Origin of the sequence: Streptococcus cuniculipharyngis (assembly GCF_007859195.1) — a bacterium.
GTDB classification, from domain to species: Bacteria; Bacillota; Bacilli; order Lactobacillales; family Streptococcaceae; genus Streptococcus; species Streptococcus cuniculipharyngis.
In genome coordinates this window covers 57,672-100,755 of the sequence record NZ_VOHL01000004.1, presented here as the reverse complement: position 1 = coordinate 100,755, position 43,084 = coordinate 57,672, and the positions used below count along the sequence as shown (strand labels likewise).

Sequence of the window (43,084 nt, the reverse complement as noted above, 5' to 3'; positions counted from 1 at the left end):
ATAAAGGAACAGTAACGGTTATCGTTGAGTATCCAGACGGAACAACTGAAGAAGTTGAAGTACCAGTTATCGTCACACCAGTTGCGAAACCAACTCCAGACAAGGATAAATATACTCCAACAACTGAAGAAGTTATCGTTCCAGAAGGAACACCAATCACTGAGAAAGATATCACTGACAAGGTGAAAGGTATTCCAGAAGGTGCTAAAGTAACTGTGAAAGACCCATCATCAATCCCAGGAACAGACACACCAGGACATAAAGGAACAGTAACGGTTATCGTTGAGTACCCAGACGGATCAACTGAAGAAGTTGAAGTGCCAGTTATCGTCACACCAGTTGCGAAACCAACTCCAGATAAGGATAAATACACTCCAACAACTGAAGAAGTTATCGTTCCAGAAGGAACACCAATCACTGAGAAAGATATCACTGACAAAGTGAAAGGTATTCCAGAAGGTGCTAAAGTAACTGTGAAAGACCCATCATCAATCCCAGGAACAGACACACCAGGAAATAAAGGAACAGTAACGGTTATCGTTGAGTATCCAGACGGAACAACTGAAGAAGTTGAAGTACCAGTTATCGTCACACCAGTTGCGAAACCTGATACTAAACCAGCAACTCCAGGTAAACCAGCTGATAAGCCAGCGACTCCAGCTGCCAAACCAGTTGCAGGCCCAGCAGCTAAAGCTCCAGCGGCACCAGCAGCCAAAGCAGCAAGCCAAGCGCCAGCAGCTCAATCAGGTGCTAAGATGGATGTCTTGCCATCTACAGGTACTGAAAGCAATGCGGCAGCGACAGCGGCAGGTGTTGGCATGATCCTTGCTTCACTTGGTCTTGCAGGTAAACGTCGTCGTAAAGAGGACTAAGCCTAACAGTTCTTAAACGTTGATTCTCCGATTGACATTAAGACAGAAGAACACTCCCCACTTAGTGGGGGGTGTTTTTAGTTGTAGAAAGGAAGATCTTAACTGACAGAAGCTTGCTCGCTTGCTTCAATAAAAGCGTTCAGATGCAGTAGAGAGGGGAGACAGTTTATCCAAGAGCAATGACAAAGATGGGGTTTCTTAGGCTTGTCGGAACGTTTAGAGGGGGTTCTGGACCTAGTTTAGCAGAGAATGAGGCCTTAGCTGTCGAGACAGAAAGGGCGAAAAATGAAAAAAAGAGAGTTAACCTATTGACTTTTACTTAGAAAAGTGATAATATAGTAGATGTTGTTAGCGGGGATGGCGGAATTGGCAGACGCGCAGGACTAAGGATCCTGTGACCGCTTTAGGTCGTGTGGGTTCAAGTCCCACTCTCCGCAAAGTGAAGTCGAGCTTGTGCTCGGCTTTTTATATGGCAAAAATATCTGAAAACGCTTAAATTAACGGTAAAGACTAGAATTTTCTTATAAAATGTGATAGAATGAACATGTAAAAGGGGAAACCCAAAATATTAGAGGAGGCCTGATTAAATGGCAATCGTTTCAGCAGAAAAATTTGTCCAAGCAGCCCGTGACAACGGTTATGCTGTTGGTGGATTTAACACAAACAACCTTGAGTGGACTCAAGCTATCTTGCGTGCAGCAGAAGCTAAGCAAGCTCCAGTTCTTATCCAAACGTCTATGGGTGCGGCTAAGTACATGGGTGGTTACAAGTTGGCTAAGGTGATGATCGAAACTCTTGTTGAGTCAATGGGAATCACTGTACCAGTTGCTATCCATCTTGACCACGGTCACTACGAAGATGCTCTTGAGTGTATCGAAGTAGGTTACACATCAATCATGTTTGATGGGTCACACTTGCCAATCGAAGAAAACCTTGAGAAAGCTCGTGAAGTGGTTGCTTTGGCACACGCTAAAGGTGTATCAGTTGAGGCTGAAGTTGGTACTATCGGTGGTGAAGAAGATGGTATCGTTGGTAAGGGTGAATTGGCACCAATCGAAGACGCTAAAGCAATGGTTGAAACAGGTATTGACTTCTTGGCAGCTGGTATTGGTAACATCCACGGTCCATACCCAGAAAACTGGGAAGGTCTTGCCCTTGACCACTTGAAGAAATTGACAGATGCCCTACCAGGTTTCCCAATCGTTCTTCACGGTGGTTCTGGTATTCCAGACGAGCAAATCCAAGAAGCTATCCGTCTTGGTGTGGCTAAGGTTAACGTTAACACAGAAGGTCAAATCGCCTTCTCAAACGCAACACGTCAATTTGCTGCAGACTACAATGCTAACGAAGCTGACTACGATGCGAAGAAACTCTTTGACCCACGTAAATTCTTGGCACCTGGTATCAAGGCCGTTCAAGAAGCTGTTGAAGAGCGTATTGATGTCTTTGGTTCAGCTGGTAAGGCTTAATCATAGACGTAAAAGACTTCCTATGGGAGGTCTTTTTTCATGGTAAAAAGCCAAGAAAAACAAGCAATTCCTCTTGTCAAGGTCCCTTAAATGTGTTATAATGCTATGGTATGTGGTGCTAGCACATCCGTAACATTTGATCAAATGAGGAGGAAAACACATGGCTAAAGTATGTTATTTTACTGGTCGTAAGACTGTTTCAGGAAACAACCGTTCACACGCTATGAACCAAACAAAACGTGCCGTTAAACCAAACCTTCAAAAAGTTACTGTCCTTATCGATGGTAAGCCTAAAAAAGTTTGGGTTTCAGCTCGTGCACTTAAATCTGGTAAAGTAGAACGCGTTTAATAGAAGAAAGGCTAGGAGATTTCTTAGCTTTTTCTATTGTCTGAGAAAAGGGGGCGGAAGTTAGGCCATCTCCTTTTTTACAAGTCCTTAATAATATGATAAAATGAAATAATAAAAGGATTTGAGGTAGGAAGTATGACAGTAAAAATCAATACAAAAGATGGCCAAATCGAACTCTTAGATGATGTGATTGCCACTGTTGTGGGAGCTTCGGCAACGGAGATTTTCGGCGTGGTTGGTATGGCTAGCAAGAGTGCCATCAAGGATAATTTCCAAGCCCTCTTGCGCAAGGAGAACTATGGCAAAGGGGTTGTGGTCACCTCTACGGAGCAGGGGATTACGGTAGATGTTTACACCGTCATGAGCTACGGTGTTAAAATTAGTGAAGTTTCAAAAAATATTCAAGAACGAGTCGCTTTCAATCTTGAACACCAACTGGGCATTTCGGCTGATGTGGTCAATGTCTATGTACAAAACATTAAGGTCGTGGGAGAGTAAGATGTCAACAATTACAACAAGTTTATTTCAGGAAATGGTCCAGGCGGCAGCAACACGTTTGGGTAAGCAGGCTGAATATGTCAATTCATTGAATGTCTTTCCTGTGCCAGATGGAGATACAGGGACTAATATGAGCATGACCATGGACAATGGTGCCAAGGAAGTGTCAAGCAAGCCTGCGGCTACTGTTGGTGAGGTCGGCCAGATTCTGTCCAAGGGATTGTTGATGGGAGCTCGTGGGAATTCAGGCGTTATCACGTCACAACTCTTCCGTGGTTTTGGTCAAGCGATTAAGGATAAGGAAGAGCTTGACGGTAAAGACCTGGCTCAGGCCTTCCAATCAGGTGTTGAAGTAGCCTATAAGGCTGTTATGAAGCCTGTCGAGGGAACTATTTTGACCGTTTCTCGTGGGGCTGCTGTCGGTGCCATGAAAAAGGCAGAAACGTCAACTGATGCCATTGAGGTCATGCGGGCGGCCCTTGAGGGAGCTAAGATTGCTCTTGCTAAGACCCCAGACATGCTGCCGGTCTTGAAAGAGGTTGGTGTTGTTGATTCCGGCGGTCAAGGACTGGTCTTTATCTACGAAGGCTTCTTGTCAGCCTTGACGGGTGAGTACTTGGTGTCTGAAGATTTCCAAGCGACCCCTGCGACCATGTCTGAAATGATTAATGCTACCCATCATCAATCAGTAGCAGGTCATGTGGTGACAGAAGAGATTACCTTTGGTTACTGTACAGAAATCATGGTGGCTCTTGGTCAAGGTCCGACCTATGTCAAGGAATTTAACTATGATGACTTCCAAGGCTATTTGAGTGGTTTGGGTGATTCCCTGTTGGTGGTCAATGATGATGAAATCGTCAAGGTTCACGTCCATACTGAGGACCCAGGTCTTGTCATGCAAGAGGGGCTCAAATATGGTTCCTTGGTCAAGGTCAAGGTGGATAACATGCGTGAGCAACATGAGGCCCAGCTGGAGAAGGAAGCTGTCGCAGCCCAACCCCAAGAATTGAAAGATTATGGCTTGATTGCAGTTGTTGCTGGTCAGGGCTTGGCTGAGATTTTCAAATCACAAGGGGTGGATTATGTCATCTCTGGTGGCCAAACCATGAACCCATCAACAGAGGATATTGTCAAAGCCATTGAGGCTGTTCATGCCAAGCAGGTTATTATTCTCCCAAATAATAAAAATATCTTTATGGCGGCCCAATCAGCAGCTGATGTGGTTGATTTACCAGTGGCTGTGGTTGAGAGCAAGACTGTTGTTCAGGGCTTTACCAGTCTCTTGGCCTTTAACCCTAGCCAATCATTGGAAGCCAACGTTGCAGCCATGACAGAGAGCTTGGCTGATGTGGTTAGCGGTAGCATGACCATGGCTGTTCGTGATACCACCATTGATGGGCTTGAAATTCATGAACAGGATGTCTTGGGCATGGTTGATGGCAAGATTGTCGTGTCAAGGCCTGACATGGAGGAGGCCTTGCGGGCGACCTTTGCTGAGATGATTGATGAAGACAGTGAGATTGTCAGCATTTATGTGGGTGAGGAAGGTAGTCTAGAGCAGGCTCAAACAGTGGCTGACTACCTAGAAGAAACCTACGAGGATGTAGAGGTAGAAATCCATCAAGGAGACCAGCCTGTCTATCCTTACCTGATGAGTGTGGAGTAAGATTGATAAAAGCAAGTGTTCTGAAAGCATTTGCTTTTTTACTTGCTAATTTTGTATCAAAGTAGTAAGATAAAGAAAAAGGAGGTTTTACCATGCTAAATATCATGACGCTGATCATTCTTCTTTGTCCTATTCTTTTTATCCTTGGTTTGCTTTTGAGTTGTCTTTATGTGGTTCGTCAGCAAACGGTAGCCATTATTGAACGTTTTGGTAAATACCAGGCGACCCAGCAGAGTGGGATTCATTTTCGTCTCCCTTTGGGGATTGACCGGATTGCTGCCCGTGTTCAGCTCCGCTTACTTCAAACAGAGTTGGTCGTTGAAACCAAGACCCATGACAATGTCTTTGTGACGCTCAATATTGCCACTCAATATCGGGTCAATGAAAGCAATGTCACTGATGCCTACTACAAACTCATGCGACCAGAGGAGCAGATTCGTTCTTACATTGAGGACGCTCTGCGCTCATCTGTGCCGAAGTTGACCTTGGATGAGCTGTTTGAGAAAAAGGATGAAATTGCTCTTGAAGTCCAACATCAGGTGGCTGAGGAGATGAGCACTTATGGTTATATCATTGTTAAAACCCTGATTACCAAGGTTGAGCCAGATGCCGAAGTCAAACAATCCATGAATGAAATCAATGCGGCCCAACGTAAACGTGTCGCAGCCCAAGAATTGGCCAATGCGGACAAGATTAAGATTGTCACTGCCGCAGAAGCCGAAGCTGAAAAAGATCGCTTACACGGGGTTGGTATTGCCCAACAACGTAAGGCCATTGTTGATGGTCTAGCAGACTCTATCCAAGAACTCAAAGAAGCCAATATTAGTCTGAACGAAGAACAAATCATGTCCATCCTCTTGACTAACCAATATTTGGACACACTGAATACCTTTGCCAGCAAGGGCAATCAAACCATCTTTTTGCCCAACACCCCAGATGGGGTAGCGGACATTCGGGCCCAGGTTTTGTCAGCCCTCAAGGCTAATAAATAATCAAGAAAAACCACTCGGTCAATTAACCGAGTGGTTTTGGTGTTTATTAACGCAAGAAACGTTGGAGGAATTCTTTGGTGCGTTCTTCTTGTGGGTTTTCAAAGATTTGTTGAGGGGTGCCTTGTTCGGCAATGACGCCCTTATCCATGAAAATGACCCGGTCAGACACGTCACGAGCGAATTCCATTTCATGGGTGACGATGATCATGGTTAGCCCTGATTTTGCCAAGTCCTGCATGGTTTTAAGTACCTCACCGACCATTTCTGGGTCAAGGGCTGAGGTTGGCTCATCAAAGAGGATGGCTTCTGGGTCAACCGAGAGGGCACGAGCGATAGCCACACGTTGTTTCTGACCACCAGAGAGCTGGCTTGGTTTGGCCTTCCAGTATTGCTCGCCTAGGCCAACTTTCTCAAGATTGGCTTTGGCGATTTTTTCAGCTTCACCTCGGTCACGTTTGAGAACGGTGGTTTGAGCAACGACAGCATTTTCGAGAACGTTAAGGTTGTTGAAGAGGTTGAAGGATTGGAAAACCATGCCTAGTTTTTCACGGTAGGTGGTCAGGTCATAGCCCTTGGCGAGGACATCTTGACCATGGTAGAGAATTTGTCCTTCGGTTGGGGTTTCCAAGAGATTGATAGAGCGTAGGAAGGTTGATTTCCCAGATCCAGAGCTACCAATAATGGAAATCACTTCCCCCTTCTTGACTTGCAAGGAGATGTCTTTGAGGACTTGGTTTTGTCCATAGGATTTTTTGAGATGGTTGATTTCTAGAATAATATCAGACATTAGAGCACCTCCGTTTGCATTTGATTGGCACCTGTCGTGTAGTGATCAGTATCCATGCGACGTTCAATGTAGCGAAGGATACGGGTCACCGTGAAGGTGAGGACGAAGTAGATGGCAGCAATAATGGTAAAGGTTTGGAAGTATTGGTAGGTTTGGGTAGCGACAGTATTTCCTGAGAAATAGAGCTCCACAACCGAAATCACGTTCAAGACAGAGGTGTCTTTGATGTTGATGACAAACTCATTACCAGTTGCTGGTAGGATATTACGGATAACTTGTGGCAAGACCACTTTTTTCATGGTTTGCGAATGGTTCATCCCTAGAGCAGTAGCCGCTTCAAATTGGCCCTTGTCAACAGCGAAGATACCACCACGAACGATTTCACTCATGTAGGCCCCTGTGTTGATGGAGACGATGAAGATGGCTGCTAGGGTGCGATCAATGGAAATGCCAAAGGCTTGGGCAGTTCCATAGTAGATAATCATGGCTTGTACAATCATCGGTGTGCCACGGAAGACTTCGATATAGATGTTAATCAACCAGCCCACGATTTTTTGGACCAAGGCAAGCCCTTTATTGGCAGCCTTAGATGCAGTACGGAAGACACCGATTAAAAGACCGATGGCGGTACCGATAACAGTTCCTAGGATAGAGATCAGCAAGGTGATACCAGTACCACGTAGGAATTGTTGCCAGTTTTTAGTCAGGATAGACCAGACTTGGTTGAAGAAACCAGTTTCTTCAGTGCTTTCCTCAACAGGTTGCTCGGCAATCATCTTGTCCATGAGGGCCAGACGGTCCTTGTCAGAAATGGTTGCTAAAACGTCGTTGACCTTACCAAGGCGGTTGTCGTCTTTACGCATCCCAACAGCAATGCTGGCGTCAGCTTCTGAGACTTCAAAACCGGTTTGGAGGTTAATCATCTTGAATTTACTGTTGGCGGTTTCAGCGGATAGGGCTTCTGGTCGTTCAGACACATAACCGTCAATGACACCTGAGAGGAGAGCTTGACGCATTTGTGAGAAGTCTCCCATGGCTGTTTGTTGGTTGACCCCTTCGATTTGTGAGATGATACCGTAGAGGAAGGTTCCTTGTTGGGCGGTTAGTTTAGCACCGGCAAAATCCTCGAGAGATTTGGCTTGGGCAAAGTCACCGTCCTTGTTAACCACAATAACGGGTGAGCCAGTGTAGTAGCTTTCTGAAAAGGCGATTTCTTGTTTACGTTCGTCGGTAGGGCTCATACCAGCCACAATCATGTCAATCTTGCCTGAGGTCAAGGCTGGAATCAAACCAGTCCAAGATGTCTTGACAACCAAGAGTTTTTTTCCTAAACTGTCAGCGATTTTCTTGGCGATTTGGACATCGTAACCGTTGGCATATTGGCTGGTGCCCTCAATGGGAACAGCTCCGTTCTCATCAGTTTCTTGTGTCCAGTTAAAGGGAGCGTAGGCGGCTTCCATCCCGACACGGAGAAACTCATCTGCACGAACGGTAGTCAGGCTTCCGAATAGAATCCCAATCACCGCCAGGCAGGCTAAAAGTGATTTTCTCATAGTAAAATCTCCTATTCCTTAAAATTATAACCATTCTACAAGAAAAGTTAGAAAATTTCAATACAATTTAGGCGAATTATTCAAAGAAAATGTTTACATGCAAAAAAGTGGCGATTTTATGCTAAAATAGGAGAGAAAATAGTTTACAAAGGAGAGAAGGATATCTCATGTTAGAGTTGCTGAAAGCCGTCTTTTTCGGTGTGGTCGAGGGGATTACGGAATGGTTGCCGATTTCGAGTACGGGCCATTTAATTTTGGTTCAGGAATTTATCAATTTTAAGGGGCAGAGTCAGGATTTTATCGATGTATTTAATGTTGTGATTCAGCTAGGGGCTATTTTAGCAGTGGTTGTCATTTATTTTGACAAGCTCAATCCGTTCAAGGTGGGCAAGACAGCGCGTGAGGTTCAGTTGACCTGGCAACTATGGCTCAAGGTCCTTTTGGCCTGTTTGCCAGTGATTGTCATGGCCTTGTTCTTAGATGATTGGTTTGAGGCCAAATTCTATAATTTCTTTAGCGTGGCGCTCATGTTAATCATCTACGGGGTGGCCTTTATTTGGATTGAAAATCGACAAGCTAATCGTGTGCCAACCATTACAGACCTGTCGCGAATGCCTTATAAAACAGCTATCCAGATTGGTCTTTTTCAGATTCTGAGCTTGATGCCAGGAACTAGTCGGTCAGGTTCAACCATTATTGGTGGGATGTTGATGGGAACCAGTCGTTCGGTGGTGACAGAATTTACTTTCTTTTTAGGAATTCCGATTATGTTTGGGGCCAGTGGTTGGAAATTGCTCAAGTTTTTCTTGTCTGGTAGCCGACTGACCTTGGATCAGTTACTCCTCATTTTGGTTGGTATGGTGACGGCCTTTGCGGTCAGCATGGTGGTGATTCGTCTATTGACTGGTTTTGTCAAGAAACACGATTTCAAGGGCTTTGGTTACTACCGTATCGCTTTGGGGATTATTCTTATTATGTATGCAGTGATTAAATTCTTATTTGCCTAGCTTGTGGTGCTAGCTAGTTGTGGAAACTGGGCCTTTGGCCTGGTTTTTTACTTAGGGTAAACATTGAACTTTCCTTGGTTTTCATGTATAATGAAAGGAACGATTGCTCGGATTGAGGTAGATAATATGGAAATGAAACAAATTAATGAAACCACGCTGAAAATTACAGTCAGTATGGAAGATTTGGAAATTTATGGGATGGAGTTAAAAGACTTTCTGGTTCCCCAAGAAAAGACCGAGGAATTTTTCTACACGATTTTAGATGAGTTGGATTTGCCAGAGAATTTTAAACATAGTGGCATGTTGAGTTTTCGGGTAACCCCTCGTAAGGACCGTATTGATGTTTTTGTGACCAAGTCAGAATTGAAAGAAGACTTGAATTTGGAAGACTTGGCTGACCTCAATGATCTGTCACAAATGAGTCCAGATGAATTTTTCAAATCCATTGAAAATAGTATGTTGAAAAAAGGGGATAAGCAGGCCCATAAATTCCTTAAAGAGATGGAAGAGATGGTTGATGGGGTGATGACAAGCGAGCAAGATCAGTTGACGTCAGCTGAGCAGGCTGAACTTGAGGAAGAGGAAGAACAAGATGCCTATGTTCACTATGTTTTTCGTTTTCCCGACTTTGATCAGGTCATGGAGTTTGTTGAAGCCCTTGAGATTGAGGTAGAGGTGTCGGAACTCTACAAAGACGACAAAGAATATTATATGACCATTCTGTTAGCGCTGGAAAACAAGCCAGCCTATTATGCCAACCTGATGTATGCTCGTCTCTTTGAGCATGCTCAAGCTAGTTTAAAGACTAGAGCCTATTTACAAGAACATGGTAAGGCCCTACTGACTTACGGGGCGGTTGAGGAGTTGCGAAAAATAGGAGGGCGTTAGATGGTACCCTTTACCATTGAGTATGTGTTGATCCTGATCGGGACCTTGCTCTTGTCCTTGATCTTGACCCCCTTGGTCCGTTTTTTTGCTTTTCGAGTTGGGGCGGTTGACAAGCCCAATGCTCGACGGATTAATAAGGTTCCCATGCCCAGCGCGGGTGGTCTGGCCATTATTTTAGCTTTCATGGCAACCAGTTTGATTATGATGCCGCAGGTGCTAAAAAATCGTTTGTTTGATCAATCTTATTTTGATTACATTTTGCCTGTCATGTTGGCAGGGCTCTTTGTGGGCCTAGTTGGCTTGATTGATGACATGTATGAGTTAACCCCAAGGGTTAAACTGTTGGGGATTTTTCTAGCGGCTAGCCTGGTGTGGTACTGCACGGATTTCCATTTTGATAGTTTTAAGATTCCCTTTGGTGGCCCTTTGATTTTGTTTGATACCTTTTGGACCTTCTTGTTAACAGTTCTATGGATTGTATCGGTCACAAATGCCATTAATCTCATTGATGGGCTAGATGGTCTGGTGAGTGGGGTTTCTATCATTAGTCTGATAACAATGGGCTTGGTCTCCAATTTCTTCCTACCGGTACCAGACTTTTATTTGACCATGACTATTTTTGTCCTGGTGGCGGCCATTGCAGGTTTCTTTCCTTATAATTATCATCCAGCCATTATCTATTTGGGGGATACAGGGGCCCTCTTTATTGGGTTTATGATTGGTGTCTTGTCGCTCCAAGGGTTGAAAAATGCCACGGCGGTGGCAGTCGTTACCCCTGTGATTATTTTGGGCGTTCCTATCATGGATACGATTGTAGCCATTATTCGCCGTAAGTTGTCGGGTCAGAAAATTTCTCAAGCAGACAAGCGCCATCTCCATCATCGGCTGCTGAGTATGGGGTTCACCCACCGTGGAGCAGTTTTTGTCGTTTACGGCATTGCCATTTTATTTTCCCTGACCTCGCTCTTGCTCAATGTGTCTAGTCGTCTAGGTGGTATCTTGCTGATGATTGGTCTGGCCTTTGGCCTTGAAATCTTCATCGAAGGTTTGGAAATTTGGGGTGTCAATAAAACGCCATTGTTCAATCTTTTGAAATTTATCGGAAATAGTGACTATCGTCAGGCGGCCTTGCTCAAATGGCAGAGCAGAGGCAAATAATTCAGAGATTTTATCAAAGCCTTATAAGGCTTTTTTTGTTATAATGAGTCTAAAAGAAATGAAGGAGTTTATCGTGTCTGTACTTGAAATTAAAAACTTGCATGTGTCTATCGAAGACAAGGAAATCTTGCGTGGGGTCAATCTAACCTTGAAAACGGGTGAAATTGCGGCCATCATGGGACCAAATGGAACAGGGAAATCCACCCTATCAGCAGCTATTATGGGCAATCCCAACTTTGAAGTGACCCAGGGCCAAATCCTCTTTGATGGGGTTGATGTGCTGGAATTGGAAGTGGACGAGCGTGCTCGTTTGGGCCTTTTCTTGGCCATGCAGTACCCTAGTGAAATTCCGGGGATTACCAATGCCGAATTTATCCGAGCAGCCATGAATGCTGGCAAGGAAGATGAGGACAAGATTTCCGTTCGTGATTTTATCACTAAATTGGATGAGAAAATGGAGCTCTTGGGCATGAAGGAGGAAATGGCAGAGCGTTACCTCAATGAAGGCTTCTCAGGCGGTGAGAAAAAGCGTAACGAGATTCTGCAACTGCTCATGTTAGAGCCTAAATTTGCCCTCCTAGATGAAATTGACTCTGGTTTGGATATTGATGCCCTTAAAGTGGTTTCTAAAGGGGTCAATGCCATGCGAGGTGAGGGCTTTGGTGCCATGATTATCACCCACTACCAACGGTTATTGAATTACATCACACCTGATGTGGTCCATATCATGATGGATGGCCGTGTGGTGCTTTCAGGGGATGCGGATTTGGCCAAACGTTTGGAAAATGAAGGCTATGCCAAGATTGCAGAGGAGTTGGGGCTGGACTATTCTGAGGAAGTTTAGTCGGCTAGAGCGAGAAAAGGAGTAAGACATGACAAAGGAAACCATTCTTAATTTTTCGCAGAGCCAGGCCGAGCCACTCTGGTTACAGGAACGTCGTCTGGCAGCCTTTGACAAGATGGCTGACCTAGACTTGCCGACCATTGAGCGGGTTAAATTTCACCGTTGGAATCTAGGTGATGGTCGTTTGGCAGTGAGTGAGCAGACGGCGGCAGTGCCTGACTTTATCGCCTTGGGGGACAATCCTAAACTGGTGCAGGTAGGAACTCAAACAGTTTTTGAGCAGCTACCAGCAAACCTAGTGGAACAAGGTGTGGTGTTTACCGATTTTGCGACTGCCTTGGAACAAATTCCTGATGTGATCGAGCAGGCCTTTGGTCAAGCGGTTGCCTATGATGCCCACAAACTAGCTGCCTATCACACGGCCTATTTCAATAGCGGAGCGGTCCTTTATGTGCCGGACAATGTTGAAATTGAGCAAGCCATTGAAGGGATTTTTCTGCAAGATAGCGATAGCGACCTACCGTTTAACAAGCATGTTCTCTTGATTTTAGGGAAAAATAGTAAAGTCAACTATTTGGAGCGATTCGAGTCAATTGGTGGCCATAGTCAGGAAACCACCGCTAATATCTGCGTGGAAGTGATTGCTGGGGCAGGCAGTCAGCTCAAATTCTCAGCCATTGATCGCTTGAGCCAAGGGGTGACGGCCTATATCAACCGTTGTGGTCGTCATGCAGATGATGCTAGTATTGACTGGGCTCTGGGTGTGATGAACGAAGGCAATGTGGTTGCTGATTTTGATAGTGATTTGATTGGCCATGGTAGCCATGCCAATCTCAAGGTGGTGGCTGCCTCCAGTGGTCGTCAGGTACAAGGGATTGACACACGGGTGACCAATTATGGCCGTTCTTCGGTTGGTCATATCCTGCAACACGGAGTGATTTTGGAGCGGGCAACCCTTACCTTTAATGGTATTGGACATATTATCAAGGGGGCTAAGGGGGCAGATGCCCAGCAGGAGAGTCGGGTGCTGATGCTATCTGACCAGGCTCGTTCGGATGCTAACCCCATCTTGCTCATCGATGAAAATGAGGTGACAGCAGGGCATGCGGCCTCCATTGGTCAGGTTGACCCAGAGGACATGTATTATCTGATGAGTCGAGGGATTGACCAGGCGACAGCAGAAAAACTGGTTATTCGAGGTTTCTTGGGAGCGGTGATTACAGAAATCCCTGTCAAGGAAGTTCGAGAAGAGATGATTACTGTTATTGATCAAAAATTGGACAAGCGCTAATGGAAGCAAGGATTAGACAAGATTTCCCCATCCTAGATAGTCAGATTAAGGGAGAGCCCTTGATTTATCTGGATAATGCAGCAACCAGTCAGAAGCCTGTAAGGGTCATTCAAGCCATAACCGACTATTATCAAAGGCGCAATGCTAATGTGCATCGAGGGGTTCATACCTTGGCTGAGCAAGCGACCCGTCAATATGAAGCGGCTCGGGACAAGGTGGCTGCGTTTATTGGTGCCCAAAGAGAGGAAGTTATCTTTACTCGTGGCACGACGGAAGGGCTCAATCTCATTGCAGCCTGGGCAGGAAGGGTCTTGCAGGCAGGGGATGAAGTCTTGATTACTGTCATGGAACACCATGCTAATTTGATTCCCTGGCAAGAGGTTTGTCGCCAGACAGGTGCTAAGTTGGTTTATGCATATCTCAAGGATGGTCGTTTGGATTTGGTTGATTTTCGGGCCAAACTCAATTCTCGAACCAAATTTGTTAGTCTGGCCCATGTGTCCAATGTCCTGGGTTGTATCAATCCAGTAGAGGAGCTAGCGAGCTGGGCTCACCAAGTAGGGGCTTATGTGGTTGTAGATGCTGCCCAATCAGTGGGGCATTTACCGGTGCAGGTTGCCAGCCTTGATTGTGACTTTCTCGTTTTTTCCGGTCACAAGATGTACGGGCCAACAGGAGTCGGCGTCCTTTATGGGAAAAAGGAAATTTTAACCAAGTTTCCCCCTCTGGTCTTTGGTGGCGAGATGATTGCCAGTGTTAGTGAACAAGAAGCAAGCTGGGCTGATTTGCCTTATAAGTTTGAAGCAGGCACTCCCCCCATTGCTGAAGCTATTGGTTTGGGGGCGGCCATTGATTATTTGGCAGACCTGGACATGGCTAGGGTTGAAGCGCATGAAAGAGAGTTGGGAGCATATCTCTTGGCTGCCTTGAAGCAGATTGAGGGCTTGACCCTCTACGGTCCGACTGAGTTCCAGCAACGCGTGGGGGTCTTTAGTTTTAATTTAGCTGGCCTGCACCCTCATGATGTAGCGACTGCCCTTGATTACCAAGGCATTGCCGTGCGGGCGGGGCATCACTGTGCCCAACCCCTCTTGACCTATCTGGGACAAGGGTCAGCTTTGCGGGTTAGTTTAGCCCTCTATAATACCAAGGAAGATTGTCAGGCCCTGATTAAGGCCTTAGAAGAAACAAAGGAGTTTTTCCATGGCTTGGGATAAATTAAGGCAACTGTATATGGAAGTTATCACGGATCATGCCAGGGCCCCTCATCATTATGGGGAGTTGGCTGGGCTCACTCCCAAAACGCTCCATAATCCGACCTGTGGCGATGTCATCCATCTCTTTGTGAAAGTGGTTGATGACCACGTGGCTGAGATTGCCTTTCAAGGACAGGGGTGTAATATTTCCACAGCGTCAGCCAGCATGATGACGGATGTGGTTGTGGGAAAAAGGATTAGAGAGGTCAAGGAATTAGCAGCCGCCTTTTCCCAACTGTTACAAGGACAAACACATGAGGGCCAAAAAGCCCTTGGTGATGCCCAAATATTGGCAGGGGTGGCCCAATTTCCACAGCGAATCAAGTGTGCCAGCCTTGCCTGGCAGGCCTTGAGCCAAATCCTAGCGAATGAAAAAGGAGAAGAAAATGTCTGAAACAAATGAAAGAGTAGAACCAAAGCCCATTGATCTGGGTGAGTACAAGTTTGGTTTTCACGATGATGTGGAGCCGATTTACTCAACTGGCAAGGGCTTGAATGAGGCAGTTGTCCGCCAAATGTCGGCAGAGAAAAATGAGCCAGATTGGATGTTGGATTTTCGTTTGAAATCCCTGGCAGCTTTTGAGAAAATGCCCATGCAGGATTGGGGTCCCGACTTGTCGGATATTGATTTTGATGATATTATCTATTATCAAAAACCATCGGATAAGCCAGCCCGTTCTTGGGATGATGTGCCTGAAAAAATCAAGGAAACGTTTGAACGGATTGGTATCCCAGAAGCAGAGCGGGCCTATTTGGCGGGGGCTGCTGCCCAGTATGAGTCAGAAGTGGTTTACCACAACATGAAAGAAGAATTTGAAAAATTGGGTATTGTCTTTACGGACACTGACACCGCCTTGCGGGAGTATCCTGACTTGTTCAAGCAATATTTTGCCAAGTTAGTGCCACCAACGGACAACAAGTTGGCCGCCCTTAATTCAGCAGTTTGGTCAGGTGGTACCTTCATTTATGTCCCTAAAGGGGTGAAAGTAGATGTGCCCTTGCAGACCTACTTCCGAATCAATAATCAAAACACGGGTCAATTTGAGCGGACCTTGATTATTGTGGATGAGGGAGCCAGTGTTCATTATGTCGAAGGTTGTACGGCACCGACCTATTCAACCAATAGCTTGCACGCGGCCATTGTGGAAATCTTCGCCCTTGATGGGGCCTATGTTCGCTATACTACTATTCAAAACTGGTCGGATAATGTGTATAATTTGGTCACCAAGCGGGCTAGAGCGACTAAACATGCGACTGTTGAGTGGATTGATGGCAACTTGGGAGCAAAAACAACCATGAAGTATCCTTCTGTTTATCTGGATGGTGAGGGAGCTAGGGGGACCATGTTATCCATTGCCTTTGCCAATACAGGTCAAAAGCAGGATACGGGTGCTAAGATGATCCATAATGCACCGCACACCAGCTCGTCTATTGTGTCCAAGTCCATTGCCAAGGGCGGTGGTGAGGTCAACTACCGTGGTCAGGTCACCTTTGCTAAAAATTCTAAAAAATCGGTCAGCCACATTGAGTGTGATACCATCATCATGGATGACCAGTCCAAATCAGACACCATCCCTTTCAATGAAATCCATAATTCACAAGTGGCCTTGGAACATGAAGCCAAGGTGTCTAAGATTTCGGAAGAGCAACTTTACTACCTCATGAGCCGGGGTTTGTCAGAAAGTGAAGCAACCGAAATGATTGTCATGGGCTTTGTCGAACCCTTTACCAAAGAATTGCCGATGGAATATGCCGTTGAACTCAATCGTCTTATCAGCTATGAAATGGAAGGCTCAGTTGGTTAGAGAGACTGCAAACAAGCAAGCACAGGCTTGCTTGTTGCTAATCTCTCTCCAACTGAGTGAATAAATAAAACCTTTGCGGTAGCAAAGGTCACAAAGTTGGTCAGATTCTCAATCAGGCAAGTTATAGCTTTCCTATCACCAAAAAATCTCCAACCGAGTAGATGAATGGAGGCTCTGCGATAGCAGGGGTATCAACGTTGGTTAGGAAGTTTGCAAAAGAGCAAGTCTAGGCTTGTTCTGTGCTAGTTTATCTCCAACTGAGTTAAATAGATACAAGCTTTGCAAGTGATGAGGCTAAAGAATCAAACCTACCAAGATTAGTAGTGAGGACATCTTCGACGGGAGAGACGACTCACTACTTTTTGTTTATGACAAAACATGGGGATATTCTATCAGGTAGTAGCTGATTTTTAAGGAATGCTATATCAGCACCTTGACCATCGTAGGTATTATTGTCGATAAAATAAAAGAGAAAAACACATGTTTTTAATTGATTTAATATTCAAAAAATGATACAATAAAATTGAAAATAAAGGTAGTACAACTATGTGATAGAAAGGAAAAAAACGGATACGATAATTTACATATGGGCTACGATATTTTTGATTGCTTTTTACTTGATGAGTTGTTTTTCTGTACCATAAAGAAAGTGTGATTAACATGGCAAAAGTATTAAAAAAATCGTTATCTAAAGTATTGTTCCTGCTTGCTGTACTTGGTTCAATTGGAGCTGCCTATACTCAAAAAGTATATGCTAATTATTATAGCCCTTGGGTTGTGATATCAGTTAGTGGTGTTAAACAAAGACGAATCATTTATAACGGCACAAAACCCTTAATTCAACTGTATCAAAATATTAATTATCGAAGAACATTCACTGACAGAGCTGGGAGAAGGACCTATCAGTATAAAACCGAAATTAGAAATATCGGTCTAAAATCTCCTTATGCCCCTTAATGTGACATGAAAAGATTGAAGAAGGCTCCTTTTTGGATAACTTTCTTCAATCTTTTTTAGATAATAAAGAAAAAACTCTTAAAGATACTGATACCGTATGTTTAAGAGTTTTCATGATGTGGATACTGGCCCTATTTTTTATAGGTTTTCATTGACATAGATAACGAAGTGGTTCCACCAGACCTTGAGGAAGAAGCTACGTTTGACTTGGGTGCCAGCCAAGAGTTCAACCTGAGGGAGGTCGCCTAGATAGCCTGAACCAACTAAATCCTTATCATTAAATTGAGCAGTACCGACCAGCTCGTCTTGTTTGACCGGAGCGGTCAGCTGGTCATTGGTTTTAATGGTGATGTCATTGCTAATCTTGTTAGATTTCTTCTGGACAACATTGAAATCCTTTTGGGCAACAGCGGAAACGGTTTTTTGTTTGCCATCAAGAACGGGTGCACTACTTTTTCGGAAGGGTTGGCCTGCTTCAATGACCGTTGTCATTTCGTAATTATTACGCACATAATCGAGTAGGTTGGTGGTCGCAATAAAGCGGGCAAATGGATTGTCTTCAGCCTTATCAGCGTCTAAAATGACCGAAATAATACGCATCCCATTTTCGGTAGAGGTTCCGACAAAAGAAGCTCCGGCAAAATCAGTTGTTCCCGTCTTGAGCCCATCAACTCCTTCGCGGTAGTAGGTTTGATTTTCTAGCATATAATTGTAGGTATTCATGGGAGTACCGTCAAAATCGGCGACAGTTTTGCTAGTAATGGTTAGCACATCAGGGTAGTCTTGGATTAACTGGCGGGCAATAATGGCGACATCTTTGGCAGACATCATATTTTCATCGTTGCGACCTGAGTCAGGGTAGATATTATTTCCCAGTAGATTGTTATTAAGACCGGACGCATTGACCAGTTTGGCATCAGTGATGCCCCACTCTTTTAGTTGCTTGGTCATCATGTCAACAAAGCGAGGTTCACTGCCGGCAATTTTCTCGGCTAGCGCGATGGCAGCACTGTTGGCACTGGCAATCATACTGGCTTCTAAAAGTTGGCGAACAGTATATTGACGCTTTTCAAGGGGGACATTGCTGGCCAGGCTTTCTACCGTCAGTTGGTAGGGGTAGTCGGAGATGTTCACGGGGTCGTCCCATTTCAGTCGACCAGCATTGACTTCCTTATAAACCATATAAGCAGTTAAGATTTTGGTAATGGAGGCTATTCCTGCCACCTTATCGGCATTTTTCTCATAGAGAATTTTGCCTGTACTAGCTTCAACGGCGATGGCATATTTGGCAGGGACATCAAAATCATTTGCCGCGACTTCCTGTCCTGATAGTAGGCTAAGGACAAGGAGGACTACACTGATTATCTTTTTCATGTCAAGCTTTTCCTTTATTAGTCTCAGTATCATATTTTAAAATTATATCATAAAAAGGCTACTATGGCTTGATTTGATGACTGCTGAAAGCTTGTTAAAAATATAATTTTCTAAAAATTATTGAGAAAACTCCCCATTTAAGAAAACTTTATGGTATAATATAAAACAAAATAATTAGAAATACGAGGTGTCGCTTATGGTGAATAAGAAAAAATTATTCCTTACGGCAGGTGTCGCTCTCTTGTCCACGTCTGTTTTAGTAGCGTGTGGTAAGAGTGAGAAATCTGCGTCAAACCAGTCAGTCTATAGCTATATCTATGCTGCAGATCCGGATTCGTTGGATTACATCAATACTCAGCGTGCTTCAACTGGGGACATCATCACTCAAGGTGTTGATGGCTTGTTTGAGAACGATAAGTATGGAAACGTTGTCGGCTCCCTTGCCAAGGATTGGAAGGTCTCAGCTGATGGCTTGACTTATACTTATACCCTTCGTGATGATGCTAAATGGTATACATCTGAAGGTGAAGAGTATGCAGATGTGACTGCACAAGACTTTGTAACTGGTTTGAAACATGCGGCAGACTCACAATCAGACGCCCTTTATGTTGTTCAAAACTCTATTAAGGGCTTGCAAGACTATGTTGATGGTAAGACTAAAGACTTCTCAACAGTTGGCGTTAAGGCCTTGGATGACAAGACTGTCCAATACACCTTGAATCAACCGGAATCTTACTGGAATTCTAAGTTGACCTACAGTGTCTTGTTCCCAGTTAATGAAGAATTCTTGAAATCTCAAGGTAAAGATTTTGGTAAGGTTGACCCATCAAGTATCCTTTACAATGGTCCATTTATCTTGAAATCATTGACAGCTAAATCATCTGTTGTCTTTGAAAAAAATCCAAACTACTTTGACGCAGACAAGGTTAAATTGGATGGCATCAAGTTGACTTATTATGATGGTTCTGACTCAGATAGCCTTTATAAAAACTTTGCTGACGGTGTTTATAGCTTTGCACGTCTCTTCCCTAATAAACCAAGTTATAAGGAAGCCCTTAAAAACTATGGTGATAACATTGTTTATGGCTTGCAAGATGCAACGACTTATTTTGGACGCTTTAACCTAGATCGTTCAGCTTACAAGTTCACTGCTAAGACAAGTGATAAGCAAAAAGAAGATACTAAGGCTGCAATCTTGAACAAAGATTTCCGTCAAGCCATCAACTTTGCCCTAGATCGTACAGCCTATAGCTCTCAGTTAGCTGGTGAAGATGCGGCAACTAAATCACTTCGTAACATGTTAGTGCCACCAACCTTTGTTACAAGTGGTGAAAAGACTTTTGGTGACTTGGTTAAGGAACAATTGGCAAGCTTTGGTGAAGAGTGGTCAGATGTTAACCTAGAAGACGCACAAGATGGTATGTACAATGTCGAAAAAGCTAAGGCAGAATTTGCCAAAGCTAAAGAAGCACTTCAAGCTCAAGGTGTAGAATTCCCAATCCGTTTGGATGCACCAGTTGACCAATCAAGTGAAGTGGCTGTTCAACAAGCTAGCTCAATCAAACAGTCAATTGAAGCGGCTCTTGGTTCAGAAAACGTTGTTGTTGATGTCATCAAGGAATCAACAGATGATTATGACAACACGACTTACTTTGCTGAATCAGCAGCTCAACATGATTATGACCTATACTTGACAGGTGGATGGGGACCAGACTACCAAGACCCATCAACTTACCTAGAGGTCTTTGATCTTGAGCAAGGTGGTTTGTTGCAAACAATTGGTCTTGATCCAAAATCAACTTCACCAGCTGTTGCAGCGGCAGGCTTGGATGAGTACACTAAACTCTTGAACGAAGCGAATGCTAACAAGACAGACTTAGCTGCACGCTATGCGGCTTATGCTAAAGTACAGGCTTGGTTGACAGACAGTGGTTTGACTATTCCGTTGGTATCTCGTGGAGGTCTAGCATCTCTAACTAAACTTGTGCCAAACACAAACTCTTATGGTGCGGTTGGTGTCAAAGGAGATAGCTACTACAAATACCTAGAGCTACAAGACGAGCCAGTTAAAACAGCTGACCGTGATAAAGCAATTGAAGCGTGGAAGGCAGAGAAAGCTAAATCTAACGCAGAATATGAAGCTAGTCTAGCTAGCCACGTTGAAAAATAAAAAATTTAAAAGGGAGTGGAAAGAGTAAAATCCCACTCTCTTTTAAATATTGAGGACAGCTATGAAAAAATATATTATTGAAAGATTATTACGCTCACTGATATCAATTTTCCTAGTGACCACATTAACGTATGGTATCGTCTTTTCTTTAGTTCCGCGAAAGTTGATTTTCAAACAGGATACCAACTATAACAAGTTGGCAAAGACCCCTGATATGAAAACGAATTATGAAAATACGGTGTTTGAACGGATGGGTTACTTGGAGTACTACACCAGCAAGGAACTACAAAGCAAGGCATCGACCCTTGATCAGTCCGTAACGACCGAGGCTAATGCCAAAAATGAGAAAATCTACAGTGATTACATCAAGTCATTAGGCCGTGGTTGGAAGTTGCAACGGTTCAGCGAAAGCAAGGAATTCTATGCCACTCGTGAGATTCCGCTCTATGAACGGGTTTGGAATTTTTACAAAAATTTGGTAGAAATCGATCACCCATGGCGAATTCAGGACAAGACCAATCCCAACTTGGCACGTTATATTCGTCTAGAAAAAGACAAGTCTATTGGTTGGGCCTTGGTTGGTTCAGGAACCAAGCACAAGTACCTCATGTATGTTAATGGGCAATTCCCTTACCTTCATCAGAACTTTGTGACCCTAAATCTGGGAACTTCTTACCCTACTTTTGCTAATATCCCTGTTTTACAGGTTATTACTCAGGGACAAGGTCGTTCGCAATCAGAGCAGATTACCTTCCCAACAGGGGTAACCAAGACATCATCCGCTAATATTTATACGAGAACCTATAAGTCACCAAGTCAGTCAGACAGTCGTGACAAGGCCAATTACGGGGATGATCCTTATACCAATACGCAAAGCAATTATTCTGATCCATCAATGATTGCCAATTCCTTTAAGATTGGTTTGGCTGGTGTGGTCATTGCTTACTTGCTAGGCTTGCCGCTAGGAATGTTCATGTCTCGTTTCAAGGGAACTTGGTTTGATTCCCTCTCAACAGGGGCGATGACCTTTATGATGGCTCTTCCAAGTGTGGCAGTGATTTATATTGTTCGTCATGCGGGGGCTAATCTCTTTGACCTGCCAAACTCTTTCCCTATTCTAGGGGCGTCAGATGTTCGCTCTTATGTCCTACCAGCCTTTATTTTGGGGATTCTAGGGGTGCCAGGTACCGCTTTGTGGTTTAGACGTTATTTGGTTGACCAACAAGGCAGCGACTATGTTCGTTTTGCTCGGGCTAAGGGCTTGTCTGAGTCAGAAATTGCCAAGAAACACTTGTTTAAAAATGCCATGGTACCCGTGGTATCGGGTATCCCAGGCTCAATTATTTTGGCCATTGGTGGGGCGACCTTGACTGAAACAGTGTTTGCTTTCCCAGGAATGGGTAAAATGTTGATTGACGCAGTTCGCTCGGCCAACAACTCAATGATTATCGGTCTGGTCTTCATCTTTACCACCTTGTCAATCATCTCTCTGCTTTTAGGAGATATCTTGATGACCATTATTGACCCACGGATTAAACTAAGCAGTAAAGGAGGAAAATAATGGCTACTATTGATAAACGTAAATTTGAATTTGTTGCCTTAGATAGCTATGCCTCAGAAGCCATTGACGCGCCAGCCTATTCTTACTGGAGGTCTGTTTTCCGCCAATTCTTTTCTAAAAAGTCAACCTTGGTGATGTTGTCTTTATTGGTGGGAATCTTACTGATGAGTTTCATCTATCCTCTTTTTGCCAATTACGATTTTGAAGATGTCAGCAATATCAATGACTTTTCAAAGCGTTATATTTGGCCAAATGGTCAGTACTGGTTTGGTACAGATGAAAAAGGCCAATCTCTCTTTGACGGTGTCTGGTACGGTGCTCGCAACTCTATTGTTATCTCGGTGATTGCCACAGTGATTAACACTGTTATTGGTGTTGCCTTGGGTGGTATTTGGGGTGTGTCAAAACGTTTGGATAAAATCCTGATTGAGGTTTATAATGTTGTGTCAAACATTCCTGAAATGTTAATCATCATTGTTATGACTTACTCTTTGGGGGCTGGTTTCTGGAACTTGATTCTAGCCTTCTGCTTGACCGGCTGGTTGGGAATTGCTTATGCGATTCGTGTTCAGGTCTTGCGGTATCGGGATTTGGAGTATAACTTGGCCAGTCAAACCCTAGGAACCCCAGTTTGGAAAATTGTGACCAAGAATTTGCTTCCTCAATTGGTGTCAGTGATTGTGACCATGGTGTCAGCCATGTTGCCAAGTTACATCTCTTATGAAGCTTTCTTGTCCTTCTTTGGTTTGGGGCTACCAGTTACTGAGCCGAGCTTGGGCCGCTTGATTTCAAATTATTCAACAGACTTGTTGAGTAATGGTTATTTGTTCTGGATTCCATTGACCGTTTTGATTTTGGTATCCTTGCCACTTTATATCGTTGGTCAAAACTTGGCGGACGCCAGCGATCCACGTTCACATAGATAGGAGATTAGTATGACAGACAAAAGTGTAATATTAAGTGCCAAAGATGTGGTGGTGGAATTTGCAGTGCGTGACCGTATCCTAACAGCCATTCGTGGGATTTCACTGGATCTCTATGAGGGTGAAGTGTTGGCCTTAGTTGGTGAGTCAGGCTCAGGGAAATCAGTTTTAACCAAGGTCTTTACGGGAATGTTGGAAAGTAATGGCCGTGTGGCTCAGGGAAGTGTGCTCTATCGAGGTCAGGAGTTAACGCAACTGAAGACCCATAAGGAATGGGAAAGCATTCGTGGGAAAAAGATTGCAACCATCTTCCAAGACCCGATGACCAGTTTGGATCCGATTAAGAGTATCGGTAGTCAAATCACAGAAGTTATCACCAAACATCAAGGCAAGAGCAAAGAAGAAGCTAAACAGATGGCGATTGACTACATGAAGAAAGTCGGTATTCCTGAAGCGGATAAGCGTTTTGATGACTATCCATTCCAATACTCAGGGGGGATGCGCCAACGGATTGTTATTGCCATTGCTCTGGCATGTAAGCCAGACATCTTGGTCTGTGACGAGCCGACCACTGCCCTTGACGTGACGATTCAGGCGCAAATTATTGCCCTACTCAAATCGATTCAGGAAGAATACCGATTTACAACTATCTTTATTACCCATGACTTGGGGGTAGTGGCAAGTATTGCGGATAAGGTAGCTGTCATGTATGCGGGAGATATTGTGGAATATGGTACAGTTGAGGAACTGTTTTATGACCCACGTCACCCTTATACCTGGAGCTTGTTGTCTAGTTTGCCTCAATTAGCAGATGATAAAGGGGTTCTCTTCTCTATTCCAGGAACGCCACCGTCACTGTATAAGGAGATTAAGGGAGATGCCTTTGCTCCACGTTCTCAATATGCCATGGCCATTGACTTTGAAGAAGCAGTTCCACGCTTTGACATCAGTGAGACTCATTGGGCTAAGACCTGGCTCTTGCATCCTGATGCTCCTAAGGTTGATAAGCCTGCGGTGATACAAAATCTACATGAGAAGATTTCACAAAAACATCAAGGAGGCCTAAGGAAATGACTGAAAAATTAGTTGAGATTAAAGACTTAGAGATTTCCTTCGGCGAAGGAAAAAAGAAGTTTGTTGCCGTTAAGAATGCTAATTTCTTCATCAATAAGGGAGAGACCTTTTCACTAGTTGGTGAGTCAGGTTCAGGAAAGACAACGATTGGTCGGGCTATTATTGGTTTGAATGACACGAGTTCAGGTCAAATCGTTTATGACGGCAAGGTCATCAATGGTAAGAAAACCTCAGCTGAGCAACAAGACTTGATTCGTAAGATTCAAATGATTTTCCAAGACCCTGCGGCTAGTTTGAATGAGCGGGCGACAGTTGACTATATCATCTCAGAAGGACTCTACAATTTCAATCTGTTCAAGAATGATGCTGAACGCCAAGAAAAGGTTAGTGAGATGATGACTCAGGTTGGTCTTTTGAAAGAGCATTTGAGTCGTTACCCGCATGAGTTTTCTGGTGGACAACGTCAACGGATTGGGATTGCGCGTGCCTTGGTCATGGAACCAGAATTCATCATTGCTGATGAACCCATTTCAGCTCTTGATGTCTCTGTTCGGGCTCAGGTGCTTAATCTCTTGAAAAAATTCCAAGAAGAAAAGGGATTGACCTATCTCTTTATTGCCCATGATTTGTCAGTGGTTCGCTTTGTTTCTGACCGTATTGCTGTGATTTACAAGGGGGTTATTGTTGAGGTGGCGGAGACTGAGGAACTTTTCCAAAATCCAATCCATCCTTATACAAAATCTCTGTTATCAGCGGTTCCTATCCCAGATCCTATTTTGGAGCGGAAAAAGGAATTGATTGTCTATGATCCAGAACAACATGATTACAGGACGGATAAGCCAGAAATGGTTGAAATCAAACCGGGGCATTTTGTTTGGGGAAATAAACAAGAAATGGCCGCTTATCGGGAGAATTTATAGATAGAAAAGTGCCTTCGGGCCCTTTTCTTTTATTGTTAAGAAAGATAAAGACCTTCCATTTTTTCTGGAAGGTCTTTTTTGAAGGTGATTAGGGCACTAGTGGACTATAAAGGTAGGCCTTAATCAATTTTTCGGTGGCCTCAATCGAGTCCAGATGCGTTCGCTCATAGGCATGGCTGGATTCAATGCCAGCTCCGAGCAGGGCATGCTTGACTTCAGCCCCAGCAGCCATGGCAGCCGACGCGTCACTCCCGTAGTGGGGGTAAATGTCTAACTGGTAGGGAATTTGCTGGCTTTCTGCCAGTTGGACCAAATGTTGGCGGAAGCCAAAGTGGTAGGGACCAGTGGCGTCCTTGACACAGATAGAAACAGTGTATTCGTCAGTGGCCTGGTCGTCACCGATGGCTCCCATATCTACAGCCAAGTATTCAATGACTTCTGGCGGTAGGCTAGAGTTGGCACCGTGCCCAACTTCTTCAAAACTTGAAAAGTAGAAATGGGTGGTATAGGGTAGCGGTGTTTGCTCTTTCTGATAGGTTTTAAGTAGGTTGAGGAGAATGGCCGCTGACACCTTGTCATCCAAGTGGCGAGATTTGACAAAACCACTAGGTGTGACTTGAGTTCGAGGGTCAAAGGAGATGAAATCACCGACATTGATCCCAAGTGCTCGAGTTTCCTCAGCATTACGGACTTTTTCGTCCAGGCGGACTTCCATATTGTCCTGCTGACGCTCCAATTTACCAGAATCAGCATAGACGTGGACACTGGTTTGATGGAGGAGGATAGTGCCCGTGACTTGTTTGCCATTTTTAGCTAGGTGAACGGTACAATTTTCCCCTTCAATGGCATTGTAGTTGAAGCCACCAATGAGGTCAATTTTGAGGCGACCGTCTGAGTTGATGGCTCTAACCATGGCACCTAGTGTATCTAAATGAGCGGTTAGGAGCCGATGTTGGCGATCATTTTGTCCCTTGATGGTGACCAAGACACCGTCTTTGGGTGTTCGTTGTGGTTGGTAGCCGAGTTTCTCCAATTCGCCAACCACATAATCCATGATAGCTTTAGTGTAGCCGGTGGGAGAAGGAATATTGGTTAAGGTGGTTAAATAATCAAGTGTTGTCATTCGATTCCTTTCTTTTTGTAGCCCAATTTAGCAGCTAGTCCAAGTAAGCCCAAGCCCATGATATTCAGGAAGGCGGTAGCACTAGAACCTGTGTTTGGTAGGCTGGCGTGTTTTTCAACACGAGAGAGTCGACTTGGGGCAGCTTCTTTTGTTGATTTAGCAGCAGCTGTGCTTAGGCTTAGGGCTTGAACAGTTGCAGTCTGCTTTGGAGAGTTGGCCTTGTTAGTTGCTGGTTTAGTAGTGTTTTGGGCCTGTTCTTTATTCTCTTCCTGAGGTTGCTCGTCAGCTTTAGCTTGGTTTTCTGTTGGCTGCTTGTCAGTCTGATTAGTGCTTGATGTTTCTTGACCTTCCTTGCTAGGAGTTTGGTCAACGTCCTCTTCTGGTGTTTGCTCTGTTGTCTTGTCTTCTTCAACCTGTGGCTCAAGGTAGTTGAAGCGGAAGGTTCCAAAGCCTTCAAGGGCATTTGGCTCAAGGTAGCTGATGTCTTGCCCATCGGCTAGCAATGATTTGGCATAATCAGCGGTTCTAAAGCGTAAATCAAGCCCCTTGACGGTATCGGCAAAACGCCAGTTGTTGTCTGCTGTTGGGTTGATGGTCTTTTCTGAAATGATGTAATTGATGATGGCTTGGCGATTTTCCAAGTTGAGCAAGCGGTTGAGGCTAGCATTTTTAACGCCTGGGAAGGTGCCATTAGCACGGTAGTTGTTGGTAACAACGATAAATTCTTGCTTGTCATCAATCAGCTGGCCTTGGTAACGTAAATTTTTCACTCGGTTAGCTGTTTCATTGACGAGATTACCATTGTGATCGTATTTATTTGGCTGTGTGATGTCGTATTCGTAGGTTACTCCGTCAATGACATCAAAGTTGTAGGTACGGAAAGTGGTGTTGACCAATTCTTGTGGCTCTGCCTTGCTTGGGTCAACTTGGTTAAATTGTCCAGCAGCCATTTCCAACCATTCACGTAAATCAGCTCCTGTTACCTTGAGGATAGCAGTGACATTATCATAAACGTAGAGATCAGCTACGTTTTTAATGGCAAGTGGACCGGCTGGAATGTCGGTGTAGGCAGTTGGGTCATTACGAGCCCCAGCCTTAAATGGTGCCGCTGCTGAGAGGAGAGGTAGTTGTCCTTCAGCTGTGCCAGCTAGTTCATTTTTCACATACCAAAGTTGTGCATTGTTAACGATTTGGACAGATGGGTCATCTTTAACGAGGGCGAAATAGCTGGTAATTGGTGCCGTTGTCGTACCGACTTGTTGGCGGACATAGGCCACGGTTTGTTCGTGGGTTGTTTTGGCCAGTTCAATGATTTTTTCGTCAACGGCTTCTGATTTGGTGTCAATTTTCCGCAGGCTACCACTACTTTTATCCTTGTTGACCTGCCATTTGCCATCGGTATAGGTGACGTTAAGGTCAATGACCCCGAGACGGTCGCCATATTTACCAGCCATGACGACAGGGGTTCCGTTGATGGTTCCTTTGTTGACGTCAACATTGGCGTATTTTTCATAGAAGGCAGATGGAAATTCAGCATGGGAGTGGCCAGTGACAAGGGCATCAACGCCTTCAAGGCTGGCTAATTGATAGCTGACATTTTCTTCGCCAACTGTGTAGGTTTCATCGCCGATACCAGAGTGGGCAACAACAAGTACCAAGTCAGCCCCAGCTGCTCGTATGGTTGGAATCAATTCTTTAACAGCTTGGACAGCATCACGGACAGTAACCTTGCCTTCAAGGTTGGCCTTGTCCCAGTTCATGATTTGTGGTGGAACGATACCAGTAATGCCGACCTTGAGAGCGACTTTGTTATTGTCAACATCGGTAAAGGTCTTGGTCACAATGTCATAGGTCTTGAAAAGGGGTTGATTGGTCTTGGCATCAATGACATTGGCATTGAGCAGGGGAACATTAGACCCTTTGACAACAGTTTGCAGGAAGTCAAGACCGTAGTTGAACTCATGGTTACCAATATTAGCAGCATCATAGTTAAGGGTTTCCATAGCAGCGTACATGGGGTGGTTTTCCCCTTCCTTAACGGGATTGACGGTTGCCTTGTAAGTCCCTAGTGGTGTTCCTTGGATGGTGTCACCACTGTCAACGAGGACGGTATTACTGTTTTCTTGTCGGGCTTGGTCAATAAGGACGGCCGTTTTAGCCAAGCCAATATTTTGGGATGGCTTATCTTGATAGTAGTCATAGTTGACGAGGTTGGTGTGGAGGTCAGTTGTCGAGAGAATTCGAACATTGACATTTTGCCCCTCAACTGGGGTTAGATCCTCTGTTGCTTGGTCTGTATTGAGGGCAACAGGAACTGCTTCAGGCTCTGAAGTCTCAGCTGGTGTTGGGGTTTGAGTGGCTTCTTGGTTATCAGTTTGGCTTGTTGGTAGGACTTGCTCTGTGACACTAGGGTTAGAAGCTTGTACTTGGGTAGACGTGTCTAGGGCAGTGGTTTGCGGACTGGTTTCTAGGTTGGCTTCTTCGGCTTGTACGAGCTGGGTCGTGCCCACAGCTGCGGCGACAAGAGAGAGTAAGAGAGCACTCTTAGAAAGGTAGTGTTTCGACATATAAAGTCCTCCTTAAAAAATTCTTAACACCTTTATTGTAATCTTAAATTGAAATTTTTTCAACGATTTATCGGTAAGCGATTACGAAAAGAATAATTTTTTAACCTGGGTTTAGTCAGTTCTATTTTCCTTGAAAAAGTGGTAGAATAGAAATATTATCAAAAAAACAGAGATGAAAAATGATGAGGGGCAGTTGGAGGAAGACATGGTTAAAGAGAAAAATTTGACAGGACAAGAGGTGGTTGACTTAACAGCGGCCTATCTCAGTCCAGGGGATGTGGCTTTTGTCGAAAAAGCCATGAACTATGCAGTAGCGGCCCATACTGGCCAGTTTCGTAAATCAGGGGAACCCTATATTATCCACCCCATTCAGGTGGCAGGTATTTTAGCCAACCTACGTTTAGATGCGGTGACAGTGGCTTGTGGATTTTTGCATGATGTTGTGGAAGACACGGATATTAGCCTCGATGACTTAGCATTTGACTTTGGTCCTGATGTGCGTGTGATTATTGATGGTGTCACCAAGCTAGGTAAGGTGGAATACAAGTCCCATGAAGAGCAGTTGGCGGAAAATCATCGCAAGATGCTCATGGCCATGTCCAAGGACATTCGGGTGATTTTGGTGAAATTGGCAGACCGCCTGCATAATATGCAGACCCTGAAACATTTGCGACGGGACAAACAGGAGCGGATTTCACGGGAAACCATGGAGATTTATGCTCCCTTGGCCCACCGTTTGGGAATTAGTCGGATCAAGTGGGAACTAGAGGACATGTCTTTCCGCTACCTTAACGAAGCGGAATTCTACAAGATTTCTCACATGATGAAGGAAAAACGTCGGGAGCGTGAGGCCTTGGTTGATGAAATTGTTGGCCGGATTCAATCCTACACCAATGAACAGGGCCTCTATGGTGACATTTATGGTCGACCTAAGCATATTTATTCCATCTATCGTAAGATGCGGGATAAGAAAAAACGCTTTGACCAAATTTATGATTTGATTGCCATTCGTTGTATCATGGAAACGGCCAGTGATGTCTATGCCATGGTGGGTTACATTCATGAGCTTTGGCGTCCCATGCCAGGCCGGTTTAAGGACTATATTGCGGTGCCCAAGGCGAATGGTTACCAATCCATTCACACCACGGTCTATGGGCCAAAGGGGCCGATTGAGATTCAGATTCGCACCAAGGAAATGCACCAAGTGGCAGAGTATGGGGTGGCAGCTCATTGGGCTTACAAGAAAGGGGTGACTGGCAAGGTCAACCAGGCTGAACAGGCAGCTGGCATGAATTGGATTAAAGAATTGGTTGAGTTGCAGGATGATTCTAGCGGTAATGCGCGTGAATTCGTTGATTCGGTCAAGGAAGATATCTTTACTGAGCGGATTTATGTTTTTACGCCAAGCGGAGCCGTGCAAGAATTGCCCAAGGATTCTGGCCCCATTGACTTTGCCTATGCCATCCACACCCAGGTGGGGGAAAAGGCGACAGGAGCCAAGGTTAATGGCCGTATGGTGCCTTTAACAGCCAAGCTCAAAACAGGTGATGTGGTTGAGATTATCACCAATAGTAATTCTTTTGGTCCTAGCCGTGATTGGATTAAGATTGTCAAGACCAATAAGGCCCGTAATAAAATTCGTCAGTTTTTCAAGAGCCAAGACCGTGAAATGTCCATCAACAAGGGACGTGAGCTCTTGGTTGAGTGTTTCCAAGAACAGGGTTATGTGGCCAATAAGTTTTTAGATAAAAAACACATTGAAGCTATCCTGCCACGTCTGAGTGTCAAGAGCGAAGAAGCCCTCTATGCCGCCGTTGGTTTTGGTGAAATGAGTCCAATTAGTGTCTTTAACAAGTTGACTGAGGACGAGCGTCGTGAGGCTGAGCGGGCCAAGGCCAAGGCTGAGGCCGATGAATTGGTCAATGGTGGCGAAATCAAGCAGGACAACCGTGATGTGCTCAAGGTTCGCAGTGAAAATGGTGTGATTATCCAAGGGGCTAGCGGCTTATTGATGCGGATTGCCAAATGTTGTAACCCTGTGCCAGGGGACAAAATCGATGGTTACATTACCAAGGGGCGAGGCGTAGCTATCCACCGTAGCGACTGTAACAACATCAAGAGTCAGGATGGCTACAATGAACGCTTGATTGAGGTTGAATGGGATAATCAAGATGGGCACAAGGAATATGTGGCAGAGATTGATATTTATGGGCTTAATCGGAGTGGCCTGCTCAATGATGTCATTCAAATTCTTTCCAACAAGACCAAGAGCATTACCTCCATCAATGCTCAATCAACCAAGGACATGAAATTCGTCAATATTCATGTGAGCTTTAGTATTCCTAATCTGGTTACCTTAATGACCATTGTGGATAAGATTAAAATTGTGCCAGATGTTTATAGTGTTAAACGGACAAATGGGTGATTAAGATGAAGATAATTGTGCAACGTGTCTCAGGGGCAAGTGTCCAAGTGGCAGGTCAAGAGATTGCTAAGATTGGTCAGGGGCTTTTGCTCTTGGTGGGTGTTGGCCCTGATGATCATCAAGAGGATTTAGATTATGCTGTCCGTAAATTACTTAATATGCGGATTTTCTCAGACGAGGCAGGTAAGATGAACCTGTCTGTTCAGGACATTGGTGGGGAGATTTTGTCGGTTTCTCAATTTACCCTCTTTGCGGAGACTAAAAAGGGCAATCGCCCTGCCTTTACCGGGGCAGCCAATCCTGAGATGGCTAAGGCCTTTTATGAAGATTTCAATGCTCAGCTAGCCCAAAAGGTGCCTGTCAAGGCTGGTATCTTTGGTGCAGATATGCAGGTGAGCTTGACCAATGACGGTCCGGTGACCATTATCTTGGATACGAAAAACAGGTAGTCGGTGGACTAGCCTGTTTTTTTGTGGCGTTTGGCAAAATCAACGAATTTGAATTTGTCAAGTTTGTGACGGCTCTCGGTAAATTGAAATTGGCGGGTATTGCCGAGAAAGACCTTAGATTTAACAGAAACAAGATGCTTGTCTGCCCCTAAATCAAGGTGGAGTTTATCCGTGTCAGAGACTTGATCAATGGTAATTTCTTTTTGGGCATAGGCAATGTCAAGGCCAAGTTCATTTTCTAGATAGGCATAGATGGAGTCCTGGGCGATAGCCGTTGTCATCTTGGGGACAATCCTTGTATCAAGATAGTCCGTGTCCAAGACAGCAGCAACACCATCTAGTTGCCGTTGGCGGCGAACTCGCCAAATGATAGACTTGCTAGCAAAGCCCGTTTTAAGGGCTAATTTATCATCAACAATCACTTTTTCAACCGCCAAAACCTTGGTTCTTGACACCATGCCTAGCTTATCTACCAGTTCTTGGTAACTGGTCAATTCGGACACGGGAAACTGAATGTGTTGCCGTTGCACAACCTTGGTTCCCTGACCTTGCAAGCTTTCGACCATGCCGGCTTGATTGAGGAGTTTGATGGCCTTACGAATGGTGTCACGACTGGCTGAGTAGAGTTGACAAAGTTGGGCTTCCGTCGGTAGGTAGCTACCGACAGGATAGGTGTCGTTGGCGATTTTCTCTTGTAAATCTTTGAAAATAAGCTGATATTTTTTCATATTTCTGGCTTCACCTTTCATTTGTCTGGTCTTTAGCAGACAACAGGCTTATTTTAGCATAAAAATAGGGGAAATTAAAGCAGACAACTTGCAGACAAGTTTGTAACCGTGTACAATAAAACCATAACTTATTTGTACGTACATTTGTTAGTCACCTCTCAAACGAGGTGGCACGACCAAATTCATTTAGGAGTAGTCAAATGGGAAAATTTGAAAAAGAAGCAAGTGTCTTGCTTGATGCCGTTGGTGGCAAGGACAATATCTCAGCGGTTTCTCACTGTGCCACACGGATGCGTTTCGTCTTGGTTGATGAGAGCAAGGCCAATGTAGCCGCTATTGAAACTATTTCAGCGGTTAAGGGAACCTTTACTAATGCCGGTCAGTTCCAAGTCATCATCGGCAATGATGTGCCCCTCTTTTATAATGATTTTACCGCAGTATCGGGAATTGAAGGGGTGTCAAAAGAAGCAGCCAAGGCCGCTGCTAAGAGCAATCAAAATGCCATCCAGCGTGTCATGACCATGTTAGCTGAGATTTTCACCCCAATCATCCCAGCCATTATCGTGGGTGGTTTGATTCTGGGCTTCCGTAATGTCCTTGAAGGGGTTCAATGGTCAGCTCTTGGGGGTAAGACCATCGTTGATGTGTCACCATTTTGGAGCGGTGTCAATCATTTTCTTTGGTTGCCGGGCGAAGCGATTTTCCATTTCTTGCCAGTAGGTATTACTTGGTCAGTGGCTCGTAAGATGGGAACCACTCAAATCTTGGGAATTGTTCTGGGGATTTGTTTGGTGTCACCACAGTTGCTCAATGCCTATGCCGTGGCCGGCACACCAGCCAAAGAAATTGCTGAAAACTGGGTTTGGAATTTTGGTTCTTTCACCATTAACCGTATTGGCTATCAAGCTCAGGTTATCCCAGCCCTCTTGGCCGGTCTGTCTCTGTCTTACCTTGAAATTTTCTGGCGGAAACGGATTCCAGAAGTGGTATCCATGATTTTTGTACCTTTTCTTTCTCTGATTCCAGCTCTTATCTTGGCACACACGATTCTTGGGCCATTTGGTTGGGCAGTTGGTAAGGCCCTATCAACCGTGGTCCTGGCTGGCTTGACTGGTTCTTTCAAGTGGTTGTTTGGTGCAGTTTTTGGTGCCCTTTATGCGCCATTTGTTATTACCGGTTTACACCACATGACCAATGCCATTGATTCGCAGTTGATTGCGGATTCTGGTGGAACAGGTCTTTGGCCAATGATTGCCCTCTCAAATATCGCTCAAGGTTCAGCTGTTTTTGCTTACTACTGGATGAACCGTAAGAGTGAGCGGGAGGCACAAATCTCATTACCAGCGACCATTTCAGCCTATCTTGGTGTCACTGAACCAGCTCTCTTCGGGGTCAATGTCAAATACGTCTATCCATTTGTTGCCGGAATGATTGGTTCAGGCTTGGCTGGTCTTTTGTCAACCATGTTTAATGTCACAGCCAATGCCATTGGTATCGGTGGTATCCCAGGTATCCTATCTATTCAAGCCCAATACATGCTACCATTTGCAGGGATTATGTTGGTTGCTATTATTGTGCCATTTGTCTTGACCATCTTCTTCCGCAAGGCGGGTATTTTGACCAAGTCTGAAGATGCTACTGTTAAGGCTCCGCAGGTAGAGGCCATTGCTGAGGCCAAGAAAGAAGCTGCTTCTGAGAATGGTTTAGTTGACTTGTTTAGTCCAATGGCAGGAACAATCAAACCGTTGAGCCAAGCGACAGATCCTGTTTTCGCCTCTGGTGTGATGGGACAAGGGGTGCTCATGGAACCTAGTCAAGGTCAAGTCGTGGCCCCATTTGATGGAACGGTATCTGTTTTGTTCCCAACCAAACATGCGATTGGTTTGGTATCTGATGCAGGCGTTGAGGTCTTGATCCATATCGGTATGGATACCGTTAGCCTTGATGGTAAAGGCTTTGAAGCTCATGTCAAACAGGGTGACCGTGTGGCAGCCGGTGATGCCTTGATTAATTTTGATATGGCTGTGATTAAAGCAGCAGGCTTGGTGACAGAAACCCCAATCATTGTGACCAATCAGGAGCAATTCCAACCAGATGTTGTTGGTCAGCTTCCTCGCCAGGTTAAGCGAGGGGAAAGCCTCTTGACAGCTAGTCGCATTTAAGAAGATTAAGAAGGATGAAAAGGGTTGGACTGGTGGCAGTTGTTAGAGCTGTTGACTGGTTCTGCCTCTTTTCAATCATATTAGCAAGGAGAATTCTATGGTCATTGATAAGCGTCAGGTGGTTTATCAGATTTATCCCAAATCATTCAAGGATACGACAGGAAATGGTGTGGGTGACTTACAGGGGATTATTGAAAAAATTCCCTATCTAGCAGACTTGGGAGTGGATATGGTTTGGCTCAATCCTTTCTATCCTAGCCCCCAACGGGATAATGGCTATGATATTTCTGATTATCAGGCGGTTAATCCTCTCTTTGGTAGCATGGCCGACTTTGAGGAGATGATTGAGGTCGGGGAGAAACACGGGATTGCCTTTATGCTGGATATGGTGCTCAACCATTGTTCCACCGATCACGAATGGTTTCAAAAGGCTCTAGCAGGCGATACCTTTTATCAGGATTTCTTTATCCTGCGTGATGAGCCAACGGATTGGCTGTCCAAGTTTGGTGGCTCTGCTTGGTCTCCCTTTGGTAATACGGGCAAATATTACCTTCATCTCTTTGACCAGAGCCAAGCTGATCTCAACTGGCGTAACCCGCATGTGCGTCAAGAGCTATTCAAGGTGGTTAATTTCTGGAAGGACAAGGGAGTCAGAGGCTTTCGCTTTGATGTCATTAACCTGATTGGTAAGGATGACGTTTTGGTAGATTGTCCCATCAATGATGGCAAGCCAGCCTATACGGATCGTCCTATTACCCATGAGTACCTCCACATGATGAACCAAGCGACTTTTGGAGAAGAAGAAGGGTTTATGACGGTTGGGGAAATGTCGTCAACCACGATTGAGAATTGCTTGCTCTACACTGCCCCAGAGCGGGAAGAACTATCCATGGCTTTTAATTTTCACCACCTCAAAGTGGACTACCAGGATGGGCAAAAATGGACCATCAAGGCCTTTGATTTCAAGGAATTGCAAGGGCTCTTCCACCAGTGGGGGGAGGAGATGAGTCAAGGCAATGGCTGGAATGCACTTTTCTACAACAACCATGACCAGCCTCGCGCCCTTAACCGCTTTATTGATGTGGAGAATTTTCGTGAAGAGGGAGCGACCATGTTAGCGGCTTCTATCCATCTTTCCCGAGGGACGCCTTATATTTACATGGGTGAGGAGATTGGTATGCTGGATCCCGACTATGATAGCATGGCTGACTATGTGGACGTGGAGAGTCTCAATGCCTATGATATCTTGTTGGAGCAGGGCAAGTCTGCAGCAGAAGCCTTTGCTATTGTCAAGGCCAAATCACGAGACAATTCGCGGACACCAATGCAGTGGAATGCTACAGCTCATGCTGGCTTTTCAACCAACACCCCTTGGCTCAAGGTCGGCAAGACCTACCAAACCATTAATGTTGAAACAGAAAAAACAGGCAAGATTTTTCCCTTCTATCAACGTTTGATTAAGTTGAGAAAAAACCTGTCCATCATCTCCGAAGGTGACTATAAAGCAGCCTATCAAAACAGTGACCAAGTCTATGCCTTTGAACGGCAACTAGGTGATGAAAAACTCTTGGTCTTAAATAATTTCTTCGCACAAGAGGTCACGCTTGACCTGCTTCCAGATTATCGAGCTGGCCAGGTCCTGATTAGTAACTACCCTGATGTTGGTTTGGGTCAAAAGCTTACCTTGAAACCTTATCAGACCTTGGCTATTTTGAGCACAAGGAACTAGGCTGGAACTTTTGTTCCAGCCTTTTAGTTTTTTCATTTTAAGGAGGTTAGTGATTGGGCTAACATCCTAAGGGCAGAGCCAATGCCTCTGGCCTGATGATAGGTTTTTTGATAGGTCTGAGCAAAATCAAGGACACTTTTTGGCGCAGTGTAGTGATTAAGAGTCAAGTAAAGGGATATATCGTACATCAAGGAGGGCATGACTTGGCTAGCCTGTTCTGTATCAAGCCTAGTCAGGGCTACTGAAAATAATTGAGAGAGTTTTGGCTTGGCTTGTACTTTCGGGTCTGCCAAGACTTGTCTGATGTTTTCTTGTTCGGTCATCAGCTTATCCTCCTTATCAATTGTTAAGCACATTGTAACACTTTTGGAAAGCGATTTCAAGAAAAGGTTTGAGAAATAGTTTGTATTGATCTGAAGGGGAAAGCTAGTTTTCTTGGGTCACAAGTGCATTTAGGACAAAATTTTGTTAAAATAGGCTAAGATAGACCAAGGAGGTTATTATGGTACGTTTACAAGATGATTTTTACCAGGCAGTCAATGGCGACTGGGCCAAGACAGCAGTTATTCCAGACGATAAGCCGACCACTGGTGGCTTTATGGACCTGCATACAGAGATTGAAGAATTGATGTTGGCAAGGACGGATCGCTGGCTAGCGGGTGATGATTTGCCGACAGACCCGATTTTGCAGAACTTTGTCAAATTTCATGCTTTGGTTAGCGATTTTGAAGGGCGAGAAAAGGCTGGTGTTGCCCCAGCCCTCCCTCTTATTGACTCCTATCAAGGTTTATCCTCGTTTGCAGAATTTGCCAGTAAGATTGCTGACTATGAGCTGTTAGGTCAGCCAAATCTCTTTCCCTTTGGTGTGGCTCCTGACTTTATGAATGCTCAATTAAATGTTCTTTGGGCGGATGCCCCAAGTCTCATCTTGCCAGATGTGACCTATTATGCTCCTGACCATGAGCAGGGCAAGACCTTATTGGCAACCTGGCGTCAGTCTAGTGAGGCTTGGTTGAGCAAATTTGGTTTTTCTCAGGAAGATATTGCTGCTCTTTTGGACAAGATGATTGCCTTAGATGCTAAGCTAGCCAATTATGTCCTCTCAAGTGAGGAGAGTTCAGAGTATGCCAAACTCTATCACCCTTATGACTGGGCCGATTTTACCAAGTTAGCTCCTGAACTCCCCTTAGATGAGATTTTTACCCAGCTTTTGGGGCAGACTCCGGATCAGGTCATTGTGCCAGAAGAACGTTTTTGGACAGAATTTGCCAAGGAATATTATTCTGAAGCTAACTGGGAAGGTCTAAAAGCAAACTTGATTTTTCAGGCAGCAGCCTCTTGTGCCAATTATTTAACGGACGAGATTCGCGTTTTGGCAGGCGCTTATCGTCGGGCTTTGACAGGAACGCCAGAGGCAGCCAATCAGCGTAAAGCAGCCTTTTACCTGGCTTCGGGGCCTTATAACCAAGCCTTGGGCCTCTGGTATGCTAAAGAATATTTCTCACCAGCGGCTAAGGCCGATGTGGAGAGCAAGGTGGCGACCATGATTGAGGTTTATAAGCAACGCCTTAGCAAAAATGATTGGTTGAGTCAGGCGACCATTGAGCAGGCGATTGTCAAACTGAATCGCATTACCCCTCATATTGGCTATCCAGAAAAATTACCGGATACCTACCCAGAGAAGATTATTGATGATCAACTTTCTCTTTTGGAGAATGCCCGCAAGTTAGCTCAAATTTCTATCCGTCATGCCTGGAGCAAGTGGAATCAACCGGTTGACCAGAGTGAGTGGGGCATGGCAGCCCATGAGGTCAATGCCTACTATTCACCACAACAAAATAAGATTGTTTTTCCTGCAGCTATTTTACAGGCACCATTTTATTCATTGGAGCAGTCATCGTCAGCCAACTATGGCGGTATTGGAGCGGTTATTGCCCATGAAATTTCCCATGCCTTTGATACCAATGGGGCCTCTTTTGATGAATTTGGTAGCTTAAACAATTGGTGGACGGATGCTGATTACCAAGCCTTTAAGGAGCGGACAGACCGGGTGGTTGAGCAATTTGATGGTTTGGATTCTTACGGAGCCAAGGTCAATGGTAAGTTGACCGTATCAGAAAACGTAGCCGACTTGGGTGGTTTGGCGGCAGCCTTAGAAGCAGCCCAGCAGGAAGGGGAGTTTTCAGCTGAGGACTTTTTCATCAATTTTGCTCGTATTTGGCGGCTCAAGGCTCGCACAGAGTACATGCAAATGTTGGCTAGCGTTGATGTCCATGCTCCGGGTCACTTGCGAACCAATGTTCAGCTGCCAAATTTTGCAGAATTTCATGAAACTTTTGGTGTGACCGAAACAGATGGCATGTGGCGTCCAGTAGCTGATCGTGTCATGATTTGGTAATCAAGAAAAAACTAGGGTAACCTAGTTTTTTCAGTTTTCTCTGAAAATTTTTGCAAAAACGCTTTCTTTTTTGTGCAGAAAAGGGTATAATGCCTAATAATAGCAAAAAGATGAGGTCAGTGATGAAAAAAAGTTTTATTGAACAGCAAGAAGAAATTTCCTTTGTCAAGAATACCTTTACCCAGTATTTGATTGACAAGCTTAATATTGTTGAGGTGCAGGGGCCGATTTTGAGTCGGGTGGGAGATGGTATGCAGGACAACCTTTCCGGCATTGAAAACCCTGTTTCGGTCAATGTCTTGAAAATCCCAGATGCCCAGTTTGAAGTGGTTCATTCCCTAGCCAAATGGAAACGTCATACCTTGGCCCGATTTAGTTTTAACGAAGGCGAGGGCCTAGTGGTTAACATGAAGGCACTGAGACCTGATGAGGATTCGCTAGATCGGACGCATTCGGTCTATGTGGACCAATGGGACTGGGAAAAGGTGATTCCGGCGGGGCGTCGTAATTTAGCCTATCTCAAAGAAACGGTGGAGCAGATTTATAAGGTTATTCGCTTGACGGAATTGGCCGTTGAAGCTCGTTATGATATTGAGGCAGTTCTCCCCAAGCAGATTACCTTTATCCATACGGAAGAATTGGTGGCAAAATACCCCGATTTAAGCCCCAAAGAACGTGAAAATGCGGTGACCAAGGAATTTGGAGCGGTCTTTCTCATTGGAATTGGCGGCTGCTTAGCTGATGGTAAGCCCCACGATGGTCGTGCTCCCGATTATGATGATTGGACCACTGAGACGGAGAATGGCTATCGCGGTCTAAATGGTGATATCCTAGTTTGGAATGACCGACTGCAAACAGCCTTTGAACTATCGTCCATGGGCATTCGTGTGGATGAGGTAGCCCTCAAACGTCAGGTTGACTTGACTGGCGACCAAGACCGGTTAGCGTTTGATTGGCACGAGGCCCTTTTAGCTGGTCAATTTCCTCTGAGTATTGGTGGAGGGATTGGTCAATCTCGTATGGCCATGTTCCTCCTCAAAAAAGGTCATATCGGCGAAGTTCAAACCTCAGTTTGGCCTAAAGACGTTTATGAAACTTTTGAGCATATTTTGTAAGCAGACCCCTCTGGAAAAAACCAGAGGGTTTGTTCTACGTTGTAGAGAACTTTTGTGAACGATTAAAGAGTTTACTCTTGCTTCAACAAATGATGCCTTATCCTCATTTAACCTAGTAGGCAAGCAAAAAAGCCCATCATCAGATGAGCTTTTACTTGGATGATGAAGGCGGTAGACGGATTTGAACCGACGATCAAGCTTTTGCAGAGCCGTGCCTTACCACTTGGCTATACCGCCATAACGTTTATTATTTTATCTTAAAATCTTGCTTTTGTCAAGGAGTAATCGGAGATTTTATGCTGGTCCTCATTTGGTTGGGTAAGATTGAAAAAAGAGAAAAATTTTACTATAATAAAAAGGTATGACTTATGCTTGCAGGTGAGATTCCTGCCCTAGTATAAAGAAAGGACAAGGCGAAAGCCTAAAATCAATATGACATCAGTTGTTGTTGTGGGTACCCAATGGGGTGACGAAGGTAAAGGGAAAATCACGGATTTCTTGTCACAAGATGCAGAAGTGATTGCACGTTATCAAGGGGGAGATAATGCTGGCCATACCATTGTGATTGATGGGAAAAAGTTCAAGTTGCACCTCATTCCGTCAGGAATTTTCTTCCCAGAGAAGATTTCCATAATTGGTAATGGCATGGTGGTCAATCCTAAATCCTTGGTTAAGGAATTGAATTATTTACATGGTGAGGGCGTGTCAACAGATAACTTGCGGATTTCTGACCGTTCCCATGTCATCCTACCCTACCATATCAAATTAGATGAATTACAGGAAGCGGCTAAGGGTGACAATAAAATCGGGACCACTAACAAGGGAATTGGTCCGGCCTACATGGATAAGGCTGCTCGTGTGGGAATCCGGATTGCTGACCTTTTGGACAAGGACATTTTCGCGGAACGGTTGAAAATCAACTTGGCCGAAAAAAATCGTCTCTTTGAAAAAATGTACGATGATCAGGCCATTTCCTTTGATGAGATTTTTGAAGAATACTATCAGTATGGTCAAGAAATCAAACAGTACGTCACTGATACTTCAGTTATTCTCAATGATGCCTTGGATAAGGGCAAACGCGTCCTCTTTGAAGGTGCCCAAGGGGTCATGCTAGATATTGACCAAGGAACCTATCCTTTTGTGACTTCGTCAAACCCGGTGGCAGGTGGTGTTACCATTGGTTCTGGCGTTGGACCAAGTAAGATTAACAAGGTGGTTGGTGTCTGCAAGGCCTATACCAGCCGTGTGGGAGATGGCCCATTCCCAACAGAACTCTTTGATGCGACAGGTGATCGTATTCGTGAAATCGGCAAGGAGTATGGCACAACAACAGGTCGTCCGCGTCGTGTCGGTTGGTTTGATTCCGTGGTGATGCGTCATAGTCGTCGTGTATCAGGCATTACCAATCTCTGTCTCAATTCCATTGATGTCTTGTCAGGCTTAGACACGGTCAAAATCTGTGTGGCCTATGACCTAGATGGCGAGCGGATTGACTACTACCCAGCCAGTCTGGAAACCCTGAAACGCTGTCAACCGATTTATGAAGAATTGCCAGGCTGGTCCGAAGACATCACGGGTGTTCGCCGTCTGGAAGATTTACCAGAAAATGCTCGCAACTATGTTCGTCGCATTGCCGAGCTGGTGGGGGTACGTATCTCTACCTTCTCAGTTGGCCCAGACCGTGACCAGACCAATATCTTGGAAAGTGTTTGGGGACTATAAAAATAAATAAGTACATGATGACAAATCATGTGCTTATTTTTTTGTTTCCTAGTCTTGAACACATAAGTGTGTATTTCTTGGTCTTTTTGTTTGCGCTTACAAGTTTTATAATAAGATTGTAAACAAGAAAAATAAAAAAGATAAAAAGAAAAGGGGTGTTAAAATGGAATTCATTTTAAATCTATTAAACTGGTTTTCGCAAAACATTTTGCAAAATCCAGCCTTCTTTGTAGGTTTGCTGGTTCTTGTGGGCTACCTACTCTTGAAAAAACCACTGCATGATGTTTTTGCAGGATTTGTCAAAGCAACGGTAGGTTATTTGATTCTTAATGTCGGTGCAGGTGGTTTGGTAACAACTTTCCGTCCCATTCTGGCAGCCTTGAACTATAAGTTCAAGATTGGTGCGGCAGTTATTGACCCTTACTTTGGGTTGACAGCAGCTAATACTAAGATTGCTGAGCAGTTTCCGGATTTTGTTGGAGCAGCGACAACAGCTCTCTTGATTGGTTTTGGGGTTAATATTCTTTTGGTTGCTCTGCGTAAGGTGACTAAGGTCAGAACCCTCTTTATTACTGGTCACATCATGGTCCAACAAGCTGCAACAGTTTCTTTGATTGTCCTGCTTTTGGTCCCACAATTACGCAGTAGTTTCGGTGTTGTTGCCATTGGTTTAATTTGTGGACTCTACTGGGCGGTCAGCTCAAATATGACTGTTGAGGCGACTCAACGCTTGACTGGCGGTGGTGGTTTTGCCATCGGACACCAACAACAATTTGCCATCTGGTTTGTTGATAAGGTGGCACCAAAACTTGGTAAAAAAGAGGAGAACTTGGACAATCTTAAACTACCAACTTTCCTCAACATTTTCCATGATACAGTTGTTGCTTCTGCAACCTTGATGTTGATTTTCTTTGGTTTAATCTTGTCAATTCTTGGTCCAGATGTGATGTCTAATGCCGAAGTGATTACATCTGGTACACCATATAACCCAGAGAAACAAGCTTTCTTCATGTATGTCATTCAAACAGCATTCACTTTCTCAGTTTATCTCTTTGTCTTGATGCAAGGGGTGCGGATGTTCGTTGGTGAATTGACCAATGCCTTCCAAGGTATCTCATCAAAACTGCTTCCAGGCTCATTCCCAGCGGTTGACGTTGCAGCTTCTTATGGTTTTGGTTCACCAAATGCCGTCCTTTCAGGATTTGCAGTTGGTTTGGTTGGTCAGTTGATTACAATCGTTCTCTTGATTGTC

At 44.6% G+C, this 43,084-nt stretch carries 34 protein-coding genes, 2 tRNA genes and 2 pseudogenes (1 of these 38 running past the window's edge); 30 read left to right on the top strand and 8 right to left on the bottom strand.

The window, feature by feature from the left end; all coding sequences use genetic code 11:
- The 7 genes from FRX57_RS05870 to FRX57_RS05840 all read left to right on the top strand — a co-directional run.
- Positions 1–872: Rib/alpha-like domain-containing protein (locus FRX57_RS05870; RefSeq protein WP_146567634.1), on the top strand; the 872-nt coding region annotated here is incomplete at its 5' end.
- 351 nt (positions 873–1,223) lie between these two features.
- Positions 1,224–1,309: transfer RNA gene (locus FRX57_RS05865), tRNA-Leu, on the top strand.
- Between the two features lie 150 nt (positions 1,310–1,459).
- Complete coding sequence (locus tag FRX57_RS05860) at positions 1,460–2,341, top strand: class II fructose-bisphosphate aldolase (protein ID WP_146567632.1); 882 nt, start codon at positions 1,460–1,462, stop codon at positions 2,339–2,341.
- 160 nt (positions 2,342–2,501) lie between these two features.
- Positions 2,502–2,690, top strand: coding sequence for a 50S ribosomal protein L28 (gene rpmB / locus FRX57_RS05855; RefSeq protein ID WP_135029489.1), 189 nt, complete (start codon positions 2,502–2,504; stop codon positions 2,688–2,690).
- Between the two features lie 135 nt (positions 2,691–2,825).
- A complete protein-coding gene (locus FRX57_RS05850) occupies positions 2,826–3,188 on the top strand; it encodes an Asp23/Gls24 family envelope stress response protein (protein WP_146567630.1) in 363 nt (120 codons plus the stop codon).
- Between the two features lies 1 nt (position 3,189).
- The gene (locus FRX57_RS05845; RefSeq protein ID WP_146567628.1) at positions 3,190–4,854 is read left to right on the top strand and encodes a DAK2 domain-containing protein; all 1,665 of its coding nucleotides are present in this window, start codon (positions 3,190–3,192) and stop codon (positions 4,852–4,854) included.
- A 104-nt stretch (positions 4,855–4,958) separates the two neighbouring features.
- Positions 4,959–5,846: an SPFH domain-containing protein gene (locus FRX57_RS05840; protein ID WP_425472614.1), complete on the top strand. Its 888-nt coding sequence runs from the start codon at positions 4,959–4,961 to the stop codon at positions 5,844–5,846.
- 46 nt (positions 5,847–5,892) lie between these two features.
- Here FRX57_RS05840 and FRX57_RS05835 read toward each other — a convergent pair whose 3' ends face one another.
- Together FRX57_RS05835 and FRX57_RS05830 are read right to left on the bottom strand one after the other, a co-directional pair.
- The gene (locus FRX57_RS05835; protein ID WP_146567623.1) at positions 5,893–6,633 is read right to left on the bottom strand and encodes an amino acid ABC transporter ATP-binding protein; all 741 of its coding nucleotides are present in this window, start codon (positions 6,631–6,633) and stop codon (positions 5,893–5,895) included.
- Entirely contained in the window at positions 6,633–8,186 is a 1,554-nt protein-coding gene (locus FRX57_RS05830; RefSeq protein WP_146567621.1) for an ABC transporter substrate-binding protein/permease, read from the bottom strand. Before FRX57_RS05830 ends, FRX57_RS05835 begins: the two co-directional genes overlap by 1 nt.
- 167 nt (positions 8,187–8,353) lie before the next feature.
- On the opposite strand from FRX57_RS05830, the gene FRX57_RS05825 reads away from it, so the two are divergent.
- The 9 genes from FRX57_RS05825 (at position 8,354) to FRX57_RS05785 (ending at position 17,392) form a co-directional block, all read left to right on the top strand.
- On the top strand, positions 8,354–9,193 hold the full coding sequence (locus FRX57_RS05825; RefSeq protein WP_146567619.1) for an undecaprenyl-diphosphate phosphatase: 840 nt from the start codon (positions 8,354–8,356) through the stop codon (positions 9,191–9,193).
- 126 nt (positions 9,194–9,319) lie between these two features.
- The gene (gene mecA, locus FRX57_RS05820) at positions 9,320–10,081 is read left to right on the top strand and encodes an adaptor protein MecA (RefSeq protein WP_146567617.1); all 762 of its coding nucleotides are present in this window, start codon (positions 9,320–9,322) and stop codon (positions 10,079–10,081) included.
- Positions 10,082–11,239 (top strand): glycosyltransferase family 4 protein, encoded by a 1,158-nt coding sequence (locus FRX57_RS05815; protein WP_146567615.1) that lies wholly within the window; start codon positions 10,082–10,084, stop codon positions 11,237–11,239. It abuts the gene before it with no gap.
- A gap of 73 nt (positions 11,240–11,312) precedes the next feature.
- Positions 11,313–12,083, top strand: coding sequence for a Fe-S cluster assembly ATPase SufC (sufC, locus tag FRX57_RS05810; RefSeq protein WP_146567612.1), 771 nt, complete (start codon positions 11,313–11,315; stop codon positions 12,081–12,083).
- A gap of 28 nt (positions 12,084–12,111) precedes the next feature.
- Complete coding sequence (gene sufD, locus FRX57_RS05805) at positions 12,112–13,374, top strand: Fe-S cluster assembly protein SufD (RefSeq protein WP_146567610.1); 1,263 nt, start codon at positions 12,112–12,114, stop codon at positions 13,372–13,374.
- Positions 13,374–14,591, top strand: a complete 1,218-nt coding sequence (locus tag FRX57_RS05800; RefSeq protein ID WP_146567608.1) for an aminotransferase class V-fold PLP-dependent enzyme — start codon at positions 13,374–13,376, stop codon at positions 14,589–14,591. The genes sufD and FRX57_RS05800 overlap by 1 nt, the downstream gene beginning before the upstream one ends.
- Positions 14,578–15,024 carry a Fe-S cluster assembly sulfur transfer protein SufU gene (sufU, locus tag FRX57_RS05795; protein ID WP_146567606.1) on the top strand — a complete coding sequence of 149 codons (447 nt, stop codon included), beginning with the start codon at positions 14,578–14,580 and terminating at the stop codon, positions 15,022–15,024. The genes FRX57_RS05800 and sufU overlap by 14 nt, the downstream gene beginning before the upstream one ends.
- A complete protein-coding gene (gene sufB / locus FRX57_RS05790) occupies positions 15,017–16,435 on the top strand; it encodes a Fe-S cluster assembly protein SufB (RefSeq protein ID WP_146567604.1) in 1,419 nt (472 codons plus the stop codon). Before sufU ends, sufB begins: the two co-directional genes overlap by 8 nt.
- Before the next feature lie 660 nt (positions 16,436–17,095).
- A complete protein-coding gene (locus tag FRX57_RS05785) occupies positions 17,096–17,392 on the top strand; it encodes a hypothetical protein (RefSeq protein ID WP_146567602.1) in 297 nt (98 codons plus the stop codon).
- Positions 17,393–17,530: 138 nt separating this feature from the next.
- On the opposite strand, the gene pbp3 is transcribed toward FRX57_RS05785, so the two are convergent.
- Positions 17,531–18,766, bottom strand: coding sequence for a D-alanyl-D-alanine carboxypeptidase PBP3 (pbp3, locus tag FRX57_RS05780; RefSeq protein WP_146567600.1), 1,236 nt, complete (start codon positions 18,764–18,766; stop codon positions 17,531–17,533).
- A gap of 196 nt (positions 18,767–18,962) precedes the next feature.
- Here pbp3 and FRX57_RS05775 point away from each other — a divergent pair, with 196 nt between their 5' ends.
- The 5 genes from FRX57_RS05775 (at position 18,963) to FRX57_RS05755 (ending at position 25,414) form a co-directional block, all read left to right on the top strand.
- Positions 18,963–20,936 carry a peptide ABC transporter substrate-binding protein gene (locus FRX57_RS05775; RefSeq protein WP_146567598.1) on the top strand — a complete coding sequence of 658 codons (1,974 nt, stop codon included), beginning with the start codon at positions 18,963–18,965 and terminating at the stop codon, positions 20,934–20,936.
- Positions 20,937–20,997: 61 nt separating this feature from the next.
- A complete protein-coding gene (locus FRX57_RS05770) occupies positions 20,998–22,497 on the top strand; it encodes an ABC transporter permease (RefSeq protein ID WP_146567596.1) in 1,500 nt (499 codons plus the stop codon).
- Positions 22,497–23,423, top strand: coding sequence for an oligopeptide ABC transporter permease OppC (oppC, locus tag FRX57_RS05765; protein ID WP_146567595.1), 927 nt, complete (start codon positions 22,497–22,499; stop codon positions 23,421–23,423). Before FRX57_RS05770 ends, oppC begins: the two co-directional genes overlap by 1 nt.
- 9 nt (positions 23,424–23,432) lie before the next feature.
- Entirely contained in the window at positions 23,433–24,494 is a 1,062-nt protein-coding gene (locus FRX57_RS05760) for an ABC transporter ATP-binding protein (protein WP_146567593.1), read from the top strand.
- The gene (locus tag FRX57_RS05755; protein WP_146567591.1) at positions 24,491–25,414 is read left to right on the top strand and encodes an ATP-binding cassette domain-containing protein; all 924 of its coding nucleotides are present in this window, start codon (positions 24,491–24,493) and stop codon (positions 25,412–25,414) included. The genes FRX57_RS05760 and FRX57_RS05755 overlap by 4 nt, the downstream gene beginning before the upstream one ends.
- Positions 25,415–25,502: 88 nt before the next feature.
- On the opposite strand, the gene FRX57_RS05750 is transcribed toward FRX57_RS05755, so the two are convergent.
- Entirely contained in the window at positions 25,503–26,537 is a 1,035-nt protein-coding gene (locus FRX57_RS05750; RefSeq protein WP_146567589.1) for a M42 family metallopeptidase, read from the bottom strand.
- The gene (locus FRX57_RS05745) at positions 26,534–29,104 is read right to left on the bottom strand and encodes a bifunctional 2',3'-cyclic-nucleotide 2'-phosphodiesterase/3'-nucleotidase (protein WP_146567588.1); all 2,571 of its coding nucleotides are present in this window, start codon (positions 29,102–29,104) and stop codon (positions 26,534–26,536) included. Before FRX57_RS05745 ends, FRX57_RS05750 begins: the two co-directional genes overlap by 4 nt.
- A 205-nt stretch (positions 29,105–29,309) precedes the next feature.
- Between FRX57_RS05745 and FRX57_RS05740 the strand changes: the two genes are divergently transcribed.
- Entirely contained in the window at positions 29,310–31,529 is a 2,220-nt protein-coding gene (locus tag FRX57_RS05740; RefSeq protein WP_146567638.1) for a RelA/SpoT family protein, read from the top strand.
- A gap of 5 nt (positions 31,530–31,534) precedes the next feature.
- The gene (gene dtd / locus FRX57_RS05735) at positions 31,535–31,978 is read left to right on the top strand and encodes a D-aminoacyl-tRNA deacylase (protein WP_146567586.1); all 444 of its coding nucleotides are present in this window, start codon (positions 31,535–31,537) and stop codon (positions 31,976–31,978) included.
- 8 nt (positions 31,979–31,986) lie between these two features.
- Here dtd and treR read toward each other — a convergent pair whose 3' ends face one another.
- Positions 31,987–32,706, bottom strand: a complete 720-nt coding sequence (treR, locus tag FRX57_RS05730) for a trehalose operon repressor (protein WP_146567584.1) — start codon at positions 32,704–32,706, stop codon at positions 31,987–31,989.
- 200 nt (positions 32,707–32,906) lie between these two features.
- Between treR and treP the strand changes: the two are divergent.
- The 3 genes and pseudogenes from treP to treC form a co-directional block, all read left to right on the top strand.
- A pseudogene (gene treP / locus FRX57_RS05725) lies at positions 32,907–34,341 on the top strand (PTS system trehalose-specific EIIBC component); the annotation flags it as partial.
- 83 nt (positions 34,342–34,424) lie between these two features.
- Positions 34,425–34,868, top strand: a pseudogene (locus FRX57_RS07890) (PTS sugar transporter subunit IIA); the annotation flags it as partial.
- Between the two features lie 97 nt (positions 34,869–34,965).
- Positions 34,966–36,597 carry an alpha,alpha-phosphotrehalase gene (treC, locus tag FRX57_RS05720; RefSeq protein ID WP_146567580.1) on the top strand — a complete coding sequence of 544 codons (1,632 nt, stop codon included), beginning with the start codon at positions 34,966–34,968 and terminating at the stop codon, positions 36,595–36,597.
- Between the two features lie 32 nt (positions 36,598–36,629).
- Here the strand turns inward: treC and FRX57_RS05715 are convergent, their stop codons facing one another.
- A complete protein-coding gene (locus FRX57_RS05715) occupies positions 36,630–36,920 on the bottom strand; it encodes a bacteriocin immunity family protein (RefSeq protein ID WP_186600839.1) in 291 nt (96 codons plus the stop codon).
- 179 nt (positions 36,921–37,099) lie between these two features.
- On the opposite strand from FRX57_RS05715, the gene FRX57_RS05710 reads away from it, so the two are divergent.
- Positions 37,100–38,995 (top strand): M13-type metalloendopeptidase, encoded by a 1,896-nt coding sequence (locus tag FRX57_RS05710; protein WP_146567576.1) that lies wholly within the window; start codon positions 37,100–37,102, stop codon positions 38,993–38,995.
- A 122-nt stretch (positions 38,996–39,117) separates the two neighbouring features.
- Positions 39,118–40,110, top strand: a complete 993-nt coding sequence (gene asnA, locus FRX57_RS05705) for an aspartate--ammonia ligase (RefSeq protein WP_146567574.1) — start codon at positions 39,118–39,120, stop codon at positions 40,108–40,110.
- Between the two features lie 166 nt (positions 40,111–40,276).
- Here asnA and FRX57_RS05700 read toward each other — a convergent pair.
- Positions 40,277–40,347, bottom strand: a tRNA-Cys gene (locus FRX57_RS05700).
- A gap of 195 nt (positions 40,348–40,542) precedes the next feature.
- On the opposite strand from FRX57_RS05700, the gene FRX57_RS05695 reads away from it, so the two are divergent.
- Together FRX57_RS05695 and FRX57_RS05690 are read left to right on the top strand one after the other, a co-directional pair.
- Positions 40,543–41,832: an adenylosuccinate synthase gene (locus FRX57_RS05695; RefSeq protein ID WP_146567572.1), complete on the top strand. Its 1,290-nt coding sequence runs from the start codon at positions 40,543–40,545 to the stop codon at positions 41,830–41,832.
- Between the two features lie 163 nt (positions 41,833–41,995).
- Positions 41,996–43,084, top strand: the 5' portion of a protein-coding gene (locus FRX57_RS05690) for a PTS ascorbate transporter subunit IIC (protein WP_146567570.1). Its footprint extends 366 nt past the window's final position; 1,089 of the gene's 1,455 nt are visible here — the first part of the coding sequence; its start codon is at positions 41,996–41,998; the stop codon falls past the right edge of the window.

Excerpts from the sequence above, each read along its gene's own strand:
- FRX57_RS05860 (WP_146567632.1), top strand. The coding sequence starts at position 1,460 with ATGGCAATCGTTTCAGCAGAAAAATTTGTCCAAGCAGCCCGTGACAAC.
- rpmB (WP_135029489.1), top strand. The coding sequence starts at position 2,502 with ATGGCTAAAGTATGTTATTTTACTGGTCGTAAGACTGTTTCAGGAAAC.
- FRX57_RS05850 (WP_146567630.1), top strand. The coding sequence starts at position 2,826 with ATGACAGTAAAAATCAATACAAAAGATGGCCAAATCGAACTCTTAGAT.
- FRX57_RS05845 (WP_146567628.1), top strand. The coding sequence starts at position 3,190 with ATGTCAACAATTACAACAAGTTTATTTCAGGAAATGGTCCAGGCGGCA.
- FRX57_RS05840 (WP_425472614.1), top strand. The coding sequence starts at position 4,959 with ATGACGCTGATCATTCTTCTTTGTCCTATTCTTTTTATCCTTGGTTTG.
- FRX57_RS05835 (WP_146567623.1), bottom strand. The coding sequence starts at position 6,633 with ATGTCTGATATTATTCTAGAAATCAACCATCTCAAAAAATCCTATGGA.
- FRX57_RS05830 (WP_146567621.1), bottom strand. The coding sequence starts at position 8,186 with ATGAGAAAATCACTTTTAGCCTGCCTGGCGGTGATTGGGATTCTATTC.
- FRX57_RS05825 (WP_146567619.1), top strand. The coding sequence starts at position 8,354 with ATGTTAGAGTTGCTGAAAGCCGTCTTTTTCGGTGTGGTCGAGGGGATT.
- mecA (WP_146567617.1), top strand. The coding sequence starts at position 9,320 with ATGGAAATGAAACAAATTAATGAAACCACGCTGAAAATTACAGTCAGT.
- FRX57_RS05815 (WP_146567615.1), top strand. The coding sequence starts at position 10,082 with ATGGTACCCTTTACCATTGAGTATGTGTTGATCCTGATCGGGACCTTG.
- sufD (WP_146567610.1), top strand. The coding sequence starts at position 12,112 with ATGACAAAGGAAACCATTCTTAATTTTTCGCAGAGCCAGGCCGAGCCA.
- FRX57_RS05800 (WP_146567608.1), top strand. The coding sequence starts at position 13,374 with ATGGAAGCAAGGATTAGACAAGATTTCCCCATCCTAGATAGTCAGATT.
- sufU (WP_146567606.1), top strand. The coding sequence starts at position 14,578 with ATGGCTTGGGATAAATTAAGGCAACTGTATATGGAAGTTATCACGGAT.
- sufB (WP_146567604.1), top strand. The coding sequence starts at position 15,017 with ATGTCTGAAACAAATGAAAGAGTAGAACCAAAGCCCATTGATCTGGGT.
- FRX57_RS05785 (WP_146567602.1), top strand. The coding sequence starts at position 17,096 with ATGGCAAAAGTATTAAAAAAATCGTTATCTAAAGTATTGTTCCTGCTT.
- pbp3 (WP_146567600.1), bottom strand. The coding sequence starts at position 18,766 with ATGAAAAAGATAATCAGTGTAGTCCTCCTTGTCCTTAGCCTACTATCA.
- FRX57_RS05775 (WP_146567598.1), top strand. The coding sequence starts at position 18,963 with ATGGTGAATAAGAAAAAATTATTCCTTACGGCAGGTGTCGCTCTCTTG.
- FRX57_RS05770 (WP_146567596.1), top strand. The coding sequence starts at position 20,998 with ATGAAAAAATATATTATTGAAAGATTATTACGCTCACTGATATCAATT.
- oppC (WP_146567595.1), top strand. The coding sequence starts at position 22,497 with ATGGCTACTATTGATAAACGTAAATTTGAATTTGTTGCCTTAGATAGC.
- FRX57_RS05760 (WP_146567593.1), top strand. The coding sequence starts at position 23,433 with ATGACAGACAAAAGTGTAATATTAAGTGCCAAAGATGTGGTGGTGGAA.
- FRX57_RS05755 (WP_146567591.1), top strand. The coding sequence starts at position 24,491 with ATGACTGAAAAATTAGTTGAGATTAAAGACTTAGAGATTTCCTTCGGC.
- FRX57_RS05750 (WP_146567589.1), bottom strand. The coding sequence starts at position 26,537 with ATGACAACACTTGATTATTTAACCACCTTAACCAATATTCCTTCTCCC.
- FRX57_RS05745 (WP_146567588.1), bottom strand. The coding sequence starts at position 29,104 with ATGTCGAAACACTACCTTTCTAAGAGTGCTCTCTTACTCTCTCTTGTC.
- FRX57_RS05740 (WP_146567638.1), top strand. The coding sequence starts at position 29,310 with ATGGTTAAAGAGAAAAATTTGACAGGACAAGAGGTGGTTGACTTAACA.
- dtd (WP_146567586.1), top strand. The coding sequence starts at position 31,535 with ATGAAGATAATTGTGCAACGTGTCTCAGGGGCAAGTGTCCAAGTGGCA.
- treR (WP_146567584.1), bottom strand. The coding sequence starts at position 32,706 with ATGAAAAAATATCAGCTTATTTTCAAAGATTTACAAGAGAAAATCGCC.
- treC (WP_146567580.1), top strand. The coding sequence starts at position 34,966 with ATGGTCATTGATAAGCGTCAGGTGGTTTATCAGATTTATCCCAAATCA.
- FRX57_RS05715 (WP_186600839.1), bottom strand. The coding sequence starts at position 36,920 with ATGACCGAACAAGAAAACATCAGACAAGTCTTGGCAGACCCGAAAGTA.
- FRX57_RS05710 (WP_146567576.1), top strand. The coding sequence starts at position 37,100 with ATGGTACGTTTACAAGATGATTTTTACCAGGCAGTCAATGGCGACTGG.
- asnA (WP_146567574.1), top strand. The coding sequence starts at position 39,118 with ATGAAAAAAAGTTTTATTGAACAGCAAGAAGAAATTTCCTTTGTCAAG.
- FRX57_RS05695 (WP_146567572.1), top strand. The coding sequence starts at position 40,543 with ATGACATCAGTTGTTGTTGTGGGTACCCAATGGGGTGACGAAGGTAAA.